Origin of the sequence: Thermophilibacter immobilis, assembly GCF_015277515.1 — a bacterium.
Taxonomy (GTDB): domain Bacteria; phylum Actinomycetota; class Coriobacteriia; order Coriobacteriales; family Atopobiaceae; genus Thermophilibacter; species Thermophilibacter immobilis.
In genome coordinates this window covers 1,666,105-1,723,775 of the sequence record NZ_CP063767.1, presented here as the reverse complement: position 1 = coordinate 1,723,775, position 57,671 = coordinate 1,666,105, and the positions used below count along the sequence as shown (strand labels likewise).

Annotated in this window: 50 protein-coding genes (2 of these 50 only partly in view); 38 read left to right on the top strand and 12 right to left on the bottom strand. The window is 64.2% G+C overall.

Going from position 1 to position 57,671, the window contains the following annotated elements:
• A protein-coding gene (locus INP52_RS07760; RefSeq protein ID WP_228478305.1) for an Asp23/Gls24 family envelope stress response protein crosses the window boundary here: on the top strand, positions 1-197 show its 3' portion. 373 nt of this gene lie to the left of the window's left edge; only the last 197 of its 570 coding nucleotides appear in the window; its start codon lies off the left edge, out of view; its stop codon occupies positions 195-197.
• Positions 198-524: 327 nt separating this feature from the next.
• Here INP52_RS07760 and INP52_RS07755 read toward each other — a convergent pair whose 3' ends face one another.
• A complete protein-coding gene (locus INP52_RS07755; protein ID WP_194370608.1) occupies positions 525-1,508 on the bottom strand; it encodes a D-isomer specific 2-hydroxyacid dehydrogenase family protein in 984 nt (327 codons plus the stop codon).
• Positions 1,509-1,965: 457 nt separating this feature from the next.
• Between INP52_RS07755 and INP52_RS07750 the strand changes: the two genes are divergently transcribed.
• The 8 genes from INP52_RS07750 (at position 1,966) to INP52_RS07715 (ending at position 8,989) form a co-directional block, all read left to right on the top strand.
• On the top strand, positions 1,966-3,303 hold the full coding sequence (locus INP52_RS07750) for a quaternary amine ABC transporter ATP-binding protein (protein ID WP_194370606.1): 1,338 nt from the start codon (positions 1,966-1,968) through the stop codon (positions 3,301-3,303).
• Positions 3,303-4,166, top strand: a complete 864-nt coding sequence (locus tag INP52_RS07745) for an ABC transporter permease (protein WP_194370604.1) — start codon at positions 3,303-3,305, stop codon at positions 4,164-4,166. The genes INP52_RS07750 and INP52_RS07745 overlap by 1 nt, the downstream gene beginning before the upstream one ends.
• A gap of 10 nt (positions 4,167-4,176) precedes the next feature.
• Positions 4,177-5,121 carry a glycine betaine ABC transporter substrate-binding protein gene (locus INP52_RS07740; protein WP_194370602.1) on the top strand — a complete coding sequence of 315 codons (945 nt, stop codon included), beginning with the start codon at positions 4,177-4,179 and terminating at the stop codon, positions 5,119-5,121.
• A gap of 223 nt (positions 5,122-5,344) precedes the next feature.
• Positions 5,345-5,689 carry a thiamine-binding protein gene (locus tag INP52_RS07735; protein ID WP_194370600.1) on the top strand — a complete coding sequence of 115 codons (345 nt, stop codon included), beginning with the start codon at positions 5,345-5,347 and terminating at the stop codon, positions 5,687-5,689.
• Position 5,690: 1 nt separating this feature from the next.
• Positions 5,691-6,497 carry an ABC transporter permease gene (locus INP52_RS07730; RefSeq protein ID WP_194370598.1) on the top strand — a complete coding sequence of 269 codons (807 nt, stop codon included), beginning with the start codon at positions 5,691-5,693 and terminating at the stop codon, positions 6,495-6,497.
• On the top strand, positions 6,494-7,567 hold the full coding sequence (locus INP52_RS07725; RefSeq protein WP_194370596.1) for an ABC transporter substrate-binding protein: 1,074 nt from the start codon (positions 6,494-6,496) through the stop codon (positions 7,565-7,567). The genes INP52_RS07730 and INP52_RS07725 overlap by 4 nt, the downstream gene beginning before the upstream one ends.
• A gap of 1 nt (position 7,568) precedes the next feature.
• A complete protein-coding gene (locus tag INP52_RS07720) occupies positions 7,569-8,360 on the top strand; it encodes an ABC transporter ATP-binding protein (RefSeq protein ID WP_194372913.1) in 792 nt (263 codons plus the stop codon).
• 326 nt (positions 8,361-8,686) lie between these two features.
• The gene (locus tag INP52_RS07715; RefSeq protein ID WP_194370594.1) at positions 8,687-8,989 is read left to right on the top strand and encodes a hypothetical protein; all 303 of its coding nucleotides are present in this window, start codon (positions 8,687-8,689) and stop codon (positions 8,987-8,989) included.
• 19 nt (positions 8,990-9,008) lie between these two features.
• On the opposite strand, the gene INP52_RS07710 is transcribed toward INP52_RS07715, so the two are convergent.
• Together INP52_RS07710 and INP52_RS07705 are read right to left on the bottom strand one after the other, a co-directional pair.
• A complete protein-coding gene (locus tag INP52_RS07710) occupies positions 9,009-9,755 on the bottom strand; it encodes a DeoR/GlpR family DNA-binding transcription regulator (RefSeq protein WP_194370592.1) in 747 nt (248 codons plus the stop codon).
• Between the two features lie 65 nt (positions 9,756-9,820).
• Positions 9,821-10,729, bottom strand: a complete 909-nt coding sequence (locus INP52_RS07705) for a glycyl-radical enzyme activating protein (protein ID WP_194370590.1) — start codon at positions 10,727-10,729, stop codon at positions 9,821-9,823.
• A gap of 135 nt (positions 10,730-10,864) precedes the next feature.
• Here INP52_RS07705 and INP52_RS07700 point away from each other — a divergent pair, with 135 nt between their 5' ends.
• Positions 10,865-13,291, top strand: coding sequence for a glycyl radical protein (locus INP52_RS07700; RefSeq protein WP_194370588.1), 2,427 nt, complete (start codon positions 10,865-10,867; stop codon positions 13,289-13,291).
• A 156-nt stretch (positions 13,292-13,447) separates the two neighbouring features.
• Here INP52_RS07700 and INP52_RS07695 read toward each other — a convergent pair whose 3' ends face one another.
• Positions 13,448-14,476 (bottom strand): hypothetical protein, encoded by a 1,029-nt coding sequence (locus tag INP52_RS07695; RefSeq protein ID WP_194370586.1) that lies wholly within the window; start codon positions 14,474-14,476, stop codon positions 13,448-13,450.
• A gap of 202 nt (positions 14,477-14,678) precedes the next feature.
• On the opposite strand from INP52_RS07695, the gene fba reads away from it, so the two are divergent.
• The 7 genes from fba (at position 14,679) to INP52_RS07660 (ending at position 21,807) form a co-directional block, all read left to right on the top strand.
• Positions 14,679-15,551 carry a class II fructose-1,6-bisphosphate aldolase gene (fba, locus tag INP52_RS07690; RefSeq protein WP_194370584.1) on the top strand — a complete coding sequence of 291 codons (873 nt, stop codon included), beginning with the start codon at positions 14,679-14,681 and terminating at the stop codon, positions 15,549-15,551.
• A 188-nt stretch (positions 15,552-15,739) separates the two neighbouring features.
• Positions 15,740-17,338, top strand: coding sequence for an amino acid adenylation domain-containing protein (locus INP52_RS07685; RefSeq protein ID WP_194370581.1), 1,599 nt, complete (start codon positions 15,740-15,742; stop codon positions 17,336-17,338).
• Positions 17,339-17,342: 4 nt separating this feature from the next.
• Positions 17,343-18,521, top strand: coding sequence for a D-alanyl-lipoteichoic acid biosynthesis protein DltB (gene dltB, locus INP52_RS07680; protein ID WP_194370580.1), 1,179 nt, complete (start codon positions 17,343-17,345; stop codon positions 18,519-18,521).
• On the top strand, positions 18,514-18,765 hold the full coding sequence (gene dltC, locus INP52_RS07675) for a D-alanine--poly(phosphoribitol) ligase subunit DltC (RefSeq protein ID WP_194370578.1): 252 nt from the start codon (positions 18,514-18,516) through the stop codon (positions 18,763-18,765). The genes dltB and dltC overlap by 8 nt, the downstream gene beginning before the upstream one ends.
• Positions 18,766-20,067, top strand: a complete 1,302-nt coding sequence (gene dltD / locus INP52_RS07670) for a D-alanyl-lipoteichoic acid biosynthesis protein DltD (protein WP_228478304.1) — start codon at positions 18,766-18,768, stop codon at positions 20,065-20,067.
• Entirely contained in the window at positions 20,064-20,255 is a 192-nt protein-coding gene (locus INP52_RS07665; protein WP_194370576.1) for a hypothetical protein, read from the top strand. The genes dltD and INP52_RS07665 overlap by 4 nt, the downstream gene beginning before the upstream one ends.
• Positions 20,256-20,298: 43 nt before the next feature.
• Positions 20,299-21,807 carry a serine hydrolase domain-containing protein gene (locus tag INP52_RS07660; RefSeq protein ID WP_194370574.1) on the top strand — a complete coding sequence of 503 codons (1,509 nt, stop codon included), beginning with the start codon at positions 20,299-20,301 and terminating at the stop codon, positions 21,805-21,807.
• Positions 21,808-22,146: 339 nt separating this feature from the next.
• Here the strand turns inward: INP52_RS07660 and INP52_RS07655 are convergent, their stop codons facing one another.
• Genes INP52_RS07655 through sufC form a run of 6 tightly spaced genes read right to left on the bottom strand, consistent with a single transcriptional unit; the run spans position 22,147 to position 27,652 of the window.
• The gene (locus INP52_RS07655; protein WP_194370572.1) at positions 22,147-22,590 is read right to left on the bottom strand and encodes an RrF2 family transcriptional regulator; all 444 of its coding nucleotides are present in this window, start codon (positions 22,588-22,590) and stop codon (positions 22,147-22,149) included.
• Positions 22,591-22,626: 36 nt separating this feature from the next.
• Positions 22,627-23,064, bottom strand: coding sequence for a Fe-S cluster assembly sulfur transfer protein SufU (gene sufU / locus INP52_RS07650; protein ID WP_194370570.1), 438 nt, complete (start codon positions 23,062-23,064; stop codon positions 22,627-22,629).
• Positions 23,051-24,328: an aminotransferase class V-fold PLP-dependent enzyme gene (locus tag INP52_RS07645; protein ID WP_194370568.1), complete on the bottom strand. Its 1,278-nt coding sequence runs from the start codon at positions 24,326-24,328 to the stop codon at positions 23,051-23,053. Before INP52_RS07645 ends, sufU begins: the two co-directional genes overlap by 14 nt.
• A gap of 2 nt (positions 24,329-24,330) precedes the next feature.
• Entirely contained in the window at positions 24,331-25,461 is a 1,131-nt protein-coding gene (locus tag INP52_RS07640; RefSeq protein ID WP_194370567.1) for a SufB/SufD family protein, read from the bottom strand.
• The gene (sufB, locus tag INP52_RS07635) at positions 25,461-26,819 is read right to left on the bottom strand and encodes a Fe-S cluster assembly protein SufB (protein ID WP_332307373.1); all 1,359 of its coding nucleotides are present in this window, start codon (positions 26,817-26,819) and stop codon (positions 25,461-25,463) included. Before sufB ends, INP52_RS07640 begins: the two co-directional genes overlap by 1 nt.
• Positions 26,820-26,872: 53 nt before the next feature.
• The gene (sufC, locus tag INP52_RS07630; RefSeq protein WP_194370563.1) at positions 26,873-27,652 is read right to left on the bottom strand and encodes a Fe-S cluster assembly ATPase SufC; all 780 of its coding nucleotides are present in this window, start codon (positions 27,650-27,652) and stop codon (positions 26,873-26,875) included.
• Positions 27,653-27,801: 149 nt separating this feature from the next.
• Here sufC and INP52_RS10170 point away from each other — a divergent pair, with 149 nt between their 5' ends.
• The 5 genes from INP52_RS10170 (at position 27,802) to INP52_RS07605 (ending at position 32,941) form a co-directional block, all read left to right on the top strand.
• Entirely contained in the window at positions 27,802-28,053 is a 252-nt protein-coding gene (locus INP52_RS10170) for an oligopeptide/dipeptide ABC transporter ATP-binding protein (RefSeq protein ID WP_228478303.1), read from the top strand.
• Positions 28,054-28,413: 360 nt separating this feature from the next.
• Positions 28,414-28,731, top strand: coding sequence for an Asp-tRNA(Asn)/Glu-tRNA(Gln) amidotransferase subunit GatC (gene gatC, locus INP52_RS07620; RefSeq protein WP_194370561.1), 318 nt, complete (start codon positions 28,414-28,416; stop codon positions 28,729-28,731).
• Positions 28,731-30,227: an Asp-tRNA(Asn)/Glu-tRNA(Gln) amidotransferase subunit GatA gene (gatA, locus tag INP52_RS07615; RefSeq protein ID WP_194370559.1), complete on the top strand. Its 1,497-nt coding sequence runs from the start codon at positions 28,731-28,733 to the stop codon at positions 30,225-30,227. Before gatC ends, gatA begins: the two co-directional genes overlap by 1 nt.
• Positions 30,224-31,732 carry an Asp-tRNA(Asn)/Glu-tRNA(Gln) amidotransferase subunit GatB gene (gatB, locus tag INP52_RS07610; RefSeq protein ID WP_194370557.1) on the top strand — a complete coding sequence of 503 codons (1,509 nt, stop codon included), beginning with the start codon at positions 30,224-30,226 and terminating at the stop codon, positions 31,730-31,732. Before gatA ends, gatB begins: the two co-directional genes overlap by 4 nt.
• A gap of 219 nt (positions 31,733-31,951) precedes the next feature.
• Positions 31,952-32,941 carry a YitT family protein gene (locus INP52_RS07605; RefSeq protein WP_194370555.1) on the top strand — a complete coding sequence of 330 codons (990 nt, stop codon included), beginning with the start codon at positions 31,952-31,954 and terminating at the stop codon, positions 32,939-32,941.
• Positions 32,942-32,974: 33 nt separating this feature from the next.
• Here the strand turns inward: INP52_RS07605 and INP52_RS07600 are convergent, their stop codons facing one another.
• Entirely contained in the window at positions 32,975-33,646 is a 672-nt protein-coding gene (locus INP52_RS07600) for a helix-turn-helix transcriptional regulator (protein ID WP_194370552.1), read from the bottom strand.
• 324 nt (positions 33,647-33,970) lie between these two features.
• Here INP52_RS07600 and INP52_RS07595 point away from each other — a divergent pair, with 324 nt between their 5' ends.
• From INP52_RS07595 to xdhC, 14 genes are all read left to right on the top strand, one after another.
• Positions 33,971-35,464 carry a uracil-xanthine permease family protein gene (locus INP52_RS07595; protein ID WP_194370550.1) on the top strand — a complete coding sequence of 498 codons (1,494 nt, stop codon included), beginning with the start codon at positions 33,971-33,973 and terminating at the stop codon, positions 35,462-35,464.
• Positions 35,465-35,789: 325 nt separating this feature from the next.
• Positions 35,790-37,142: a putative aminohydrolase SsnA gene (gene ssnA / locus INP52_RS07590; protein ID WP_194370548.1), complete on the top strand. Its 1,353-nt coding sequence runs from the start codon at positions 35,790-35,792 to the stop codon at positions 37,140-37,142.
• Between the two features lie 131 nt (positions 37,143-37,273).
• On the top strand, positions 37,274-40,297 hold the full coding sequence (gene ygfK / locus INP52_RS07585) for a putative selenate reductase subunit YgfK (protein WP_194370546.1): 3,024 nt from the start codon (positions 37,274-37,276) through the stop codon (positions 40,295-40,297).
• A 130-nt stretch (positions 40,298-40,427) separates the two neighbouring features.
• Positions 40,428-40,952, top strand: coding sequence for a 4Fe-4S binding protein (locus tag INP52_RS07580; protein ID WP_194370544.1), 525 nt, complete (start codon positions 40,428-40,430; stop codon positions 40,950-40,952).
• A gap of 9 nt (positions 40,953-40,961) precedes the next feature.
• Positions 40,962-43,688, top strand: a complete 2,727-nt coding sequence (gene xdh / locus INP52_RS07575) for a selenium-dependent xanthine dehydrogenase (RefSeq protein ID WP_194370542.1) — start codon at positions 40,962-40,964, stop codon at positions 43,686-43,688.
• Positions 43,689-43,771: 83 nt separating this feature from the next.
• The gene (locus INP52_RS07570) at positions 43,772-45,283 is read left to right on the top strand and encodes an ABC transporter ATP-binding protein (protein ID WP_194370540.1); all 1,512 of its coding nucleotides are present in this window, start codon (positions 43,772-43,774) and stop codon (positions 45,281-45,283) included.
• Positions 45,284-45,296: 13 nt separating this feature from the next.
• On the top strand, positions 45,297-46,388 hold the full coding sequence (locus tag INP52_RS07565; protein ID WP_194370538.1) for an ABC transporter permease: 1,092 nt from the start codon (positions 45,297-45,299) through the stop codon (positions 46,386-46,388).
• A gap of 44 nt (positions 46,389-46,432) precedes the next feature.
• On the top strand, positions 46,433-47,320 hold the full coding sequence (locus tag INP52_RS07560) for an ABC transporter permease (protein WP_228478302.1): 888 nt from the start codon (positions 46,433-46,435) through the stop codon (positions 47,318-47,320).
• Between the two features lie 325 nt (positions 47,321-47,645).
• Positions 47,646-48,584 carry a BMP family lipoprotein gene (locus INP52_RS07555; protein ID WP_232364351.1) on the top strand — a complete coding sequence of 313 codons (939 nt, stop codon included), beginning with the start codon at positions 47,646-47,648 and terminating at the stop codon, positions 48,582-48,584.
• Positions 48,585-48,720: 136 nt separating this feature from the next.
• Positions 48,721-50,103 (top strand): NCS2 family permease, encoded by a 1,383-nt coding sequence (locus INP52_RS07550; RefSeq protein ID WP_194370524.1) that lies wholly within the window; start codon positions 48,721-48,723, stop codon positions 50,101-50,103.
• A gap of 73 nt (positions 50,104-50,176) precedes the next feature.
• A complete protein-coding gene (locus INP52_RS07545) occupies positions 50,177-51,460 on the top strand; it encodes an amidohydrolase family protein (RefSeq protein WP_408647669.1) in 1,284 nt (427 codons plus the stop codon).
• 47 nt (positions 51,461-51,507) lie between these two features.
• Entirely contained in the window at positions 51,508-53,850 is a 2,343-nt protein-coding gene (gene xdhA / locus INP52_RS07540) for a xanthine dehydrogenase subunit XdhA (RefSeq protein ID WP_194370513.1), read from the top strand.
• Complete coding sequence (gene xdhB / locus INP52_RS07535; RefSeq protein ID WP_194370510.1) at positions 53,850-54,731, top strand: xanthine dehydrogenase subunit XdhB; 882 nt, start codon at positions 53,850-53,852, stop codon at positions 54,729-54,731. Before xdhA ends, xdhB begins: the two co-directional genes overlap by 1 nt.
• A complete protein-coding gene (gene xdhC, locus INP52_RS07530) occupies positions 54,731-55,225 on the top strand; it encodes a xanthine dehydrogenase subunit XdhC (RefSeq protein WP_194370507.1) in 495 nt (164 codons plus the stop codon). The genes xdhB and xdhC overlap by 1 nt, the downstream gene beginning before the upstream one ends.
• A 147-nt stretch (positions 55,226-55,372) precedes the next feature.
• Here xdhC and INP52_RS07525 read toward each other — a convergent pair whose 3' ends face one another.
• Positions 55,373-55,846 carry a hypothetical protein gene (locus INP52_RS07525; protein ID WP_228478300.1) on the bottom strand — a complete coding sequence of 158 codons (474 nt, stop codon included), beginning with the start codon at positions 55,844-55,846 and terminating at the stop codon, positions 55,373-55,375.
• Between the two features lie 251 nt (positions 55,847-56,097).
• Between INP52_RS07525 and INP52_RS07520 the strand changes: the two genes are divergently transcribed.
• Both INP52_RS07520 and INP52_RS07515 read left to right on the top strand, forming a co-directional pair.
• Positions 56,098-57,156, top strand: coding sequence for a zinc-binding dehydrogenase (locus INP52_RS07520; protein WP_194370504.1), 1,059 nt, complete (start codon positions 56,098-56,100; stop codon positions 57,154-57,156).
• Between the two features lie 316 nt (positions 57,157-57,472).
• Positions 57,473-57,671, top strand: the beginning of a protein-coding gene (locus tag INP52_RS07515; protein WP_228478435.1) for an ABC transporter ATP-binding protein. The gene runs 1,298 nt beyond the window's last position; only the first 199 of its 1,497 coding nucleotides appear in the window; its start codon is at positions 57,473-57,475; its stop codon lies off the right edge, out of view.

The window sequence follows — 57,671 nt, the reverse complement described above, 5'->3', positions numbered from 1 at the left end:
TCGAGTACGGGGCCTACGCGCCGCAGGTCTTCGAGGACGTCAAGCGGGTCGTGGTCAAGCAGGTCACGGGCATGACGGGTCTCGAGGTCGCCGGTGTGAACCTGCGCATCGAGGACGTCCTCACCTCCGAGGAGTTTGACCGCTCCAAGCAGGGCGGGGAGGACGAGAAGCCCGGGGACGTCGTGGGCGCCGAGTAGGGTGCCCGACGGCGAGCAGGGTACCCGGTGCCCTCTCGCGAGGGCGTGCGTCCCCTGCGTTCTTTGGGCCGGCTTCCTCGATGGAAGTCGTGCATTGGACGGCCTTCCTCGCGCGCGCGTGGCGGTAAGACCTCGAAACCACCTCGTGAGTCCCGTAGCATGCGTCGGCGAGATGGTCTCAGCCGGCTTTGGTAAACAGCTCGCGCGGTATCGACTCACAGGGGGAAAAGACAGCTGACGCAGAAGCTACGCAAGCCTATCCTCTGGCGAGAAAAACGTAGGTTCTGGTAGCCCCGCGATAGCGCGGCGCGGCCAGAGCGCTCGACGCTACCGCACCTCGTATGGGGAGCCCTCTCCGCGCGAGAAGGCCAGAAGCGCGCTCGTGGTGCTCCTGACCATGCCTTCGACGTCCTCGGCGGTGTAGAACGCCACGTGCGGCGAGACGATTACGTTGGGAAGCGACGAGAGGATCGCACGGCCGTGGTTGGAAAGGACGTCTCCGCTCCGGTCGAGGTAGTAGAGGCCTGCTTCGTGCTCGATGGTGTCGAGCGCGGCCCCACCCAAGCGACCACTCTCGAGGGCGTCGACGAGTGCGGGCGTGTCCACGAGCGAGCCGCGCGCCGCGTTCACGAGGACGGCTCCCTTACGCATGCGGGCGAGCTCGGCAGCCCCGATCATGTGGTGGTTGGAGGCGAAGCCGGGGGCGTGCAGCGTGACCACGTCCGACTCGGAGAGCAGCTGATCCAGGTCGACGTAGGTCGCGTACCGCTTGGCCTCGTCCTTCTCCACGGGGTCGAACGCCAGGATGCGGCAGCCAAAGCCGGAGAGGTGGCGCACGACGCAGGTGCCGATCGCGCCCGTGCCCACCACGCCCACGGTGCACGACGAGAGGTCGCGTCCGAGCTTGCCCCGCAGGCTGAAGTCCTGCGTGGCCTCCTGTCCCAGGACGAACTTGGCCTTGCGCAGCGCCATCATCATGAGCATGATCGCGTAGTTGGCCACGCCCTCGGGCGGGTAGGCCGCGTGAGCCACGCGTACCCCAAGCTTTCGCGCGTGGGTGAGGTCGATGTGCTCGTAGCCTATCGAGCGCGTGGCGATGCCACGCACGCCCCGCTCGTGGTAGGCGTCGAGCAGCCCGGGGCCCACGGGGTTGGTGATGACGCTCACGGCGTCGTGGCCCTCGACGAGGCCGGCGTTTTCGAGGGTGGGGTAGCCGGGCGTCCAGGCGTACTCGAAGCCCAGCTCGTGGCTGAGCGCGTCAAGATAGACGAGCTCGTCTTCTTTGCGCAGCGCGTAGGCAAACAGCTTCATGGAATGCTCCCTTGGGTCTTCTCTTCTCGGTACCGTTGTATCACGGGAATGACTTCCACTCATGCCATGATATGACGTGCTCTGTGGCGGTGCCGGACCCGTCTTTTGCTGCGAGGTGGATCCTTCTCGGTACCATTATATAGTCATATATTGATATCGTATGTACGATTATATTATTGAAATTAAATAATAAAACTTAATGTCGTATAACAGCATATATGAATAGAGTATAATCAACAAATCGTAAAAAATTACAGTGATGCTATAGTTTTTAAGGTGCCTTTCGCAAAACTCCGGTATAAGCGCTGGGTGGTTCTCGATGCCTCGCGTACGGTGAGCGCACGAGGCGGAAGGCCGTCTGTCACGTGGTAAACGCACGTATTTGTGTGGCGAATAACAAAGCTATGCATCTCTGCGCCCCATCGGTTCGCATCCGTGCGGATCAGAGAGGAGACCTATGGAAGCTATCGAAGCGAGTCACGTGTACAAGCTCTTCGGGGACCATCCCGCTAGGGCGCTTGCGGCGCTCAGGAACGGTGCCTCGCGCGAGGAGGTCGAGGAGAGGTACGACACGACGGCAGCGGTGATCGACATCTCGCTTGACGTGAACCCGGGCGAGCTCTTCGTGCTCATGGGGCTGTCCGGCTCGGGCAAGTCGACCTTCGTGCGCTGTCTCAACCTCCTCCACAAGCCCACGAGCGGCAGCATCAAGGTGTTCGGCCAGGACATCATGGGGCTCTCGTCGAAGGAGCTGCGGGGCCTTCGCGCGGAGAAGGTCTCCATGGTGTTCCAGAGCTTCGGCCTCCTGCCTCACCTGACGGCCCTTGAGAACGTGCGCTGGGGACTGCTCGTGAAGGACGTCGATAAGGGCGCTGCGGACAAGAAGTCCAAGAGGGCAATCGAGCTGGTGGGACTCAAGGGATGGGAGGACAAGTATCCCGACGAGCTGTCCGGCGGCATGAGGCAGCGCGTCGGCCTTGCCCGCGCGCTCGCCTCCGAGACCGAGATCATCCTCATGGACGAGGCCTTCTCGGCGCTCGACCCGCTCATCCGCTCGGAGATGCAAGACCAGCTGCTCTCGATTCAGGAGGAGCTCAACAAGACCATCGTGTTCATCACGCACGACCTCAACGAGGCCATGTACCTGGGCGACCGCATCGCCGTCATGCGCGACGGCCGCATCGTGCAGATAGGGACGCCCGAGGACATCCTCCAGAACCCCGCCAACGAGTACATCGAGTCGTTCGTGGAGAACGTCGACCGCTCGCGCATCCTTACCGTGGAGAGCGCCATGATCGCCCCCGACAGCCGCATGCTCGTCTCGGAGGGCCCTCTCGTCGCCCTGCACTGCATGAGGCGGATGGCCGTCGACTACCTCTACGTCGTCAATCGCGACCAGAGACTGCTCGGCTACGTGCTCGTGGGCGACGCCGTCGCGGCTGCGCGCGCCGGAGAGCGGACACTCGAGGGGCGGATCAGAAAGGACTTCGCGGCGGTTCGCCCGGAGGTCACAATCGGCGACGCGCTCTCTTCGGCCGTCGAGTCTCCCATCCCGCTCGCGGTCACCTCCGCTCGCGGAAGGCTCAGGGGGGTCATTCCCAAGACGGCAATCCTAGCAGCGCTCGACTCGAGCGAGCACGTCGAGGTCGATGCCATGGGGCGCACCGGTGAGTTCTCGGCCAGGGCCGTCGAGGCGGCTGCGACCAGGAGCCGTCAGGTGTCCGATGGCATTGCCCCGGGCGACCCCGAGGCGCGAGGAGAAGAAGAGACGAGCGAGAAGGAGGGTGGACGATGATGGGTGCGGATGCTTTCTCGCTCGCCAGGATTCCTCTGGGAGACTGGGTCGAGGCCGGCGTCGAGTGGATGGGCGTCAGCTGGGCGGCCTTCTTCGACGGGATGGCAGATGGCATTACCGCCCTGGTCGAGGGGCTTGACGCGCTCCTCTCGGCACCGCCGTACTTCGTGCTCATCGTGCTTCTCGCCGCGCTCGCCTGGTATGTGAGAAACGGGAAGTTCGCCCTCTACACGGTCCTCTCCTTCCTGCTCATCGAGTCGATGGACCTGTGGAGCGCCGCCATGTCCACGCTCTCCCTGGTCCTCATCTCGACGCTCGTCTCGCTGGTCGTCGGGGTGCTTCTGGGCATGCTCGCGGCGGCGCACGACGGCTTCTCCAAGGTGCTCAAGCCAATCCTGGACTTCATGCAGACGCTGCCGTCGTTCGTCTACCTCATCCCGGCCATCGTCTTCTTTGGCATCGGCTTCGTGCCCGGTGCCATAGCGACCATCATCTTCTCGCTGCCTCCCGCCGCGCGCCTCACGGAGCTCGGCCTGAGAAACGTCGATGCAGAGGTCATCGAGGCCGGTGAGGCCTTTGGCGCGTCGAGCTGGCGCATCCTGTGGGACATCAAGGTCCCCCTTGCGCTGCCCACGATCATGAGCGGAATCAACCAGGTCATCATGCTCTCGCTCTCCATGGTCGTGACGGCGGGCATCGTGGGCTCGGGCGGCCTGGGGTCGATCGTCTATCAGGGCGTGACGCGCCTGGAGATAGGCCTGGGGTTTGAGGGCGGCATCGCCGTCGTCATCGTGGCCGTGTTCCTTGATCGGCTGACGTCGGCCCTAGGCGAGCGTGCAAACCACAGAATCAGCAGGGGATAGGGGGTTTGGAATGCTCTACAGCTCAAGAAATCGGTCGGTCGTCCCGTGCGGCTCTGTGGGACCTCGCGGCGCCAGGCCCCTCAGCCGCCGCGGCTTCCTGAAGTCGTGCGCCTTCGCGGGCGCCGCGCTTCTGGGTGCCACCACGCTGGGCGGCTGCGCGGACCGCTCGAACAAGCTGCGCATGGGCTGGTGGGCCCAGACCGACAGCATCGCGCCGTCCTATCTCTGGAGCCAACTCCTCTCGGAGCGGGGCTACGAAGTCGAGATGATCTTCGCTGACCAGGGTCCCGTCTTCGAAGGAGTGGCCGGCGCGAGCCTCGACTTCGCCCTGGACGCGTGGTCTCCCCTCACCCACAAGGCCTATCTCGAGAAGTACCAGGACGACTTCGACCTGCTCGACCCCTGGTATCGCACGGCGACCCTCAACTGGACGGTTCCCTCCTACGTGCCCATCGACTCGATTGACCAGATTGCGGAGAACGCTGGGCTCTTTGGCAACCGCATCGTGGGCATAGAGCCGGGGGCCGGCCTGACTGACACCTCACGAAACCAGGTGATTCCGGACTACGGCCTCGAGGACATGGACTTCGTGGACGCGTCGACGACGGCTATGCTCTCCGAGCTCGACCGCTCCATCAGCCGCGAGGAGCCCATCGTGGTCACGCTCTGGCATCCCCACTGGGCCTACGCGACCTACGACCTCAAGGACCTCGCGGACCCCAAGGGCTCGCTCGGGTTCGCGGAGTCGCTCATACCGTTCGTGCGCCTGGGATTTACGCAGGACTACCCGGACGTCGCGCGCTGGCTCAACAACTTCGAGCTCACCGACGCGCAGTTCTCCGACCTTCAGAAGGTCGCCGTGGAGGACGCGGGGATCGGCCACGAGGACGAGGGCGTGCGGAGGTGGCTCGACGTGGCCGAGAATCGCGCGCTCGCGGACAGCTGGATTGACTAGGCGCGTCTGCTTGCGCCCTGCGAGCAGCGCGCTATAATGACCGCTAACGGGGGGCTGGCGCACGCCGGCTGAGATTGGGTCCATGGCGACCCTGACCCAGAACCTGATCCGGGCAATGCCGGCGTAGGGACCTGAAGCTCCATCTAGGGGCACCTACGAAAACGACGTGGGTGCCTTTTTGGTGCCCGAAGCGCGATCGAGAACCGCGCGGAAGGGAACAGCCATGAACTGTTCGATAGCGATTCAATTTCTGCCCATGGACGCCACGACGGACGATGCCACGTGCGACGCGGTGGACGCCGTCATCGCCTACATCGACTCGACGGGGGTCGACTACTTCGTGGGGCCGTTCGAGACGGCCATCGAGGGCGACTACGAGACCTGCATGGAAATTCTCAAGAACTGCCAGCTCGTGGGTGCCAAGGCGGGCTGCAGGGAGATCATGACCTACGCCAAGATCAGCTATCGCCCCAAGGGCGACGTCATGAGCACGGACCGCAAGGTCGGCAAGTACCATCAGGGCGACCCCGAGTTCTCCAAGGCCTCCTCAGAGAGCCCGGCTGCCTAGGATGGCACGCCCGCCGCATGGCCCCGCGCGCGCAGGACACGTCTCTTTGCGCACGCGTCGCGTCCTGATTCCGCTCGCCACCGTTGCCCTTCTGCTCGTGGGCTGGGAGGCTCTCGTCAATTTTGGCGTGGTCCCCAACTTTCTGTTGCCCACGCCGGTGCAGGTCGTGTCCGCGCTCGTGGGCGACCTGGGGCTCCTTGCGAGCCATGCCCTCTCCACACTCGTGGAAGCGGCGCTCGGCCTTGTGCTGGGTGTGGCCCTGGGCTTTGCCTTTGCGCTGCTCATGGATAGGTTCGAGACCTTCTACCTGGCCTTCGAGCCGCTCATGACCATCTCGCAGACCATTCCCACGGTGGCCATCGCGCCGCTTCTGGTGCTGTGGTTCGGCTACGGGCTGGCACCCAAGGTCATTCTCATCGTGGTCAGCACGTTCTTTCCGATCACGGTCTCGCTCGTGAGCGGGTTTCGGTCCGTCGATCCCGACGTGGTCGACCTCATGCGCACGATGAGCGCCTCGCGCTGGCAGGTCTTCTGGTACGCCAAGCTGCCGGCCGCGGCCGAGCAGTTCTTCAGCGGCCTCAAGATCTCGGCCACCTACGCAATCGTGGGCGCGGTCATCGCCGAGTGGCTCGGCGGCTCGGCGGGCCTGGGCGTCTACATGACGCGCGTGCGCAAGTCCTTCTCGTATGACCGCATGTTCGCGGTGATTATCATCATATCCGCGCTCTCGCTGGGGCTCATGAAGCTCGTCGACTTGCTCCAGCGCGCGTGCATGCCCTGGAAGAGGGCAGAGAGGAAGTACCAATGAACCGCAGCTCCCACACTTCTCGCACGCTCACGCGGGCGACGCTCAGCCGTCGCCAGCTCGTTCGCGCCTCGGCCGTGGCGGCGGGCCTCGCGCTCGTTGGCTGCAGCACGGGCTCGGGGTCAGGCTCCGGTGCCAGCTCTGATGCCGCGGTCGGCGACGCCTCCGCGACAACCGAGGTCTCCTTCGTGCTCGACTACGCCCCCAACACCAACCACACAGGCATCTATGTCGCCGTCGACCAGGGCTACTTCGCCGAGGAGGGCCTCGAGGTCGAGATCGTACAGCCTCCCGAGGACGGCGCGGACGCCCTTTTGGGTGCGGGTGGAGCGCAGATGGGTGTCTCCTACCAGGACGTTATGGCCAACAACCTGGCCTCCGACCAGGCCATGCCCTACACGGCGGTGGCCGCCATCATCCAGCACAACACCTCGGGCATCATGAGCCGCGCCGAGGATGCCATTACGCATCCGGCGGCCATGATGGGCCACCGCTATGCGACGTGGAACATGCCCGTCGAGCAGGCCACGATCAAGGACATCGTGGAGACCGACGGCGGAGACTACTCCCAGGTCGAGCTCGTGCCCTACGACGTGGACGACGAGGTGAGCGGCCTCAAAGCTAACCTGTTCGACAGCGTGTGGGTCTTCGAGGGCTGGGCCTGTCAGAACGCCGTGGTCCAGGACTTCGACTATAACTACTTCTCGTTCATGTCGGTCGACCCGGTCTTTGACTTCTACACGCCGGTCATCGCCGTCAACGACGACTTCGCCCAAAACAGTCCCGAGGTTGTGAAGGCGTTTCTGCGCGCGGCAAAGAGGGGATACGAGTACGCCGTCGACAATCCCGACGCCGCGGCTGACATCCTGTGCGCCGCCGTGCCCGAGCTCGACTCCGCGCTCGTGCACCAAAGCCAGACCTACCTGGCCGGCCAATACGTCGCCGACGCTGCGAGCTGGGGCGTCATCGACCCCGAGCGCTGGGCCGCCTTCTATCAGTGGCTGAACGACAATGACCTCGTGGAGAACAAGCTCGAAACGTCCGCCGGCTACGACCTCTCCTTCCTTGCCTAGCATGGCTACGGGTGAGAAGGGCGCGCGCGCCACGGTCCCGGCCCTTGCGGCCCAGGGGCTGACGCTGTCCTGGAACGGCGTGGAGGTCGTGGTCGGGGACGTAAGCCTGGAGGTGGGCGCCGGCGAGATATGCTGCCTCGTTGGGCGCTCGGGCTGCGGTAAGACCACCATCCTGCATGCCCTGGCAGGGCTCACGACTCCCCTGGCCGGTCGCGTTCTTCTGCACGGTCAGGACGTGACCGGACAGCCGGGCCGGGTGAGCTACATGCTGCAGAAAGACCTCCTGCTGCCAAGCCGCCGCATCATCGACAACGTCTGCCTGCCGCTCGTTGTGTCTGGCATGGGCCGCGCGGAGGCCCATGCCAGGGCTGAGCCCCTCTTTGGGCGCTTCGGCTTGGCGGGCACGCAGCGGCTGTGGCCCAGCGAGCTCTCGGGTGGCATGCGGCAGCGCGCCGCCTTTTTGCGCACGTACCTCATGGGTACCGACGTGACGCTCCTGGACGAGCCGTTCTCCGCGCTTGACGCCCTCACCCGCGTGGACATGCGCCGTTGGTTTGTTGGGATGGTGGGCGAGCTGGGGCTCTCCGCGCTCGTGATCACCCACGACGTCGACGAGGCCGTCTTCATGGCGAGCCGCGTCTACGTGCTCGCAGGAGCGCCCTCGGCGGGCGAGGCGAGCCACGTGTCCGGCGAGGTCGCCGTGGATCGCGCGGGTATGTCCAGCGAGGAGGCCTTCGAGCTCACCGACGAGTTTCTGATCGCCAAGCGCCGGGTGATGGCACTTCTGGGGTAGGAAACGATCGGGCTTTCGGCTTGCTTGAGGCTGATGGCAGGTCTATACAAAAACCGTATAGACCTGCCACTTTTTACAATTTTGTGCATACAGAAGCGATGGGCCCGGAGGCAAAGAGGACTTGTCAATAGTTTTATCGCCGACCCTCGAGCAGCGTGAATTTCCTCACCCTTATGACCTGCGCGTTTGAGAAACGTAATACGCTCGCTACTCGCCGCGACCGGTAAAAACTATTGACAAGTCCCTGTTTAGCCTTGAGAGGCTCCATTTTTGTCCCCCTACCTAGCTAGTATACGTACGTACGTTCGTATGAGGGGGTGGGGGCTATGGGAAGACTTGGGGGCACTTGTGGCATACCAGCCTACGACGACCGCGTCTATCTCTGCGTTGAGTCGGTGACGGCGCGCGACGGCCGCTTTCGTCCAACGCGCATTCGGTGGGACAGAGGTCGTGTCTACCCGGTGATTGTCTCGACGCTTGCGGCGACGTATGGCCGAAGGGAACGCGGCAACCTCGTCTTTTGCTGGGACGTGGAGCTGCCTCGGAAGGTTTACCGGGAGCTGTGGTGGGAGGCGGGGCGCTGGTTCGTCAAGCGTCGAGGTGGGAGCTACGACGAAACGGGTGCGTGACGCCTGCGGTTCCAGGCAACTATGCCGTGACGAGCTCGATGCCCTTGCGGGCAAGCTTGGCGCGAGCATCCTTGGGTATGCGGTTGTCCGTGATGGCCGTGACCGGTCTCTCGCCTAAGTCGAGGGGAACCGTGCCGCGCCGGCTGAACTTCTCGCTCTCGGTGAGCACCATCACGCGCTCGGCGTGGATCGCCATGTCGTGGACCGCCTGGGCGCGCATCTGATCGCTGTTGGTGAAGCCGGTGCGCTCCGAGTGTCCGTCCGTTCCCACGAAGAGCAGGTCCACGTAGAATCCCTCGACGCAGTGAGATACCAAGGGACCCACCATGACCTGCGAGTCCTTCTGATAGATGCCACCGAGCAGAATCGTCTGAACGTTGTTGCTCTTGCGCACGTAGCCAGCGATGAAGGCGCTATTGGTGATGATCGTGACGTTATGGAACGCATCGGCGAGCTGCGCGGCGAGAAGCGCGCAACAGCTTCCGCTTTCTATCATGATGGTGTCGCCGTCGTGCACGTACTCGATGGCGCGCCGTGCGATTTTGAGCTTCTCCTCGTAGTGGTAGGCAAGCCGGCCCTCGACGTTGTCGGTGCTCTGTAGGAATGCAAGGCCGTGCTCGCGCTTGATGAGGCCGCGCGACTCAAGGTCGGCGAGGTCCTTGCGCATCGTTACCTGGGAGACCCCGAGCCGCGCGGCGAGCTCGGCCACCTCGACGCGGGTGCGCTCGGTGAGGATCTCGAGAATGCGGTTCGCTCGTGCGGGCATGGTCCTCCCCTGACGTAGGTGACGTAAGGAAGTATAGGCCCAATGAGTTTCGAACGAAAGTAATTTTAGAAGAATGTGTCAATTCCTGCGTCTGAGAACACCTTTTGATACGCCTCGAGGTCCTCGGGCTGGAGACCCTTTCTGCCGCGCAGCCGGTAGTCGCGTCCCAAGAGGTCGTACTTGCTCTCTCCAAAGTTGTGGAAGGGGAGGAGCTGGACGCGGGTGGCGCCGACCTCCGCAAGGCGCGCTGCCATCATGCCTGCCACCTGCACGGAGTCGTTGAACCCCGGTATGACGGGGATTCGCACGAGGACGTCCGTGCCTGCGGCAATCGCGCGCGCCGTGTTGGCGAGGATGAGGTCGTTCTCCACTCCGGTGCCCGCGCGATGCGCGCGCGCGTCGCCGTGCTTCATGTCTATGTAGACGTGGTCGAGGAGTCTCGTCACGGCGTCGAAGGCCGCGGGATTCACGTGGGCGGTGGTCTCCATGTTGGTGTCGACCCCCTCTTCGTGCAGGCGCTCAACGAGCTCTCGGCAGAAGTCCGGCCACACGAGCGGCTCGCCGCCCGAGATCGTGACGCCCCCGCCGCTCTGACGGTAGAAGGGGAGGTCCTTCAGGCACTCCTCGAGAACTTCCTCGACGTCCTTGGTCTCTCCCACGACCGAGAGCGCTCGCATGGGGCATGCCTGGACGGCTCTTCTGACGTGCTCGTCTCTTGCGTCGAGTGTGCCGACGTCGACGTGGCGCCTGCTGCCCGTCTTGATCGCTCGCGCTCCGGGCAGCTCCTCGAGGCACCTCCCGCACCCGATGCACGCCCTCTCGTTCCACTCGACCTGGGGCTCGCGCACCTGGCTCTCGGGGTTCGAGCACCAGTAGCAGCGCAGGGGGCAGCCCTTGAGAAAGACCACGGTCCGGATCCCCGGCCCGTCGTTGAGGCTAAACTTCTGAATGTTGAACACGGTCGCCGTCTGCATGGCCTCTCCTTGATATCCGCCCTATGAATAGGGTAGTGAATTTTTGAATGAAAGTAAATTAAGTTACGAACATTGACAGTACTCGAGATTCTTGGTATACCCGAGTGGCAGGGGATGCGAGAGAGAGGAACCACCATGGTCGATAATCACTTCGGGGAGCCCACCGCGCGCATGAGCCAGTTCAGAGACGAGCTGCTTGACGCAAAGCCTCAGGTAGACGTCGAGCGGGCGGTCATCACCACAGAGGTCTACCGGGAGAATGCCGATCAGCCCCTGGCCCTCAAGCGCGCCCTCATGCTCAAGCGCGTCCTCGAGGAGATGACCATCTTCATCGAGCCCGAGACGCTGATCGCGGGCAACCAGGCCTCGTCCAACCGCTCGGCCCCGATCTTCCCGGAGTATGCGATGAGCTGGGTCATCGACGAGCTGGACAAGTTCGACCAGCGCGACGGCGACCGCTTCTACATCAGCGAGGAGAACAAGCAGAAGCTCCGCGACATCGCGCCGTTCTGGGAGCACAACACCCTGCTCGACCGCGGCCTGGCAGCCTTCCCGCCCCATTCCAAGCTCTTCTACGACCTGGGCATCATCAAGAGCGAGGGCAACATCACCTCGGGTGACGCCCACTGTGCGGTCGACTACGGCGCGGTCCTGCGTCTGGGGCTCAAGGACTTCCAGCGCCGCGCTGCGGAGAAGCTCGAGGAGCTCGACCTCACCGACTACCGCAACATCCACAAGAGCCACTTCTACCGGGCCGTTATCATCGTCGTCGACGCCATGAGGGCGTTCGCCGCCCGCTATGCGGCGCTCGCCCGCGAGGAGGCGGCCAAGGCCGACGAGCTCGGGGACGTGCCTCGCGCCCACGAGCTGCGCGACATGGCCGCCGCCCTCGACCGCGTCCCCTTCGAGCCGGCACGAACCCTGCGCGAGGCCGTGCAGTCCACCTGGCTCGTCCACCTGGCGCTGCAGATCGAGTCCAACGGCCACAGCCTCTCCTACGGGCGCATGGACCAGTACCTCTGGCCCTTCTACGAGGCCGATCTCGAGGCCGGGCGCATCGCGGAGCCCGAGGCCTGCGAGCTCATGGGCAACCTCTGGCTCAAGACCTACACCATCAACAAGATCCGCTCGTGGAGCCACACGCAGTTCTCGGCGGGCTCGCCGCTCTACCAGAACGTTACCGTGGGTGGCCAGAGGCTCGTCGACGGGAAGGCCGTCGACGCGACCAACCCCATGAGCTGGCTCATCCTGAAGTCCGTGGCGCAGTGCCACCTCACCCAGCCCAACCTGACCGTCCGCTACCACAAGGGGCTGCCCGACGACTTCATGGCCGAGTGCATCGAGGTCGTGCGCTGCGGCTTTGGCATGCCCGCCTTCAACGACGACGAGGTCATCATCCCGAGCTTCATCGAGAGGGGCGTTGCACACGAGGACGCGTACAACTACTCGGCCATCGGCTGCGTGGAGACGGCCGTCCCCGGCAAGTGGGGCTACCGCTGCACGGGCATGAGCTTTCTCAACTTCCCCAAGGCCCTGCTCATCGGCATGAACGACGGGGTCGACCCCGCAAGTGGGACGCGCCTGCTCGACCACACGGGCCTGCTCGAGGACTTCACGAGCTTCGATGACGTCATGGCCTGCTGGGACAAGACCGTGCGCGAGATGTGCCGCCAGTGCGTGATCATCGATGCGACCTGCGACATGGTCCTCGAAGAGGACACCGCCGACGTCCTGTGCTCGGCGCTCACCGACGACTGCATCGAGCGCGGCCTCAACATGAAGGAGGGCGGCGCCCACTACGACTTCATCTCCGACCTGCAGGTGGGCATCGCCAACCTTGCCGACTCGCTCGCGGCCATGAAGAGGGTCGTCTTCGAGGACCATGCCGTGACGCCCGCCGAGCTTCGAGACGCCCTGGAGGCCAATTGGGCCGGTGAGAAGAACCAGCGGATTCGCCGGCTCATGCTCGACGCCCCCAAGTACGGCAACGATGACGACTACGTGGACGGTCTCATCCGCGCCGCCTACGACTGCTACATCGACGAGATGAAGAAGTACCACAACACGCGCTACGGCCGAGGGCCCATCGGTGGTACCTACTACGCCGGCACGAGCTCGATCTCCGCGAACGTGCCGCAGGGGGCGGGCACCCTCGCTACGCCCGACGGCCGCTGCGCCGGCGAGGCGCTCGCCGAGGGTTGCAGTCCCAGTCACGGCGCAGACCGTCTGGGGCCCACGGCGGTCTTCAAGAGCGTCGCCAAGCTTCCCACCGACCAGATCACGGGCGGCGTGCTGCTCAACCAGAAGATGGTGCCCCAGGTCCTGGCCAAGGCCGAGAACCGTGTCAAGCTCGCCCAGCTCACGCGGGCCTTCTTCGACCAGCTTCACGGCTATCACGTGCAGTATAACGTCGTGAGCCGCGACGTTCTGCGCGACGCACAGGCCCACCCCGAGAAGCACCGCGACCTCATCGTGCGCGTGGCCGGCTACTCCGCATTCTTCAACGTGCTCTCCCGCGCCACCCAGGATGACATCATCGAGCGCACCGAGCAGACGCTCTAGGAATCACTCGCGTTCGACGGCCTCCGACTCGAGCTGCGACCAAGGCTACTTTTCCCACCATACCCGAACGCCAATTACGGTGCCTTTTTTCGCCGGAATCAGGCGTTCGGGTATGGTGGGGTTTCTAGCAGGTGGCCTTTTGTGGGCCACGGGCGGCTACGCCGTCGTGCTCGAGGTCGTCGTGGTGCCCTTCTTGGTGCTCGTGGAGGAGCCGGTCGTGCTCGACGTGGTCCCGCTCGAGGTCGTGCCGGTGGTTCCCGTTGTCGTGCCCGTCGTGGAGCTCGTGTCACCCGAGGCGTCGTCGCCCGAGGTCGTGGTGTCCGACGGGTCGCTCGAGCCCGTGCCCGCGTCCGTGGAGGTGTCGGAGGTGGTGTCTCCCGACGCGTCGCCCGAGGTCGCGGAGTCATCGGTCGTGGTCGTGCCCGTGGGGGCGGTGCCGGTCGTCTTGTCGTCGGTCGGGGCCGCGTCGGGCGTGCCCGCGGAGGGCTCCCGGGGCTCGGCCTGCTGCTCGCCGGTCGTCTGCGCCGTGGTGCCCGTCACATCCTGCGTCTGCGAGGAGGAGGTGGAGGTCGTCCCGATGCCGGTCCCCTGGGTGGCCACGTTCACCACGAGGGCGAAGACAAGGACCGCTACCACGCCCACACATGCCGTCACGATCGTGACGCGTCGGCGAATGAGGGCCTGTCGGCGCGCGTGGGCGGCGTGGCGCACCTCGTGCGGGGCGATGGGCGTGCCCGAGTCCGACACCTGCTGGACCTGCGTGCGGCCCGAGACGGACGTGGGTTGCCAGGGCTCTCGTTGGCTCGTGCGGCCGTCGTTGGTCGCGACGTCTCCGACGGCCGTCACGTCGGCGCCCACGTCCGCACCATCCGCATCGTCATCGTCGTCCGAGCCGAACGCGCGTAGCTTCTCGGCGGAGGAGGACAGGATGCTCCGGTAGATCTGCGAGGCGGCGGCGGACGCCACCGCGCCTATGACCACGCCGATGACGGACCCCGCGAGGCCGATCTGCGACGAGAGGGCGAAGGACGTGGCGGCGGCCAGCCCGCTCGCGACGATCTGGGACACCGAGAAGTCCCCGAGGACGCTCTGCTTCGCTGAGGAGCCCTCGGCTTGCACCGCGGTCTTTCCCTCGGCCTGCTCTCTGGGCCGCTCCTGTACCTTGGTCTCGTTGGTAGACGACAAGACGATCCCTTCCTCTCCCGCATGCCTCTTCTCCCACGGTACCCATGAGCGTATCCGAGTGCCGCTACCGCAGGGTGAACCTCACGAAGAGCAGACAACCACAAGGCTTCCTAAAAAGGGAAATCGCAGCGTTTTTTATGCCCCTGTCGGGGTATCATGGGGCCGCCGCGTTCTTCCGGAGCTTCAACATATGGAGGTCATCATGCTCGTAAATGCTACTGCCATGCTTCAGAGCGCACAGAGGGGCCACTATGCCATTGGCGCCTTCAACACGAACAACCTCGAGTGGGCGTCGGCGATCCTCGACGCCGCCGAGGAGCTCCAGTCACCGGTTATCATCCAGTGCACGAGCGGTGCCGCCAAGTGGCAGACGAGCTTTCGCATCGTGGCGGACCTCGTGCGTGACCTCGTGGAGGACAAGAACATCACCGTGCCGGTGGCCCTGCACCTCGACCACGGCACCTACGAGGACGTCTTCAAGTGCATCGACGCCGGCTTCACCTCCGTCATGTACGACGGCTCCCACGAGGAGAGCTTCGACGTCAACCTCGCACACACGGCTGAGGTCGTCAAGGCCGCCCACGCAAAGGGAATCTCGGTCGAGGCCGAGGTCGGTGGCATCGGTGGCACCGAGGACGGCGTGACGTCGCAGGGCGAGCTTGCAGACCCCGCGCAGTGCCTCGCCATCGCCGAGCTGGGCGTCGACTTCCTCGCCTGCGGCATCGGCAACATCCACGGCATCTATCCCGCCAACTGGGAGGGCCTGTCCTTCGACCGGCTCTCCGCAATCACGGCCAAGACCGGGGACCTGCCGCTCGTCTTGCATGGTGGCACCGGCATCCCCGTCGACCAAATCAAGAAGGCCATCTCCCAGGGCATCTGCAAGCTCAACATCAACACGGATCTCCAGCTCGTCTTCGCCGAGGCCACGCGCGCCTACATCGAGGCGGGCAAGGACCAGGACGGCAAGGGCTACGATCCCCGCAAGCTCCTCAAGCCCGGCCGTGACGCCATCTGCGCGCACACCAAGGAGCTTATGGTGGAGTTCGGCTCCGACGGCAAGGGCTGGGACTAGCGCCTGCGTGGCATCGTTTCTTGGGGGTGGCCTCGACTTCTCGTCGGGCCGCCTTTTTTCGGTAGTTTTTTCAGCCGACTTTTACCTATCTTCAACTTTTGTGCCGTCCGAACGCGAGCGACCCCTGAGTCGCGCGAGTGCCTAAGGTGGCTTCTGGAAATGAATTCGAGGGCTTCGGAGGGGCACGTATGAGCGAGAAGAACGCCCTGCTCGCAGCTATCGAGAAGACCGCGCGCGAGCGGCCCGAGACCGTGTGCTATCGCGCGCGCGGAGCGGCCCCCACGACGTATGGCACGCTGTGGTCTCAGGCGACCGCGCTCGCGAGTGCCCTCGCGGACCGCGTGCCTGGCCAGGGTCCCGTGATCGTCCTGGGGCACAAGGAGGCGCTCACCGTCGCAGCGTTTCTCGGCTGCCTCATGAGCGGGCACGCCTACGCGCCCGTTGATGTGGAGCTCCCGACCGCACGCGTCCGTGACATCGCGAGCCAGATTCCCCACGCCACGCTGCTTGCAACCTGCGACGTTCCGAGGGGCCTCGCGGATCTTCTGCCCACGGCCCGCCTGCTCGACGCCCGCGCCCTCGTGCGCGCCGCAGCGTCGCAGGAGGCTCCCCTGGTGCCCTGTCCCCGTGAGCGGTGGGTCACGGGCGACCAGACGCAGTACGTGATCTTCACGTCCGGCTCGACGGGCCGCCCCAAGGGCATCGAGGTCACGGCGGCGAACGTGGCCAACTTCACGAGCTGGCTCACGACGTTCCCCGTGGTCGCGGATGGCGGGCGCGTCTTTCTCGACCAGGCGCACTACTCGTTTGACCTCTCGGTCTACGAGCTCGCGGGCGCGCTCGCCACGGGTGGGTGCCTGCACGCCGTGGGCCCCGACCTCGCAGGGGACTTCCCCGCGCTCTTCTCGGACCTGGCGACCTCCGGAATCGAGGTCTGGGTCTCTACGCCGTCCTTCGTCGACCTCTGCCTCGCCGACAAGAGCTTCGACGCGCGTCTCCTGCCCCGCGCGCGGCTGTTCCTGTTCTGCGGCGAGGTCCTGCACCACACGACCGTCCGCGCCCTGCGCGAGCGCTTCCCCGAGGCCCTCGTGACCAACACGTACGGTCCGACGGAGTCCACGGTCGCGGTCACCTACGCCCCGGTCACCGATGCCGAGCTTGCCGATCCGACGCCCCTGAGCGTGGGGCGTCCGCGCCCGGGCACCGAGCTTCGCATCACGGATCCCCAGACCGGCGCGCCCGTGCCGGAGGGCGCCACCGGTGAGATCGTCATCTGCGGGGACACCGTGGCGCGCGGCTACTACGAGAGCCCCCAGAAGACTGCGGCGGCGTTCTTCGACGCCACGCTCGTCGACGGCACCCCGACGCGCGCCTATCGGACGGGCGACCTCGGTCACCTGGACGAGCGGGGCATGCTCTACTGCGAGGGGAGACTCGACGCGCTCGTGAAGCTCAACGGCTATCGGATCGAGCCCGGCGAGGTCGAGGGCGCCCTGGAGGCCGTGGAGGGCGTCGCCCAGGCGGCCGTGGTGCCGCGCGTCCGTGCCGGGCGCACGGACAGCCTCGTCGCGTTTGTCACCTGCGAGCCGGGGGGAGCCGCGGCCCTTGCGGGCACGGCCGAGCCCAGCGAGTTCGAGGTGGCGCGTGCCCTCAAGGAGCTCCTCGCGGCCACGCTGCCGGCCTACATGGTGCCGCGCCGCATACGCGTGGTCGACGCCCTTCCCCTGACCGCCAACGAGAAGGTCGACCGCGCGGCGCTCGCCGCGAGCGTCGTCCGGCGCAGGTAAGCGCATGGAGTTCTTCTCGGATCCCAGCTTCTTCGCCCTGCTCGCCGTCGCGCTCGCGGGCGCGGCCGCGCTCGGCCTTACCGAGCGGCCGCTGCGCCACTACGCGCTCGCGGTCTCGGTCGTGTTCCTGGGCTGCCTCTTCTTCAGGACGCCGGTCGAGCTCGCGGCCCTGGGGGCGTTTCTCGTGGTCTCCCGCGGGGCGACGCTGTGGTGCGCGGCGGCTCCCACCCACGCGCGGCGCTTCTACGCGGCCGTGGGCCTCACCGTCGCGCCGCTCGCGCTCTACAAGGTCTCGGCCGTCTTCGACCAGAGCCTCTGGGGGTTCGTGGGGATCTCGTACGTGACGTTCAAGGCCACGCAGGTCGTGATCGAGGTCCACGACGGGCTTATCTCCCAAGACGAGCTGGGCCTCGAGGACTGGCTCAGCTTCCTGCTGTTCTTTCCGCAGTTCACCGAGGGCCCCATCGATCGGAGCAGGCGCTTTGCGGCCGACGCCCACGCCACGCCCACGCGCGACGAGTACGCGGGGCTTCTCGCCCGCGGCATCCTGCTGCTCCTGATCGGCGCCGTCTACAAGATGGTCCTCGCCGAGCTCGCGCACCGCTTCTACGCGCCCGCCGCCTGGGGGTCCTCCGACGTGGGCACGGAGCTCCTCGCCCAGGTCAAGACCGCCTACCTCTACGGGCTCTACCTGTTCTTCGACTTCGCCGGCTACAGCCTCATGGCCATGGGGGCGAGCTTTTGCCTGGGGATTCGCTGCCCGCGCAACTTCCGTGCGCCGTTTCTTGCCACGGACATGGTGGACTTCTGGAACCGCTGGCACATCACGCTGTCTACCTGGTTTCGCGACTTCGTCTTTATGCGCTTCACGCGTCTGATCATGCGTCGCAGGCTCATCCGCGACCGGGTGAGCGTGGCTCAGGCGAGCTTTGTGGTGGACATGCTCGTCATGGGGTTCTGGCATGGGGTCTCGCCCGGCTACGTGGGCTACGGCCTCTATCACGGGGTCCTGCTCGCGGCGACGTATGGGATTCAGAAGCGCTCGAAGTTCTACCGGGCGCATCGCGGCCAGGTGTGGTTTACGCTGGTTTCGTGGTTCGTGACGCTTCAGCTCGTGATACTTGGTTTTGCGCTGTTCTCGGGACAGATTGGCATGCTCGTGGAAGGGGCACTCAATGGCTAGCTCGGATGACGAGGTCAAAGACAAGATGCTTGGCCTGCTCGAAAGCGTCTGCGACGACGAGGAGGTGCGTGCCCACCCCGACGAGGACCTGTTCGAGCTCGGCTTTCTGGACTCGATGGCGGCAATCGAACTGCTCGTGGGCATAGAGGAGGAGTTCGGCGTCTCGATTGCCCCGACCGAGGTTGAGCGCTCCCAGATGAACACGGTGAACAAGATCGTGTCCCAGGTGGCACGCAGGCTCTAGATGGCGTGCGAGAAGGACATGCGGGGCGAGTGCGACGCGCCCGAGGGGCCGGGGCCTCGCGGCCACCTCGGGCCGGGGATGCGCCTGCTCGCCTGCGTGGCGGCGGGGCTGGTGGCGCTCGGTCTGGGCGTGGCGGCCTTTGCCACGTGGGCGCTGCCCGCCAACGGTGCCGCCGACCCCTCGAAGCTCTACGACTACGTTTACGCGAGCGGCAAGTCCGAGAACGCCGACTTCGTGCTCAACAACATGAGCGCGGAGGGCTACCTCTGCTTTGGCTCGTCCGAGTTCTACATCTCCAAGAGCCTTGTCTCCATGGTGCCCCAGGCCGTCTTTGGCGAGAACAACACGGGCGTGGATATGACGTTCATCGGCGAGGGCTACGACCAGAGCCTGTGGCAGGCCATCGCGGCGGGCGCCTACGGCAGCCGCGTGCCCAACAAGAAGGTCATGCTCATCGTCTCTCCGCAGTGGTTCTTCAGGGGCGACGGGGAACAGCGCAAGTTCTACACGAAGTTCTCCTACTCGCTCTATCGGACCCTCATGCGGAACCCGGACGTCTCCGACGACACCAAGGCAGCCGTGCGCGCCCGCTGCGCCGCGCTGGGAATCGATGACGCCACGCTGGCGGCCGGCGCGCGCGACACACCCCTCGACGCCCTGAACGACGTGGCCTACGCGGTGACGGACGCCTGGCGGCTGCGCTCGGACCTGAACAACATCGTGCAGATCGCGCCCTCGAAAAGCCTGACACGCCAGGCGGGGACGTCGACGGGAGAGCCGGACTGGGACGCGCTTCTCGGCGAGGCCCGCTCGGAGGGCGCGGCCGCGACCACCTCGAACGACTACGGGATCTATGACGCGTTCTGGGAGAAGAACCATGGCTTCGACCCCGAGCTGTTCCAGGACTTCTCAGAGGCCGATGCGGAGTACGACGACCTTGCCCTGTTTCTGCAGGTCTGCCGCGAGGTCGGCCTGGAGCCGCTCGTGTGCATCCTGCCCGTGAACGGTGCGTGGTACGACGTCTCCGACGTCACCGCGGACGAGCGCAGCGCATACTACGCGCGCGTGCGCGGCATCTGCGACGACGCCGACGTGGCCTACGCCGACTTCTCGAGCTGCGAGTACGAGAAGTACTTCCTCTGTGACACCGTGCACCCCGGCTGGGTCGGCTGGGTGAGGATCGAGCAGTCGTTCTACGACTTCGTGAACGGGCGTGACGATGCGTTTCTAGGTGGGGGCGGATACGGTGACGCCGAGGGTCTTGCCGCCGCTGCGACGGGCGCGGGAGGGGAGCCCCAATGAGCTCCGGGAAAGCGAGGCACCCGCTCAAGGAGGCCGACCGGCGCCTGCGCTCCCTCGCCGACGCCCGCCCCGGCCTCGTGGCCGCGCTCGCGGGCGTGGCCGCCCTGGGCATGGGCGCGCTGCTCGTGTGGTTTCTCGTCTTCTCCGGTCTGAACGAGCCGGTGCCCTTCATCTATGACGGCTTCTAGGGGGCAGAGGCGGGCGTCGGTCGGGGCGCTCGCGGGCGTTTTCATGGCGGCACTCGCGCTCGTCTGTGCGGTCGCACCCGCGCTCGCACGCGCCGACGAGGCGCTCCTGCCGTCGCCAGACGACCTCGAGCAGCAGGGCCTCTCGGTCGAGCCCGACGAGTCCGAGATCGATGAGCCCGTCGACCCCACGGACCAGGGCCACGAGGCCCCGATCGGCGCGGAGCCGGAGGGTCTGACGCTCGACGAGGAGCTCGACGCATACTTCGCGCGGAACTTCTCGGCATCCGGGCTTCCCGGGATTGCCGTGGCCGTCGTAAGCTCCGACGAGGTTCGCTACGAGGCCACCTTCGGTGACGTGGAGAGCGTGGACGACACCTTCCTGGTCGGCTCGCTGTCCAAGTCGCTCACGGCTCTCTCGATCATGCAGCTCGTCGAGCGGGGACTCGTGGACCTCGACGCGCCGGCGGTGACCTATGCGCCTGGCTACGACGTGTCGTCCGTCGTGTCCGTGCGTGACCTGCTCAATCAGACGAGCGGCTTTGGCTACTACGAGTCTCTGGCCGACGCGCAGGTGGGGGACACCCTGGGGAGCTTCTCGTACGCGAACGCGAACTACGACCTGCTCGGGCGCATCGTCGAGAACGTGAGCGGCCTTACGTATGGGTCCTATCTGCGCAAAAACGTCTTCGGTCCCCTGGGGATGGCCGACGCGTCCGTGCCGGGGGAGCTGGAGCGCGCACCCGAGGCCGTCGGTCACCGCAGCTGGTTCGGGGCGTACGTAGCCGATGGCTTTATCCACGAGCAGGGCGATGATGCCTGGGGCGGGTCGGCCTCCGGCTACGTGCGTGCGAGCTTGTCCGACATGGTCTCCTACCTGCAGATGTATCTGAACAGCGGCGCGGGCGCGCTCTCGGCGGCCGGCATCCATCGCATGGTCTTCGATCGCGTGAGCGACGGGGGCGACACGTACTACGGCATGGGATGGACGACCTACACCTGGGACGACGGCGAGCTCGTGCTTTCCCATGACGGGCAGGTCGAGAACTACGCGGCACGCATGTGCGTGCTGCCGGGGCGCGACCTTGCCGTCGTCATGCTCGCGGACGCAAACGACGAGTTCGGGGGCAACGACACGTTCTTCTCGATGGGAGATGACGTGCTCACGATGGCCATCGGCGGCGAGCCGCAGGGAATCGACGCGGCCGAGCACGTGGAGTCTCACGTAGCCTATGACGTGGCGTACGCGCTGGCGCTCGCGGCGGCGGCAGCTCCGCTCGTGCTGACGGTGGCGCGCACGCTCAAGGGAAGGCGTCCTAGACGGACGGGCGTGGCCCGGGGGATTCTCTCTGTGGGTCTGCACGTTCTTTTGCCTTCCTACCTGCTTGGACTTCCGGGTGCGCTCGGCATGCGCTTTGAGGACTTTGCGGACTTTTATCCGGATCAGGCTGTCGTGCTCGTGGCAGGTACGGCGCTGCTCGCGGCTGCGGGGGCGCTGAAACTGGCCCTGTGGCTGTGCGCGAGGCGGCAAAGGAGACTTGTCAATAGATTTTAGAGTAGACCCCTTCTATCCCAAAAAGTGGCAAGCTTCTGACCTGAGCTTCTTCTGGAGCCAAGGGCCTTGATACAAGGGATGCCGGCGAAAATCTATTGACAAGTCCCCTCTGGGGTTGCGGGAGGCTGCGAGGTGTCCCGACCTTGGGTGGTGAACCTTTCACCTTGGTCGGCTGCCGCAACGCGGATTGGGGCAAGGCCTTGATGCTAGGGGCTTCTCGTTGTGACCCTCTGCGACGTTTGCCCACATGATGCGGGGCGAGAAAGGCGCCACGGCCCCGTTTGCATCAAAAACTCGCACCAATCCGCACGCATGCCGCACGCACCCGCGTGGGCAGCCCTAGTTCGGCCGGGCCGTGCAGACGCCCTCTGCCGCACCGGGCTGGGCGAGGTCGGCGAGAGTCTTGCCGTCAAGATAGGACGACGTCACGCGGCCGAGGTCGCGCCAGATGCCCACGGTCGTGCAGGTCTCGAGTTGAGGGCAGAACTCCCCGTTCGTGCAGTCGAGGCAGTCCACGGGCGCGAGGCTGCCCTCAGCGGCGCGCAGGAGCTCGCCCAGGGTGTAGTCCTCGGGTGCGCGCGTGAGCTGGTAGCCGCCCCCCTTGCCGCGCTGGCTCTTCACGAAGCCAGCCTTGTGCATGAGCGAGATGACCTGCTCAAGATACTTGCGCGAGATGTTCTGACGTCGCGCGACGTCGCCAAGAGACACCCAGCCGTCATGGACGGCCAGGTCGGCCATAGCGCGCAGGGCGTACATGCCCTTCGTGGAGAACATTGCTGCCATGGTGCCTCCTTCCAGTTGGTGGATGGATCCGCTCGCCTACCCCTCGCGTGCCTCGAGCATCTCCTCGAGCGTGCGCCAGGCGAGCTCGGCGCACTTGACGCGGGCGGGCATGTGGGCGATGTCGCGCAGAAGCACGCCGCCCTCGAGGGGCTCGAGCGCCGCCTCGTCGGTGACCTCGCCGGTGAGCATCTGCCTGAAGAGCTTGCAGAGCCCGATGGCTTCCTCGGGGGTCTTGCCCGTCACGAGGTCGCTCATGATGTCGGCGCTCGCCTGGCTGATGGCGCAGCCGTGTCCCGTGAAGGCGGCCTCGGCGATGGTGCCGTCGTCTCCCAGGCGCACCGAGAAGGTCAGCTCGTCGCCGCACGAGGGGTTCACGCCCTCGTGGGTGCAGGTGGCGTCCTCGAGCTCGTACTTGTAGTCCGGGTGGGCCACGTGGTCCATGAACTCGGCGTTATAGAGATCAGTTACTGCCATGGAAGACCTGCCAAACCTGGTTGAGGGCGTCGATCAGACGGTCGACGTCCGCTGCGTCGTTGTAGAAGGCCACGCTCGCGCGGCAGCTGGCGAGGTTCTCCACCTTGAGCCAGGAGAGAAGGGGCTCGGCGCAGTGGTGACCCGCCCGGATGCAGACGCCCGACATGTCAAGGATGCTCGCTACGTCGTGCGGGTGCACGTCGCGCACGTTGAAGCTGATGACGCCATGATGGCGAGAAGGGTCCGCGGACCCGATGAGGTCAACGAAGTCGAGCTCGCCGAGGCGTCCCATCGCGTAGGAGACGAGCGCCGCCTCACGTGCGGATACGGTCTTGTAGCCCACAGCCTGCGTGAGGTAGCCCAGGGCCGTGCCGGTGGCGTAGATGCCAGCGGCGTCCTGCGTGCCGGCCTCGAACTTCTCGGGGACAGGGGCCCACACGGCATCCTGCTCGGTGACGGAGTCAATCATCTCGCCGCCCGTGAGCATGGGCTCCATGGCGTCGAGAAGCTCGTGCTTGCCCCAGAGCGCGCCGACGCCCATGGGGCCGAGCGCCTTGTGGGCCGAGAACGCGAAGAAGTCCGCACCCAGCTCGCGCACGTCGATGGGCAGGTGCGGCACGGACTGCGCGCCGTCGACCACCACGTAGGCGCCCTGGGCGTGCGCGGCGGCCGCGATCTTCTCGACGGGCAGGCGGCACCCCATGATGTTGGAGACCTCCGCCACGGCCACGATCTTGGTGCGCGACCCGATCTTGGCGGCGATCTCCTCGTCCGAGAGCGTCCCGTCGACGGACGGGTAGAGGTAGACGAGGGTGGCACCCGACGCGTGACAGGCCTGCTGCCAGGGGATGAGGTTGGAGTGGTGCTCCATGATGGTGACGACCACCTCATCGCCGGCTCCGAGCACGAAGGGGCCAAAGGACTTGGCCACGAGGTTGAGCGACTCGCTCGTGTTGCGCGTGAAAATCACGTCGGTGGCGTCCGGGCGGCCGTCGGCGTCCATGGCGCCGATGAGCTGCGCGACCTGGGCACGCACGTCCGCGATCGCGGCGGTCGCCTCAACGGACAGGCTGTAGAGGCCGCGCAGCGGATTGGCGTTCATGGTCTCGTAGAATCGCCTCTGGGCGTCGAGGACGCACGAGGGGCGCTGAGCTGTGGCCGCGCTGTCGAGAAACGCGAGGTCAGGGTGGGAGGCCAGGAGCGGGAAGTCCGCCTTGAACGGGTTCTTCCTGATGTCAGGGGCGTCGGGGCCAAAGATGGACATGATTACTCCTCGCTCGTGGTGCGCGCGTCGTCGAAGTCGTGGGCCACCTCGTCGCCGAGGACGCGCTCGGCCTGGGCGAGCGCGGCGGCGTGGGAGGCCGGCTCGGGGGCGTTCATGATGGCGTCCTCGAACAGGGCGCGCACGAAGAGCCGCTCGGCCTCCTTGAGGGAGAGTCCGCGGTTCTGGATATAGACAAGCTGCTCGGGGCTCACCGAACCGATTGTGGCGCCGTGGTTGCCCAAGACGTCGTCCTCGTCACAGAGGATGACGGGGACCGTCTTGTTGACGACGTCGTCACCGAGCACGAAGACGGTGTCGGCCTCGTTGCCCTTGGCACCCTTGGCGCCGTGGATGAGGTCGATCGTGGTGCGCAGGCTCTTCTTGGCAGCGTCCTCCAGGACGCCGGACTCGGAGATCTCGGCGCGCGTCATGCGACCACGCTGGCGCACGACGTGGTTGACGTCGAGCACCTGCGCGCCGTTGACGTGGTAGCGGCAGGAGAGATCGATGCGCGCGTGAGCGCCCGCGAGGTCGCAGGCCAGGCCGAGCGCGACCGTTCCGCCGCCGAGCGCGAACTGGCTCACCTCGACGTGGGCGTTAGCGTCGGCGGAAATCCCCACGTTGTCAAGGTGCTGCTGAGCCTCGCCCACGCCGATGATCTCGATGATGCTCACATGGGACTTGGCCTCGGCGAAGACGCGCAGAAGCGAGCCGGACGTGGCGTGTGCGGCTGCGGGGTCGGCCCCTCCCGTGACGGCCACGACGATCGTGGCCTCGGCGCCCTCGCGGACTATGACGCCGGTGTCCGCGACCTCGCCAGCATCGGCGTTGATGCTCACGACGATGGGCTCCTCGCGCACCGTACGCGCCGGGACCTCCACGTAGCGCGCGTCGGCAGCCTGGGAGACGGCCCAGTCGCGCACGCGCTCGCCCATGCCGCACTCGACGCGGTCGAACAGGCGCGGCAGGGCGAAGTAGACGCTGCCCTTGCGGGAGCGTACGGGCACGCTGAGCGTGATGTCGTTGGTGTTCAGGCGGTTCCAAGTCTGCTCGGGGGCGGTGTTCACGCGCTCGAGGGTGAGGGTTCCCTGCGCGCCCGCCTCGGGCGGCGTGGGGCTGTTCTTGGTAAGCATTATCCGATGGCCCCTTCCATCTCGAGCTTAATGAGATTGTTCATCTCCACGGCGTACTCCATAGGGAGCTCCTTGGAGACGGGATTGGCGAATCCGTTGACCACGAGCGTGCGAGCCTCGCCCTCCGAGCAGCCACGGCTCATGAGGTAGAGGATCGTGTCGTCGGAGATGCGGCCGATCGTGGCCTCATGGCCCACCTGGGCGGTCGCGTTGCGCACGTCCATGGCGGGAATGGTGTCTGAGCGGCTGATGTTGTCGAGCATGAGCGACTGGCAGCTCACGGTGCAGCGCGCGCGGTCGGCGTGCCTGCCCACCACGATGGAGCTCCGGAAGGTGTTGATGCCGCCGTCCTTGGAGATGGACTTGGTGTCCACCGAGGTCGTGGTGTCGGCGCCGTTCAGGATGACCTTGCAGCCGGTGTCGAGGTCCTGCGTGGCACCGGCGAAGGTGATGCCGGTGAACTCGCAGCTCGAGCGATCGCCTGCCAGGATGGTGGTGGGGTAGAGGTAGGAGACGTGGCTGCCAAAGCTGCCCGAGACCCACTCCATCTTGGCGTCCGCCCCGATGCTGGCGCGCTTGGTGTTGAGGTTGTACATGTTCTTGGACCAGTTCTCGATCGTGGAGTAGCGCAGGCGTGCGCCGTCCTTCACGAAGAGCTCCACCGCACCGGCGTGCAGATTGGCCTCGTAGTACTTGGGTGCCGAGCAACCCTCGATGAAGTGCAGGTCGGCACCCTTCTCCACGATGATGAGCGTGTGCTCGAACTGGCCCGCGCCGGCGGCGTTCAGGCGGAAGTAGCTCTGCAGCGGGTAGTCCAGAGTGACGCCGGCCGGCACGTAGACGAACGAGCCGCCGGACCACACGGCGTAGTGTAGGGCCGCGAACTTGTGGTCCGAGGGCGGGATGAGCGTGCCAAAGTACTCGTGGACCATGGGCTCGAGCTCGGGGTCGTGCAGCGCGTCCTCGATGGTGGTGTAGACGACGCCCTGCTTGGCGACCTCATCGCGCATGTTGTGATAGACGATTTCGGAGTCGTACTGGGCGCCCACGCCGGCCAGGCTCTCGCGCTCGGCGGCCGGGATGCCCAGGCGCTCGAAGGTGTTCTTGATGTCGGTCGGGACGTCGTCCCAGCTCTTGGCCTGCTTGGTCTTGGGGGCCACGTAGGTCGAGATGTGGTCGAGGTCGAGCCCGGCGATCGACGGACCCCAGTTGGGGGCCATCTGACGGTCGTGGTAGGTCTCCAGCGCGTCGAGGCGCATCTGGAGCATCCAGTCGGGCTCGTCCTTCTTGGCCGAGATGGACCGGACTATCTCGGGGGTGAGGCCGTCGCTGTAGCGCTCGTAGCCCTCCTCGGGCATGACGAAGTCGTAGAGGGAGCGATCGACGTCGGCGACCTCGGTGCGCTTCTTGCTCACTTGGCATCACCCGCCAGAGCCTCGGTCTCGAGGGCGCTCTCGTAGCGCTCGAAGCCGGTCTTGTCGATTTCGTCGATGAGGCCGGCCGGGCCCTCGGCCACCATGCGGCCCTTGACCATGACGTGCGTGCGGTCGACGGCGATGCGCTCGAGGATGCGCGTGTTGTGCGTGATCACGATGAGGGCGCCGTCGCACTGCTCGCGGTAGGCCTCGATGCCGCGCGAGACCACGCCGAGGGCGTCCACGTCCAGGCCCGAGTCGGTCTCGTCGAGAATGGCGAGCTTGGGGCGCAGGAGCAGGAGCTGCAGCATCTCGATCTTCTTCTTCTCGCCGCCCGAGAAGCCTACGTTGAGCTCGCGCATGAGGAAGCTCTGTTCGAGGTCGAGCTGGTCGGCGATCTCTCCCACGCGCTTGCGGAACTCGCGTGCGGTGCTCTTGAGCTCGGGGCGCATCTGACAGATCGTGCGCAGGAAGCTGTAGAGGGGCACGCCCGGAACCTCGACGGGAGCCTGGTAGGAGAGGAAGATGCCGGCAAGCGAGCGCTTGTCGGGGGAGAGCTCCGTGACGTCCTCTCCGTTGAAGGTGATGGTGCCGGAGCTGACCTGATAGACGGGGTCACCCATGATGACGTGGCCGAGCGTGGACTTGCCGGCCCCGTTGGGACCCATGAGCACGTGGCTCTCGCCCTCGCCGACCGTGAGGTCGACGCCGTGCAGGATGGGCCTGTCCTCGATCCCCGCGGACAGGGAGCTTATGTTGAGTAGCTGCGTTGCCATTGTCTCTCCTCTGCTGGGCGTGCGCGCGCCGCGCACTTCTGCTGCTTGCGACCGCCCGAAGGTGGCTCAATTCATACTAATCAGTAGGGAATTAAAGGCAAGCCGAGAGAGGCAAAAAACAGGGTGAGACAACAATTGCTCTTTTCGTAGTGGCATTTGAGCGGCGACACTGCCCAAGTACCCGGTCCCGTCGCCGTCTCTCCCACAGGGTACGTACCCTGTGGGAGCGCGCGGCCCTTTCAGGAGAGATTCCGAGCCCCCTGGACGTTCCTGAGGGATGTCGGTTCCGGACGAGGTGCCGCTACGCCCAAGACGCGTGCGCCCAGGGTGAGCCAGAGCTGCGCGAGGCGTCGCCGGGACACTTCGTGGCCTGCTGGTACGCGCCGGGCTACGAAGGGTAGGACGGCGTTTCCTGTGCGTTACCGCGTGTGCCGCGTGTGCGGCCTGCCGTCATCGAGAATGACCGCAAGGCCGACAAGGACGACGAACGCGATAAGGGCGACCTTCTTCATGACTAACCTCCGCAGGGTGGGCTGGGGCCGACGGGCCCTTGACGTTCTCAGCGTCTCATGGGCGCTGCCCGCACGCCATCGAAGTGCCTAGTCTGTGGCTTGCGCTTTCGTAAGGTTGGGTGCGCGGGCCGCCCTCTTCCGCCCGCTCCCTCTTCCATTGTTGCCTGCGCGTCTCGGTCCGTCTGGCGTGTGCGGACCCCGTCCCACCTTGTCGTAAGATGAGAAGACGAATGTGTGACAGGAGGATTCATGGCGCTTTCCAGAGAAGACGTGGCGGACATCGCGGACTACGCGCGCATCGCCCTCACGGATGCGGAGCTCGACGAGATGACCACCTACTTGAACGAGGCCGTCGGGCTGCTCGAGCCCATACGCGAGTACGACCTCGCAGGCGTCGAGCCCACCTTCCACCCCATCGGTGACCTCTCGAACGTGATGGCAGACGACGTGCCCGATACGACCGAGCGCGCGCTGCCCCTTGACGTGGCGCTCTCCAACGCGGGCTCGACGCGCGACCGCAGCTTCCGCGTCCCCTCCATCCTGGGCGCCGAGGGGGGCGATCGCTGATGGCCAACGTCGACGAGCTCTCCGCCGCACGCATCGCGGCGGGCGTCCGGGCGGGGGACTTCTCGGCGGTCGAGGTCGCGCGCGCCGCTCTCGACGCCGTCGAGACCCGCGAGCAGGACGTCCAGGCGCTGCTCCAGGTCTCGGCCGACCTCGCTCTCGAGCGTGCCGCCGCGACTGACGCCGCACGCGCGGCCGGGGCGCCCCTGGGGCCGCTCGCCGGCGTGCCCGTGGCGGTGAAGGACAACATGCACCTCGTGGGCACGCGCACGACCTGCGCCTCCCACATGCTCGAGCGCTACGAGTCCACCTTCACGGCCACCTGCGTGCAGCGCCTCATCGACGCCGGGGCCACGCCCGTGGGCAAGGCCAACATGGACGAGTTCGCCTTTGGGTCCTCCACCGAGTCCTCGGCCTTCCACCCCACGCTCAACCCCTGGGACACTGAGCGCGTGCCGGGCGGCTCCTCGGGTGGTTCGGCCGCGTCCGTCGCGTCCGGTGAGGTCACGGTCGCCCTGGGCTCCGACACGGGCGGTTCCATCCGCCAGCCGGCATCCCTGTGTGGCGTGGTGGGCATGAAGCCCACCTACGGCGCGGTCAGTCGCTATGGCGTGGTGGCCTTTGGGTCCTCGCTCGACCAGGTGGGCCCCTTCGGCCGACGCGTCGAGGACGTTGCCCTGGCCATGAACGCGCTCGTGTCCGGCGGCCGTGACCCCTATGACTCCACGTCGCAGGACTGCCCCGTGGACTTTCTCGCGCACCTCGAAGACCCCGTGGGCGGACGTTGCGTGGGCGTGGTGCCCGAGCTCATGGAGGCCGCCGGCCTCACCGACGAGGTGCGCCGCGCCGTCGAGCGCGCCGGGCGCGCCCTCGTGGACCAGGGGGCCGAGCTCGTGGAGGTTGAGCTTCCCCACGTCGCCTCGGCCATCGCGGCCTACTACGTGATCGCGCCCTGCGAGGCCTTCTCCAACCTGGCCCGCTTCGACGGCGTGCGCTACGGCTATCAGGAGCCGGGATGCGCGACGCTCGCCGAGCAGACGTCGCTCTCGCGCGCCCGCGGCTTTGGCGAGGAGGCCAAGCGCCGCCAGCTCCTGGGCGCCTACCTGCTCTCCTCGGGCGTCTACGAGCGCTACTACTACCCGGCCCAGCAGGTGCGCACCCTCATCACCCAGGACTACGAGCGTGCCTGGGAGCGCTGCGACGTCATCCTCATGCCGGCCTCGCCGCGCACGGCCTTCAAGCTCGGCGAGATCTCCGACCCCACCCAGATGTACGCGTCCGACCTGTTCACGATCTCGGCCAACATCGCGGGCAACGGCGCCGTCTCCGTGCCCCTGGGCCTGGGCGACGCCACGCACCTGCCCGTCTCGGCGCAGCTCCAGGGGCCGGCGTTCAAGGACCGCACGCTGCTCACCTTTGCCCGTGCGATCGAGCGGTCCTTTGACGCCCAGGGCCTCGTGGCGCCCGACTTCACCGGGAGGGGGGGTGAGCTCAGATGAAGAAGCTCGCCGAGGTGCTGCAGGACTGGGAGGCCGTCATCGGCCTCGAGGTCCACACCGAGCTCACCGCGCTCGAGACCAAGATGTTCTGCGACTGCCGCCTCTCTCACGACGACCCCCCCAACACCAACGTCTGCCCGGTCTGCCTGGGCATGCCGGGAGCCCTGCCCGTGCCCAACGAGAAGGCCATCGAGTCGATCGTCATGGCGGGCCTGGCCTGCGGCTGTCAGATCCAGCGCCACTCGATGTTCTATCGCAAGCACTACTTCTATCCGGACATGGCCAAGAACTTCCAGACCACCCAGGGCCCGGTCGCCTTCTGCATGTACGGCCAGCTGGACCTGGAGGTCGACGGCGAGGGCGCCCGCGAGCGCCCCGACACCACGATCCAGAAGGCCGCCGACGGCTCCTACGTAGCGCCCATTCGCATCCTGCGCATCCACATGGAGGAGGACGCCGCCAAGATGGTGCACGTGGGCGGCGAGGAGGGCCGCATCACCGAGGCCACCGAGTCCCTCATCGACTACAACCGCTGCGGCACGCCCCTCATCGAGCTCGTCACCGAGCCCGACCTGCGCACTCCCGAGGAGGCGCGCCTGTTCATGGAGGAGCTGCGCCAGACCTTCCTCACGCTCGGCATCTCCGACTGCTCGCTCGAGTCGGGCTCCATGCGCTGCGACGGAAACGTGAGCCTGCGTCGCCGTGGCGAGACCCGCCTGGGCACCAAGACCGAGCTCAAGAACATCAACTCCTTCAAGAGCCTCCACGATGGCCTCGAGTACGAGATCTGCCGCCAGGCCGAGGCGCTCGAGGAGGGCGGCATCGTCTACCAGGAGACGCGGCACTGGGAGCCCTCGCGCAGGCGCACCGTGGTGATGCGCGTCAAGGAGACGGCCGACGACTACCGGCTCTTCCCGGACCCCGACCTCGCCCCGTTCGACCTCTCCGACGAGTTCATTGAGCGCTGCCGCGCGCGCATACCCGAGCTGCCGCGCGCCAAGCGCGACCGCTACATGGCCGATTTTGGCCTCAAGCGCGCCGATGCGGCCCGTCTCGCCGGTGACCCTGCCACGAGCGCCCTCTTTGAGCGCGCCGTCGCGAGCGCGGGCGAGAAGGTCGTGCCCACCATCGCCAAGGTGATGGTCAACCTCATCCCGGGCCACGACGCGCTCACGCCCGCGCAGGTCGCCTCCCTGGCGGGCCTTCTCGCCGCCGACGCGATCACGTTCGCGCAGGCTCGTGAGGTCCTGGATGCGGTGGACGGCACCGATGACGACCCCGAGGCTGTCGTGGACGCCCGCGGCATGCGCCAGTCCACGGACGCCGGGGCCCTTGCGGCCATCGTGGACGAGGTCCTGGGCCGCTGCGCCGACCAGGCCCAGCAGTATCGCGACGGCAACACGAAGGTTGTCGGGTTTCTCGTGGGGCAATGCATGAGGGCGGCCAGGGGCTCGGGCAATCCCAAGGCCTTCAACCAGCTTCTGACCGAGCGACTCGAGGCCTAGCGCCTTCTTTTCCGGGCCCTTTTCCGAGCTTGGGTTCGCGCGGGGTGGCCCCTTGAGGGTCACTCCGTGCGTCCGCGCAGCTCAGTGGTCACATCTGCCGCACAGGCGACTCCCCCCGAACCCAAACCCGGAAAGGTGGTCTTGGGCACGGCGTGTTCCCTCCACTCCCGTGCATGCTAGACTCGCGGCAACGAGGGCAAACGGCAGGGGGCGCGGGTCATGGGGGAGCGGGTTGACGCATCAGACGAGGCACTGAGTCGCGGTATCGCTTACGGGGGCGATGCCGTGGAGCCTGTGCGCGAGCTGGTGAGCGACGAGGAGGTCCTGCGTGGCGCGCGCCTGTCGCAGCGCCGCAGCGCCGGCTACCGTCCGGTTGCCTTCTTCTCGCTGCTCAACGTGGGGCTCATCCTCACCGCGGCTGCGATCGTGCTCTTCAAGACGCCCAACCACCTCGCCTTCGGGGGCACCTCGGGCCTCGCCATCCTTCTTGCGACCGCGTTTCCCACCCTGCCGGTCTCTGTCTTCATGTGGATCCTCAACGTGATCCTCGTGGCGCTGGGCTTTGTCTTCCTGGACCGCAAGGCGGTGTTCTGGAGCGCCTACGCGTCGTTCGCACTTTCGGCCTACACCTCGCTCTTTGAGTGGGTCGCCCCCATCCAAGAGTCGATCACGGGGGACCTGTGGCTCGACGTCTGCTTCGCCGTGCTTCTGCCGGCCGTGGGGAGCGCAATCGTGTTCGACATCGGCGCGTCGACGGGCGGCACGGACATCGTTGCCATGATCTTGCGCAAGCACACCGACATAGAGATCGGCAAGGCGCTCTTTGCCGTCGACGTGGGCATCGTCTGCTCCGCGATCGGGCTGTACGGCGCGCGGGTGGGCCTGTACTGCATGCTCGGGCTCATCGCCAAGACCTTCGTGGTGGACAGCTTCATCGAGAGCGTCCGCCAGCGCAAGGTGTGCCGCGTGATCTGCTCCTGCCCGCGTAAGGTGGAGGAGTACGTGGTGCGCGAGCTGGAGCGCACCATGACGGTCGAGTACGGCCGGGGGGCCTTCTCGGGCAGGCGCGTGGTCATCCTTACGAGCGTCCTCACGCGCCGCGAAGCCATGAAGCTGCGCCTCTTCGTGCACAGCGTGGACCCGGACGCCTTCATCACGATCACGAGCAGCTCGGAGATCATCGGGCGGGGCTTTCGCGGCGTGAGCTAGCTGCGGGCAGGCCTCAGGAACGCGGCGCCGCGGCTAGGAGGTCGCGCTCGCGTCCGTGTCCGCTGGGGAGTTCTTGGCCTCGTCGAGGTAGCTGTAGAGCGTGTACTTGGAGATGCCAAAGTACTTGCAGACCTTGGGCCCGGACTTCGTGATGAGAAAGGCCCCCGTGTCGTTGAGGTAGCGGATCGCGCGGACCTTCTCGTCCTTGGTCATGAGCGCGACGGGGGTCCCCACGAGCTCGACGCTCTGCTCGATGAGATCGTCGAGCAGGTCGGCCACGCTGCGGACGATGGGTTCGGGGTCACGCGGGGCGCTTGGCTCGGTGCCCACGATGCCGGCGATGGTGCTCTGTACGGCGCGCAGCATGGTGATGTCGAAGTTGAGGGCGAAGATGCCCACGGCACGACCCTCGCAGTCGCGGATGAAGACCGTCGAGGACTTGAGAATCTTGCCGTCGGAGGTCTTGGTGAGGTAGGCGAGGCGGTCAGCGAGGGGAGCCCCATCGGCATGGAGGGCCTCGAGCACCACGTGGCTCGGTCCATCTCCAACCTTGCGGCCGGTCACGTGGCCGTTCTCGATGGCCACGATGGAGTGACCGGGGTCGGCGGCCTCGAGGTCATGGACGACCACCTCGCACCCGCGCCCGAACTGGAGGGCGAGCGCGTGTGCGAGCCTCGTGTAGAAGTCGAGCTGTTCTGCTTGCACAAGTGCCTCCCCTGGGGCCAAGGGGCGCATGAGCGCCACCGCGTAATCTCACAGTATAAACTCCCTCATACTTTTTGTTAGGACACCAAGGAGAGACGATTTTTCGTAAAAATGTGATCTAAAGCGTTTTAATCGAGAAAAGCGATGCCTTTGACATGACTATAAAATAAAAATGTGCAATAAAAAGATCTCCATGATCGATTTGTTGACGCTGCCGCTCACCCCTGAGAAACGACCGTCTAACAGATTTTTTTTCGTCCATACAATTAGTTTGATTTAAACGTAAGATAGTAACATCACGGTATGGTTGCGGAGAGGATACGCATGGCAGAGATGGACTCCGGGAGAGCTTCTTCACTTTTATTCACACGAAGGGGGATGCCTCGCCTCGCCGAGATACTACCCTGTGCGTTGCAGCACGTATTGGCCTCATTTGCAGGCGTTATCGCTCCAGCCATCATCATTGCGGGCGTATGTAACTTTACCGAGGAGCAGGAGACGGCCATTATTCAGGTGGCGCTCATTCTCTCGGCCATCGACACGATTCTTCAGCAGTTCCCCCTTTTCGGAAAAATCGGCAGCGGCTTGCCTATTCTTACAGGGGTGTCTTTTGCCTTTCTGCCGGCGTTTCAGGCCGTGGGAATAGAATTTGGATTTGAGACGCTTCTGGGCGCAGAGCTTGTCGGAGGCGCTGTGGCTATTTTGTTTGGCATGCTCTACCCAAAGGTAAAGTGGCTCTTTCCCTCTCTTGTTACCGGTACCGTAATCTTTACCATTGGCGTTTCCCTATATCCGACGGCGATTAAGTATCTCGCGGGCGGGCAGGGAACAGAAAACTTTGGCAGTGTCCAAAACTGGATCGTAGGCCTCATCACGTTTGCCGTGGTTTTTGGCTTTTCGAACTTTGGCCATGGGATTCTCAAGCTAGGGGGCATCTTCTTCGGCATGCTTGTCGGGGTACTCATTTCGCTGCCCTTCGGCATGGTCAACGCCTCTGGGGTAGTTTCTGCGGGGTGGTTCGCGCCTCCAGAGCTTTTCCCCTTCAAGATTGTGTTCAATCCAGCGGCCTGTCTCACACTCGCGGTCGTGTACGTCATGGTGAACGTGCAGCTTATTGGAGATTTGTCAGCAGCCACGATGGGCAGCATGAACCGCATGCCAACTGAGAAGGAACTGGGTGGAGCCTTGAAGGCCCAGGGGCTGGTAAGCATGCTCTCATCGGTGTTCGGGGGTCTTCCCACCTCCGCCTTTGGTCAGAATGTGGGCATTATTGTCTCCACACGCGTCATTAACCGCTGGGTGTTTGCCACAGCCAGCCTTGTGTTTGCTGCGGCGGGTCTCATGCCCAAGCTCTCCGCAGTCCTCACCATGATTCCTCAGCCGGTCATTGGTGGTGCCACCATCAGTGTGTTTGGTACCATTACTCTGAATGGTATTCGCATCCTTGTTAAGGACGGCCTTACCCCGCGCGCATGTACGGTTTTTGGCATCTCGGTGGCTTTTGGATTGGGTATCGCAGAGGTGAGTGGTTCTCTTATGGGTCCGGGCATGCCCGATTGGATCAACACCATCTTTGGGACGAGCGCCATTACACCCTGTGCCATAATGGCCATCATCCTGAATAACGTACTCCCACCTGAGAATCCGTATACCAATGTTGATCTTCGAAGGGGTACGGGCTCTACGGAAGCTGAAGAAATTGAGAATGGCGTTGAGGCAGAGAGTGCGGGCGCCTCAGCGGGAAATGACTCGTCGGCATCAGCGGACAGCGAAACTCATAAGATTCAGTCAGAGGGGCAATCACAGGGAAACCAGTAGCCAAATGAGTCTGATTTTCCGTTCGCCCGCGAAACATGCCGTTCACCGAATCGACGTCTGATGTCAATACAGAGTGAGTCCACTATAGGTGTGCAGAAAAATTGTTAGGTGTAATGTCACTTTGTTTGATTATTGGTTAGACATCGAAAGAGAAAGTTCATATTTTGCTCCATTTCGATCATTGAGAGACAGCTAGTCGTACGGCATTAGGAATGTGTATGTGCGGGGGAGGTGCCCGCCTCGCTAGATCATACGTCTAGCAATACGATATTAAGCAATCCGTCAAAGGTGCTAAACCCCGCCCACGACGATCAAGGGAGCCAGCATGCTGCTCGTCGAGAACGGCCACGTCATCACGCGAGACCCCAACAACCCCTACCTTGCCGACGGTTCCGTCGCCCTTGACGGCGACACGATCAAGGAGGTCGGCCCGGCGGCCGTGCTGCGCGAGAAGTATGCGGACGCCGAGCGCGTCGACGCCCACGGCGGCGTTATCATGCCCGGCCTGGTGAACTGCCACACCCACATCTACTCGGGCCTGGCGCGCGGCCTGTCCATCAAGGGCTGCAACCCCACCAACTTCCTCGAGAACCTCGAGCAGCAGTGGTGGAAGATCGACCGCAACCTCACGCTCGATGGCACGCGCGCCTCGGCCTACCCCACGATTCTCGAGTCTCTGCGCAACGGCGTCACCACGATCTTCGACCATCACGCGAGCTACAAGGAGGTCCCGGGCAGCCTCTTCGCCATCAGGGACGTCGTGGAGGAGACGGGCATCCGTGCGAGCCTGTGCTACGAGGTCAGCGACCGTGACGGCCAGGAGAAGTGCGACCAGGCCATCCAGGAGAACGCGGACTTCGCCCGCTGGGCCCACGAGCAGAACGAGCGGGGCAACCACATGATCTCCGGTCTGTTCGGGGGTCATGCCACCTTCACCATGTCCGACGAGACGATGGACAAGATGGCCGAGGCCAACAACGGCCTCACGGGCTACCACATCCACGTGCACGAGGGCCTGAACGACCTCATGGACAGCCGTCAGAACCGCGGCGGCATCGCCCCGGTCGAGCGTCTGCTGCAGCACGGCCTCCTCGGCCCGGACACGCTGCTCGTCCACTGCATCCACGCCTCGCCGGCCGAGATGGAGATGATCAAGGAGACGGGCACACGCGTCATCAACAACCCGCAGTCCAACATGAACAACGCCGTGGGCTGCGCCCCCGTGCTCGAGTTCTTCCGTCGCGGCATCGAGGTGGGCATGGGCACCGACGCCTACACCCATGACATCCTGGAGAGCCTCAAGACCTTCATCGTCATGCAGCGCCACAACGCCGCGATGCCCAACGTGGCCTGGGGCGAGGACATGACGATGCTGTTCAAGAACAACCCCGAGATTGCCACGCACTTCTTCGGGCGCAGCATCGGCGCGCTCAAGCCCGGTGACGCCGCCGACGTCATCGTCATGGACTACCCGGCCTTCACGCCGTTCTCCGACGAGAACATTGACGGCCACATGCTCTTTGGCATGGAGGGCAGGGACTGCCGTACCACCATCGTCAACGGCAAGGTCCTCTACCGGGACCGCGAGTTCGTTGCCTTCGACGAGGAGCGCATCGACGCGTGGACCCTCGAGCAGGCAAAGAAGCTCTGGGGCACGCTCAACGACAGGACCTACTAAGCTAGGCTGGCCGCGGGGTTCGGGGGAGCCCCACGATTGGACGCGGCCTCCGCGGGGCCGCAGGGCGCCTTGCGCGCGCTTCCACAAAGGTGTCCCCGCGCGGTCTCGGGGACATTGCGAGAGGAGCAACAATGAGCGACATCATGCGACCGATTCCGTTCGCCCAGATCATGGATTGGAGCCTGACCGAGGACGCCCAGCACGGGTCCGTCTTTGGCGTGCGCAAGCTCGTGCGCCACGAGGGCGGCTCCGACCCCATCTTCGACGGGCGCATCGAGGCCCCGTTTGGCCCAGCTGCTGGCCCCAACACGCAGCTCGCGCAGAACATCATTGCGTCGTACGTCTCGGGCTCGCGCTTCTTCGAGCTCAAGACCGTCCAGATCATGGATGGCGCGGAGCTCGCCGCCTGCGTCAACAAGCCGTGCATCGCCTCTGAGGACGAGTGCTACAACTGCGAGTGGTCCACCGAGCTCACGGTTCCCCAGGCGCACGCCGAGTACGTCAAGGCCTGGTGGGCCTGCAAGCTGCTCGCCCGCGAGCTCGGCCTGGGCGACCCAGACGGCTTCGTCTTCAACATGAGCGTGGGCTATAGCCTCGAGGGCATCCAGAGCCCCAAGGTGGACGCCTACATCGAGGGCATGAAGGACGCCTCGGGCACCGAGGTCTGGGCCGAGTGCCGCAGCTGGGCGCTCGCCAACCTCGACCGCTTCCAGAACGTGGACAGGGCCTTCGTGGAGTCGGTCTCGCCCCAGGTGTCCTCGTCGGTCACCGAGTCCACGCTTCACGGCTGCCCGCCCGACGAGATCGAACGCATCGCCACCTACCTCATCACCGAGAAGCACGTCAACACCTATGTCAAGTGCAACCCGACGCTTCTGGGCTATGACTACGCCCGAGCGCGCCTGGACGAGCTCGGCTTTGACTACATCGTCTTTGACGACAAGCACTTCCTCGAGGACCTCCAGTGGGCCGACGCCGTGCCGATGTTCCATCGCCTGAGCGAGCTGTGCGCGCAGAAGGGCCTCTCCTTTGGCATCAAGCTCACCAACACCTTCCCCGTCGACGTGACGCGCGAGGAGCTGCCGAGCGAGGAGATGTACATGTCCGGCCGCTCGCTCCTGCCGCTCTCCGTCGAGCTGGCCCGTCGCGTGGCCGCCGAGTTCGAGGGCACGCTGCGCATCTCCTACTCGGGCGGCGCCGACGCCCATAACATCCGCGAGCTCTACGCCGCGGGCATCTGGCCGATCACCATGGCCACCAACGTCCTGAAGCCTGGCGGCTACGAGCGCTTCAGCCAGATCGCGGGTCTTCTCGCCGGCTCCGAGCGCGTCGAGAAGGTGGACGCGGCCGCCCTGGCCGCGCTCGAGGAGGCCATCACGGCCAACCCGATCTACCACAAGCCCATCAAGCCCGCCAAGTCCCACAAGATCGATGCCGAGCTGCCGCTCATGAGCTGCTTCACGGCTCCCTGCCGCACCGGCTGCCCGATCCAGCAGGACATCCCCGCCTACCTTTCTGCCGTTGACGAGGGTCGCCTCGTTGACGCGCTCAACATCGTCATGGAGCGCAACGCCCTGCCGCACATCACGGGCAACCTCTGCCCGCACCCCTGCGGCGTCAACTGCGAGCGCTCCTTCTACGAGCCCGAGGGCGCGCGCATCCGCGAGTCCAAGCTCATCGCGGCCAAGGGCGGCTTCGACGAGGTTCTCGCGCAGATCAAGGCCGCCACGCCGGCACCCATCGCCGGCGCCCGCGGCAAGAAGGTCGCCATCGTGGGCGGCGGAGCGGCGGGCCTGTCCACGGCGTTCTTCCTGACGCGCGCCGGCGCCGAGGCCACGATCTTCGAGGCAACCAACAAGCTCGGCGGCGTTCCGCGCCAGACCATTCCGGAGTTCCGCATCCCCGACGCCGACATCCAGGCCGACATCGACCTGTGCCTGTCGTACGGCGCCAAGGTGGAGTACAACCACGAGGTCACCGACGTTGCCGAGCTCAAGGCCGCAGGCTACACCGACGTCGTCATGTGCATCGGCGCCTGGGCACCCGGCCGCAAGGCCCTGGAGTACGGCGACGAGCTCGACGCGCTCGAGTTCCTGTGCGCGGCCAAGCGCGGCGACGACCTCTCCTCGCTCGGCTCAGACATCGTGGTCATCGGCGGCGGCAACACCGCCATGGACTGCGCCCGCGTCGCAGAGCGCCTGCCGGGCGTCGAGAGCGTCCGCATCGCCTATCGCCGCACGCGCCGCTACATGCCCGCCGAGGAGTACGAGCTCGACGAGGCGCTCGCCGAGGGCGTCGAGTTCTGCGAGCTCTTGGCCCCCAAGGGCCTGGCCGACGGCGTCCTGAGCTGCGAGCGCATGGAGCTCGGCGAGCCCGACGCGACCGGCCGCCGCAGCGTTGTCGCCATCGGCGAGAGGGTCGAGCTGCCCGCCACCGCCGTGATCTGTGCCGTGGGCGAGCGCATCAAGGACGGTCTCTACAAGCAGGCCGGTGTCGAGCTCGACCACCGCGGCCGTCCCGCGGCGGGCTGCGCCACCGGCGTGGACGGCGTCTGGGCTGCCGGCGACTGCCACCGCGGGCCCGCGACCTTCGTCGAGGCCGTTGCCGACGCGCAGGCCGTCGCGCGGGCCATGGTGGGCGCCGACTTCGAGGACGTCGTGGACCAGAACGTCCGTCACGGCAAGGAGGACGCCGTCAAGGCCCGCAAGGGTGACGTCTGCCTGGACGTGGCCGCCTGCAGCACCTCGCGCTGCCTGGGATGCGCCACGATTTGCGAGGTCTGCTGCGACGTCTGCCCCAACCGCGCCAACGTGTCGGTCAAGGTGGACGGCCTCGCACAGGAGCAGATCGTCCACATTGACGGCATGTGCAACGAGTGCGGCAACTGCGCCGTGTTCTGCCCGTGGTCGGGGCGTCCCTACAAGGATAAGCTCACGGTCTTCTGGAGCGCCGAGGACATGGACGCGAGCGAGAACCGCGGCTTCCTGCCGCTTGCTGGCGGAACCTTCCGCGTGCGCCTGGCAGGCTCCGAGGGCACCTACGACGTGAGCGACGCGTCGTGCGGCCTGCCCGACGACGTGCGGCTCACGATCGTCGCGGTGCGCGACTCCTATGCCTACCTGCTCAAGGATGTGACTGCCCCTGAGGTTGCCTAGCGATCGACTCACACGGTAAGGGCGTCTTCTCCCGAGGGGGAAGGAGGCGTGGAGAGCATGGGCAGATCTGCGCTGGATCTGCCCATGCCAATATACAGGCGTTGTACTCAGCGTCATACAAGGGGAGACCATGAGCAAGGCTCAAGGCATAAGCAAGAAAAACATGGGTGCGCGGCGGCGCACGCCCCGCCCGAGCGCCTTCGTGCGCTGCGGCGGGGGCAGCCCCGCCTGCGAGGGCGGAATCGTGTGCGAAGACGGGTGCACGGCTTGTGGCGCCTGCGTCGAGGCGTGCCGCTTCGACGCCATACATATGAACACGAAGACCGGCGTGGCCTTTGTTGACCGCGACGCGTGTGCGGGTTGCGGCCTGTGCGCCCGACAGTGTCCGCAGGGCATAATTGAGATGGTCACGCCCGATCGTACCATCCGCGTGCGCTGCGCGAATACGTCCGTGGCCAAGGAGTCGCGGCAGAAGTGCACGACGAGCTGCATCAACTGCGGCATCTGCGTGCGCGTGTGCCCTGCTGACGCCATGCGCCTCGAGAACAACCACGCCCACGTGGACTACGACGCCTGTATCGCCTGCGGGATGTGCGCGACCAAATGCCCGCGTGGTGCCATATCAGACGTGTTCGGCATCGTCGCGCAGAACTAGGGAGAGGGCATGGCAGCAACCGAGGAATATCGCTTCATCGTGAACGGCGAGGAGTGCGTCACATCTGAGAGCAAGCCGCTTTTGCGCTACCTGCGCGACGACCTCAAGCTCCTGAGCGTCAAGGACGGCTGCTCCGAGGGCGCCTGTGGCACCTGTACCGTAATCGTGGACGGGCGCGCCATCAAGTCGTGCGTCCTCACGACCAAGCTCGCGAACGGTCGTGACGTAGTGACCGTCGAGGGCCTGCCCAAGGACGAGCAGGAGGCCTTCGTCTACGCCTTCGGCTCGGTGGGTGCGGTCCAGTGCGGATTTTGCACCCCGGGCATGGTCATGAGCGCGGCCGCCCTTCTCCATCGTAACCCCGACCCCACAGAGGACCAGATCAAGAAGGCCATTCGCGGCAACATCTGCCGCTGCACCGGCTACAAGAAGATCATCGAGGGGGTTCTCCTGGTCGCCAGGATTCTACGCGGCGAGGCCCAGATCGACCCCAAGCTCGAGCGAGGTGATGACTACGGCGTGGGTGCCCATGCCTTTCGGGTGGACGTGCGCCCGAAGGTCCTGGGCTACGGAAAGTACCCTGATGACCTCGACGAGCGCGACTTCCCTGACATGGCTTACGGCTCGGCGGTGCGCTCGCGTTACCCGCGCGCCCGCGTGCTCTCTATCGATGTCGAGAAGGCACGTGCGCTGCCCGGCGTCGTGGGGGTCCTTCTCGCCGAGGACGTTCCCGTTAACAAGGTGGGCCACATTCAACAGGACTGGGACGTTTTCATCGCCGGGGGTGGCATCACGCGCGACATGGGTGACGCCCTGTGCCTCGTGGTTGCCGAGACGCCCGAGGTCCTGGAGAAGGCCAAGAAGCTTGTCAGGGTGGAGTATGAGGTGCTTGAACCCGTCAGCAGCATCGCCGCGGCCCGTGCCGAGGGTGCCCCGCTCGTGCACGCCGAGGCCGCCGGCAACATCTGTCAGAGCCGTCACATCGTGCGCGGCAACCCCGCCGAGGCCCTCGCTAGCTCCGCCTACACCGTCACGGAGTCCTTCTCGACGCCCTTTACGGAGCATGCCTTCCTGGAGCCCGAGTGCGCGGTCGCCTTCCCCTACAAGGACGGTGTCAAGGTCTGCTCAACCGACCAGGGCGCCTACGACACCCGCAAGGAGGTCGCCCATATGTTCGGGTGGGACAAGACCCCCGATCGCGTGGTCGTGGAGACCATGCTCGTGGGCGGCGGCTTTGGCGGCAAGGAGGACGTCTCCGTTCAGCACCTCGCCTGCCTGGCTGCCTACAAGCTCGGGCGCACCGTCAAGGTCAAGCTCACGCGCCAGGAGTCGATTAACTTCCATCCCAAGCGCCACGCGATGGAGGGCACCTTCACCCTGGGCTGTGACGAGGACGGCATGTTCACGGGCCTGGACTGCGACGTCTACTTTGACGGCGGTGCCTACGCCTCGTTAACCGGCCCCGTTCTCGAGCGCGCCTGCACGCACTCGGTGGGTCCCTACAAGTACCAGAACACGGACATCCGCGGCGTTGGCTACTACACCAACAACGTCCCCGGCGGCGCCTTCCGCGGCTTTGGCGTGTGCCAGACCGAGTTCGCGCTCGAGAGCCTCATCGACCTTCTCGCCGACAAGGTGGGCATCAGCCCATGGGAGATCCGGTTCAGAAACGCCATCGAGCCGGGCGACGTCCTGCCCAACGGGCAGATCGCCGACCAGTCCACGGCCCTCAAGGAGACCCTGCTCGCCGTCAAGGAGCCCTACGACGCCAACCCCGGCCACGCGGGCCTCGCCTGCGCGCTCAAGAACGCCGGCGTGGGCGTGGGCCTGCCCGACGCAGGCCGCTGCAAGATTGTCGTGGAGGGCGGGCGCGCCGTGGTCTACTCTGCCACCTCCGACATCGGCCAGGGCTGCAACACGGTCTTCATCCAGGACGTCTGCGAGGCCACGGGCCTCACCCGCACCTATGTGGTCAACGGCGAGTGCTCCACCGAGAGCGCGCCCGACTCCGGCACCACCTCTGGCTCGCGTCAGACCCTCGTCACTGGCGAGGCCGTGCGCGGCGCGGCGTTTCTGCTGCGCGACGCAATGCTCGACGTGGAGGCGGGCAAGGAACCCTCCATAGCGCCCGTGGTCGCCCGCGGCGACGGCTTCAAGATCAGCTACGACGACGGGACCCCCTATGAGGGCCCGGATGCCTCGGTGCACGCCAAGGATCCCGTCTCGGCGCTTGCGGTCCTCGAGGGCTGCTCCTTCTCCTACGAGTACCTCGAGCTTACCGACAAGCTGGGCGCCGACGTCCCCAACCCCAAGAGCCACATCGCCTACGCCTACGCCACCCACCTCGTCATCCTCAACGACGACGGCAGCGTCAAGGAGATCTATGCGGCTCACGACTCTGGCAAGGTGATCAACCCGATTGCCATCCAGGGCCAGATTGAGGGTGGCGTGCTCATGGGCATGGGCTACGCGCTCACCGAGGACTTCCCGCTCGAGAAGAGCGTGCCCAAGGTCAAGTACGGCACGCTCGGGCTCTTCCGCGCGCCGGACACCCCCAACATCCACGCGATCTACGTCGAGAAGGACAACCCCCTGCTCGTGGCCTACGGCGGCAAGGGCATCGGCGAGATCGCCACCATCCCAACGGCGCCGGCCATCCAGAACGCCTATCGCGCCCTGGACGGGCGGCTGCGCACCAAGCTCCCGCTTGAGGACACGTACTACCGCAGGCGCTAGGGTCCTGGGGAGGTGGCCCCAGAGGCCGTGAACTGGTAAGTGTGAGCTCATTCGGACGGATTCACGCATGGAAGGTGGTAGATGTGGGCGAGTTGCTGGAGATGGAGAACATCAGCAAATGCTTTGGTTCGTTCTATGCGAACCGGAACGTGAACATTGATGTCAGACGTGGCGAGGTCCATACGCTCTTGGGCGAGAACGGAGCGGGCAAGTCGACGCTCATGAACGTTCTCATCGGGCTGTACCAGCCGGATGGCGGAAAGATAGTCATGAACGGCCAGGAGGTCCAGATCGTTTCGCCCAGGGTTGCCGTGCAGCATGGCATCGGCATGGTGCACCAGCACTTCATGCTTATAGAGGACATGACGGGCCTCGAGAACATCATCCTCGGCGACAAGCGCCACGCCTCGCCGCTGCTCAAGGAGGCGGATGACCGAGCCTCCATCAAAGAGATAATGGACCGCTACGGCCTTGAGATCGATCTGGACAAGCGTGTCGCAGACATGTCAATAGGCATGCAGCAGAGGGTCGAGATCATGAAGGTCCTCTTCCGCGGTGCCGATTTGCTCATTCTCGACGAGCCCACGGCCGTTCTCACGGACCTCGAGGTCGAGGGGCTCTTCGATATCATGAGTGCCCTCATCGCAGAGGGCAAGGCGATCATCTTCATCTCCCACAAGATGCGCGAAGTCATGAGAATATCCAACCGGGTGACCGTACTGCGCCGTGGCGAGTCGATTGAGACGCTAGATCTGGCTGACACCACTGAACAAGAGCTCGCTGACCTCATGATCGGGCAGAAGTTCACTGAGAGCATCTACGAGAAGGTCTCGACGACGGACAAGACTGCTCTTGAGCTCAAGAGCGTCTCTTATCGACCTGAGGTAAAGCATGGTGGGCTCAAGGACGTCTCCCTTGCCATCCATGAGGGAGAAATTTTGGGCGTGGCGGGAATCGACGGAAATGGCCAAACGCCCCTTGCCGAACTGGTGACCGGTCTTATCAAGCCCGAGACCGGTCGGGTTGTGGGCCCCGACGGCTCAGAGATCGCATTGTTCTCGCCGAGCGCTTTTATCGGTGCTGGATTGGGCAACATTCCCGAGGACCGCAACAAGATGGGTCTCGTCGGAGACATGACCATCGCGGAGAACCTCGTTCTCAAGCAGACGCAGAGCGACCGGTTCTCGTACGGTCACGGTGCGTGGCTTAAGACGAGTTCCATCAAGGAGTACGCCGAGGTCCTCAAGGATGAAAACGACATCCGTTGCACGTCGGTCAACCAGACGGCACGGAGTCTCTCGGGCGGCAACCAGCAGAAGGTCATTCTCGCCCGCGAGCTCGCTGCTCATCCCAAACTTCTCGTAGCCGTGTACCCTACGCGTGGTCTGGATATCGGAGCCACCGAGTTCATTCACAATCAGATTGTGGCGCAGCGCGACGCTGGCTGCGCCGTACTACTGATTTCCGCAGACTTTGATGAGGTTCTCAAGCTCTCTGATCGTATCGCGGTTCTGTTCGAGGGTCAGATTATGGGGACGTATCGGGGCGAGAACCCTCCCATCAAGGAGATCTCGCTTGCCATGGCAGGAAAATAGAAGGGAATGAGCAGTGTCCAAGAAAGAAGCGCTTAGCTTGGAGGAAAGAAACGAACGGCGACTTGCGGTTCTCACGCCCATCGTTTCTGTATTCCTCGCCTTGCTCGTGGGAGCAATTATAATCGCCTGTCTGGGGAAGAACCCGCTCGTGGGCTACGGGGCCATGCTTCAAGGTTCGCTCTCTGACGTTTCCAAGATTGGCAAGACACTTGAGCGAGCGTGCCCACTTATATTCACAAGCCTCTGCGCGGTATTTGCGTATAAGTGTGGCGTCTACAACCTCGGCGGGGAGGGCCAGTTCATCATGGGGGGCTGTGCGTCTGCAGCCGTCATTTTGGGATTGGGCGTCGAGGGGCCGGGAGCGCTCTCTCTAGGCTTGGTCGCCGGCATTGTCGCCGGTGGGATCTGGGGGCTCATACCGGGTGTCATGAAGATAACGCGTGGTCTCAATGAGATGATCACGACCATCATGCTCAATTACATCGCCCTGTACTTCATGGAGTACATTTTCAAGAACGCCTATTCCGACCAGGGGCTTCCCAAGACCGTTGCCGTTCCTCAGTCTGCTCGGTTGCCCGAGGTGCTGGGCACCCACGTCGGCGTCGTCCTGGCGGTCCTCCTGGGCGTGTTTCTCTGGTATGTAATCTTCCGCACATCCTTTGGCTTCAAGATTCGCGCCGTGGGCATGAATCCCATAGCCTCCCGTGTTAACGGCTTTTCCGTCAAGCGCCTTGTGCTCCTTGCGTTCATCCTGTCGGGAGTCATCGCCGGTCTCGGTGGGGCTGTTGAGTTTCTGGGCAAGACTCCCTTCAGGCTCGCCGATGGCTTCGGGTCGGGTTTTGGTTTCGACGGGGTCGCTATTGCGTTGATAGCCCAGCTCAATCCCCTTGCATCCATCGTGGTGGCGCTGCTGTTTGGCGTCCTCTCCACAGGTGGCACGATGATGCAGAGCGTCATCGGGGTTCCCACGGCTATAGTGGACATCATTCGTGGGCTCATCATCATCTTTGCAGTGGCTGGCATGGCTATGGTCAAGCTGCCCAAGATCAAGGCGTATCTAGCAAACTTAGGTCCTAAGTTCAAGAAAGCTGAGGCGAGCGCATAATGGACTTTTTTGCTACCCTTCCAACTATTTTGAGGGCAACGACCATGGGCGCGGTGCCCATCCTGCTCGCCGCGCTGGGCGAGGTCTTCTCTGAGCGCGCCGGTCTTGTGAACATTGGCCTCGAGGGCATCATGGGTATCGGAGCCTTCGTGGCGTTTGCCGTGGGAAAGCTTACCGGCAATCTGTGGCTTGGGCTCCTCGCGGGCATGCTCGCGGGCATGCTCGTTAACTTGCTCTATGCGTTCTGCACGGTTACGCTCTGCGCTGATCAGGTTGTCACAGGCATGGCCATTAACGTTCTTGTCCCTGCCATCGCCCTGTTCGGATACAACCTCTTTGTGGGGTCGAACTCGGCCAATGCTACGGGGGAGCAGATGGCGAGCCTGTCGATTCCGGGTCTCGCCTCTATGCCCTATGTGGGTGACGCATTCTTTGCCCAGACTCCCCTTGCGTACCTCGCCTTCATTATGGTGCCCCTGGTGTCGCTCTTCTTCAAGCGTTTTCGGTTGGGCCTCTCATTTCGCTCCGTTGGGGAGAACCCCCACGCTTCGGAGACGCTGGGTATCAACGTCGTTCGAGTCAAGTATGCTGCGTGCATCGTGTGCGGCGCCCTCGCTGCTGCCGGCGGAGCATTTCTCACGCTCTGCTACACGCCGATCTATACCGATGGCATCGTTATGGGACGTGGTTTCATCGCGCTCGCTACGGTGATCTTTGGCCGCTGGAGTGCTGTGGGAGCACTTGGTGCCAGCCTATTGTTCGGCTTCTTTGATGGTCTTAACGTGGCGCTGCAGGCCCAGTTCCAGGCAGCCCCCGTGATGTTCTTCAAGATGATTCCCTATCTGGTCACCATCATCGCGCTGATTTTCTTCGGCTCCAAGCATGCAGGCCCCAAGGCCAATGGCCAGCCTTATCTTCGCGAGCAGCGCTAGGGCGATGAAGATCGAAGCTGGGGGCCTCATGGGTGGCGTTTCGGTACAGGTGGGGGCACCTGGCATGAGGTGAGTTGTTCTTTCAGGTTTGGTAACGGGAGCATGACATAATCATGCTCTAAAACGTGGAATGAAAGGGATTAGCATGAGTGGAACAAGAAGATTTTTCTCGAATGCCATGCTCGACAGGCGCCAAGCTGTAGGCCTTGGCGTTGGCAGTGCCGCCGCGCTCTTCCTGGCTGGATGCAGCGGGTCCTCTTCAGGAGGGGACTCATCATCCTCGGAATCCGGCTCTGAAACCTCGGGCCATAAGGTTGCCATGATCATGAGCGGCACCGTCACCGACGGCGGATGGGATCAAGGCCACTACGAATCTCTCAAGAGGGCCATCGACAGTCATTCGGGTTGGGAGATGCTCGAGCCCAAGGAGAGCACGGCCAATGCGGATGCCGCCACCGCCGCGCAGTCCTATGTCGACCAGGACGTTGACCTCATCATCGGCAACGGTAACCAATTCGCCTCGGACTGGATGGAGGTCGTGGCTGACGCTCTTGAGAGTCATCCCAATGTTCACTTCCTGATTACCAACACCGATCCTGTCACCGAGATGACAGACTATGAGAGCCTTGCCAACGTCGAGACGGTGCTCCCCGATTTCACGCAGACCGGAGCTCTTGCCGGTGTGGTCGCTGGTCTCATGACCCAGACCAAGAACATTGGGTTTATCAGCGGGATGAAGCTCCCGTCATCCCTCAAGAAGTTCTCTGCGTATCTTGCCGCAGCTAGGAAGATTGACCCATCCATCGAGGGGCAGTACAACTTCGAGGCCGGCTTCACGGATGCGTCGCTGGGAACCAAGCTGACCGAGCAGTGGATTAGCACGAACGACGTTGACGTTATGTGGGGGGATGCCTCTGTGGTCGATGACGGCGCTCGCCAGGCGCTCGAGCATGCCGGAGAGGACACGCACTTCGATATCGCCCAGCCAATTGACATCGTTGGCCCCGATCAGCCGACCGTCGTGACGTCTACCGTTATTGACTGGATGATCGGCCAGGCGATGGACGAGGTCGAGGCGGGCTCGTTCGGAGACGGCAAGGTCATAGAGGCCAATATGGAGAACGGTGGCATCATGCTCGGCTCGTTTTCCGACAAGGTTTCTGCTGACATCCAGGCCAAGATTGCGGACTACTCGGACCAGATCAAGTCTGGCTCGCTTCTGGCAGACGAGGACATCAGTGACATCATGGGGACTCTGGGGTAGGGCGCCGTCGCGCTCGCAACCGACGGGCTGGGGCGTCCGCCCCAGCCCGTCACCTATGCCCCTAGTTGTCCCACCGGGGCTCTTTTGACTAATATAATTAATTATATTATATAAACATTAGGGAGATACACGTACTATGAAAGATGTGCTTGAGAGGTTCTTCCACCTATCGGAGAACCATACGGACGTCCACACGGAAGTGGTGGCCGGCCTCACGACCTTTGTGACCATCGCGTACATCCTCGCCGTCAACCCGTCGGTCCTCTCCGTGACGGGCATGGACCAGGGGTCAGTGTTCACGGCGACCGCGGTCGTCTCCTTCATCGGGACCCTCATCATGGCGGCGCTCACCAACTATCCGTTCATCCTCGCCCCGGGCATGGGCATCAACGCGTACTTCGCCTATACGGTGTGCCTTGGCATGGGGTACACCTGGCAGGTCGCGCTCGCGGCCATCTTCGTCGAGGGCATCCTCTTCGTGATCCTCTCCCTTACGAACGTTCGCGAGAAGATATTCGAGGCCATACCCCTCAACCTCAAGTTTGCCATCACGTCCGGTGTGGGCCTATTCATCACCATCATCGGTCTTAAGGGCTCGGGCCTCGTGGTGTCGTCGCCGTCGACGCTCGTCGCAATGTTCTCGTTCCATGGGAGCGTGGCCCAGGGAACCTGGGCCACGCAGGGGATCACGGCTCTCCTCGCCCTCATAGGAATCCTCGTCACCGCGATTCTCGTGTGCCGCAACGTGAAGGGCAATATCTTGCTGGGCATCCTCATCACCTGGGGGATGGGTATCGTCTGCCAGCTGCTCGGCTGGTATGTCCCCGACTCTTCCGCAGGCTTCAACAGCTTGCTGCCGGACTTCTCTCACGGCATCTCGATCCCCTCGCTGCAGCCGACCCTGTTCAAGATGGACTTCTCCAACGTGCTCTCGGTCGGGTTTGTCGTCGTCGTCTGTGCGTTTCTGTTCACGAACCTCTTCGACACCATTGGAACGCTCATCGGAGCGGCCGCCAAGGCTGACCTGCTCGACGAGGACGGCCAGCTTCCCAACGTGAAGGGCGCCCTCCTTGCCGAGTCCTTTGGCACGCTCATCGCTGGTGCCGTTGGCACCTCCTCGACGGCCACCGCGGTCGAGTGCACCGCAGGCATCTCCGAGGGGGGTCGCACGGGCCTCACGTCCGTCGTCGTCTCGGTACTTTTCCTTCTGTCCCTCTTCCTCTCGCCGCTCTTCCTGGCCATACCCTCGTTCGCCACCTCGCCGGCCCTCATCATAGTGGGATTCATGATGATCACGGCTATCGTCAAGATTGACTGGGCCGACGTGACCGAGGCCATCCCCTCCTTCGTGGCCATCATCGCCATGCCGTTTATGTACTCGATCGCCGAGGGGATCTCCCTGGGCATCATCTCCTACGTGGTCATTAACTTCTTCAGCGGAAAGGAGGGGCATTCTAAGATCTCTGGCGTCATGTGGGTCCTCTTCTTCCTGTTCGTTGTGAAGTACTTCTTCATATAGGCGTTCGTCTTGAGCCCCATGAATGGGGCGACGCAAGTTCAGGGATGCGTTTCTGTGAAAGGAGTTGGCAATGTTGGACGATCGTACTTTCGCAATCAAGGGTGACATCTGCTGGTCGAAGAGCCGGACCGAGTTTGCCAGCGTGCACGATGGCTACCTCGTCTGCCTGGACGGCATCTCGAAGGGCGTGTTCGCGGAGCTCCCCGAGAGGTACGCCGGCATCAAGGTCATCGATCAGAGCGGGCGGCTGGTGATTCCCGGGATGACGGACATACACATCCATGCGCCCCAGTACGCCTTCCGCGGCCTTGGCATGAACCTCGAGCTCCTGGACTGGCTCAACACGCACACCTTCCCCGAGGAAAGCAAGTACCGGGACGCGGCGTACGCTGACAAGGCGTATGAGATCTTCTCCGACGACCTCCTGCACTCTCCCACCACGCGTGCGGTCGTGTTCGGCACCATGCACGTGGGCGCCACCGAGGCCCTCATGGACAAGCTCGAGAGGAGCGGCCTCAAGACGTACGTCGGCAAGGTGAGCATGGACCGCAACAGCCCCGACTACCTCTGCGAGGGGTCCGCCGAGGAGGCCCTCGCAGACGTCGAGCGCTGGCTCGACGACTGCGAGGCCAAGCACTACGTCAACACGCGCCCCATTCTCACGCCTCGCTTCACCCCCACCTGCTCTGACGCGCTGATGGCGGGATTGGGGCGCATCAGGGAGGAGCGGGGCGTGCCCCTGCAGTCGCATCTCTCGGAGAATCTCTCCGAGATCGACTGGGTGCACGAGCTGTGTCCCTGGTCGAGCTGCTACGGGCAGACCTACGAGCGGTTCGGCCACCTGTCGGGAGACGGGGCATGCGTCATGGCGCACTGCAACTACTCCACCGACGAGGAGGTCTCGATCCTGCGCGAGCACGGCGTCTTCGTCGCCCATTGCCCGCAGTCGAACGCCCAGCTCTCGTCGGGAATTGCGCCCGTGCGCCGCTATCTCGACCTGGGAATGAACGTGGGGCTTGGCACCGACGTCGCCGGCGGCGCCACGCTCTCGATGTTCCGTGCCGCCGCCGATGCCGTGGCAGTCTCCAAGCTCCGGTGGCGCGTCGTGGACCAGTCGCTCGCGCCCCTGTCCACCGAGGAGGCGTTCTGGCTCGCCACGGTCGGCGGCGGGTCGTTCTTCGGACGCGTGGGCTCCTTCGACGAGGGCTACGAGCTCGACGCCCTCGTCCTCGATGACTCTCACATCCGTACCCCGCTCGACCTGGGGGTGGACGACCGCGTGGCTCGCTACGTCTATCTGGCCGAGGAGGGCGGCAGAATCGTCGAGAAGTACGTGGCGGGCAAGAGGGCTCTTTAGGCTCGCGAGTCTCAGTGTTAAACTTTGTCAAAAAAGGAGTGTGTGCAATGGAAAAACTAAGGGAGGTCGGAAAGCCCGTTACTCGCGTTGACGCGTATGACAAAGTCACGGGACGTGCGATGTTTGCCGACGACCTGTGTCCAAAGCCTTGTCTTGAGGCAAAGGTGCTGCACTCGACGATCGGCAACGGGGTGGTGAAGTCCATTGATGCCTCAGAGGCGAGGGAAGTTCCCGGTGTCGTGGGCGTATACACATGCTTTGACGTACCGGATACACCCTATCCGGTGGCCGGTCACCCTTGGTATGCCGATACCCGCAGTGGCAAGCGCGACGTTATGGACCGCAAGCTGCTCGACGCTCGAGTCCGTATATACGGAGACAATATCGCTGCGGTCGTGGCCGAGGACTCTGTTGCCTGCGATCGGGCGCTTGCCAAGATTAAGGTGGAGTATGAGGAGTGGCCCGTCGTCTACGACCCCGTCGAGTCTCTGAAGGGCACCGGGCATCCGGTGCAGGACAGGTGTCCTGACAATCTCGTCGCTCATACCTGTGCCGTTACCAGCGAAGAGGATCTTGCGCGTAACGGCTACAAGAGCGTGGACGAGGCGTTGAACGACCCCTCCTATCATCACTTCAGGGCTCACCTGGAAACCGCTGAGCAGTCTCAGGTTCACATAGAGACGTGTGTCTCATACTGCTATATGGAATCTGACAAAATTGTGTGTGTCTCCTCGACTCAGATTCCCCACATCGTGCGTCGTGTCATTGGTCAAGCCCTTGGCATTCCCTGGGGTGACGTCCGTGTGGTCAAGCCGTATATTGGCGGGGGCTTTGGTACCAAGCAAGACGTTCACTTCGAACCGTTGAACGCTTGGCTCTGCACGCAGATTGGCGGTCGTTGCGTGAAGCTTGAGGTAAGCCGCGAGGAGCTCTTCTATGCGACCAGCGGACGTCAGCCCAAGACCTTTGACGTTGAGGCATCGGTTGGCGACGACATGCGTCTGCGGGCGCGCTCCATTCTGGCCTATTCAAATACGGGCGGCTATGTCCATCACGGACATGCCCTCGTGCTCAACTCCGTTAACTCGTTTCGTTGGCTTTATCATACAAACGAGGTTGCTTCTCGCAGCGAGGCCTACACGGTCTACACCAACGGCCCGCACACCGGTGCGATGCGCGCCTATGGCGTGCCCGAGGGCAACTGGGCCGCCGAGTGTCTCATGGGCGACATAGCCCATGACATGGGGTGGGACGGCGTGGAGTTCCGCATGAAGAACGCGATACGGGAGGGCTTCGTAGACGAGTTCACCCCGGGCGGCGTCATACGGGCCCACACCTGCGCGCTGCCCGAATGCGTGGAAAAGGGCAGGCGCTACATCGGCTGGGACGACCTCAAGGCCAGGTACGCACAAGAGGAGGGTCCCGTTCGCCACGGCGTGGGGGTCTCGCTCTTCGTGTACAAGACGGCGGTCGCCCCCTTCGCTCTGGAGACGGCGACGGCGGCCCTCACGCTCAACCAGGACGGCTCCGTCCAGCTGCAGATGGGCGCGACCGAGATCGGCCAGGGTGCCGACACCGTCTTCTGTCAGATGGCGGCGGAGGCCATTGGGATTGACACCGAGGACGTTCACATCACGTCCTTCCAAGACACTGACGTCACTCCCTACGATTCTGGAGCATATGCGTCGCGTCAGACGTATGTCTCGGGCACGGCCGTCAAAAAGACAGGGGAGACCCTGCGTCGTAAAATCCTTGAATATGCCCGATTCTTGCATCCTGATGCACAAGGTGAGCTTGATCTTGTCGACCATGCAATCGTGGACGTGGTCGGTAACAAGGTCTGCGCACTTCCTGAGCTTGCTCTTGAGGCCTATTACAACATGGAGCACAACGATCAGCTCCATGCGCACGAGACCATCCAGGTCCACACCAACGCGATTGCCGTCGGATGCACCTTCGCCGAGGTCACCGTGGACATGCCCTTGGGAAAGGTGACCGTCGACAGAATCATCAACGTGCAGGACAACGGCCGTCTCATCAACCCCAAGCTTGTGGAGCAGCAGGTTCATGGCGGCATGGCGCAGTCCATCGGCTTCGGCCTCTACGAGGAGCTGCAGGTAGACCCCAAGACGGGGCGCGTGCTCAATCCCACGCTGCTCGACTACAAGATGCCGACCATGATGGACGTCCCCGACCTCGAGGCCCAGTTCGTCGAGACCGATGACCCCACGGGGCCCTACGGCAACAAGGCGGTGGGCGAGACGCCGATCATCTCCCCCGCAGCCGCCATCCGCGACGCGATACTCGACGCCACCGGCGTCAAGTTCTACCAGGAGCCCATGACGCCCCAGCGCCTGTTCGAGGGCTTCAAGAGGGAGGGCCTTATCTAATGTATGACATTGAAGTGCTGCACGAGGCGACCAGCGTCGACGACGCCGTCAGCGCCCTTGCCAACGACCCCGAGGCCATACCCATCGCAGGCGGGACGGACGTCCTCGTCAAGGTGCGCGACGGCAAGATGGCGGGGGCCCATCTCGTCTCCATCCACAATCTTCACGACGAGCTCGACGGGGTCACCCTGGCCGACGACGGCACCGTGGAGATCGGCCCCATCACCTGGTTTCATCACGTGACCACGAGCCCGGTCGTCCAGGAGACCGTCCCCACTCTCGGTGACGCGTGCGACACCCCCGGCGGTCCCCAGCTGCGCGTCTCCGGTACCATAGGGGGCAACATCTGCAACGCCGCGACCTCAGGCGACTCCGCGCCGACCCTGTACGCCTACGGGGCCCTCCTAGACGTGCGCAGCGTGCGCGGCACGCGCACCATCCCCATCGAGGAGTGGTACGCGGGGCCTGGCCGGTCTTTCAGAGAGCGTGACGAGCTCTTGGTGAAAATACGCATCCCCAGAAGCCACTACGAGGGCTTCACGGGACACTACTTCAAGTACGGCAAGCGCCGCGCCCTCGAGATAGCGACTATGAGCTGCTGCTGTCTCGTCAAGCTCGACGACGGCAAGACGACGGTCAAGGACGTCCGACTCGCCTTCGGGGTCGCCGGTCCCACGCCCATGCGGGCGCTCGGGGCAGAGGAGGGCGTGCGGGGCCTGCCCGTCACCGAGGCGGTCGAGAGGATCGGCGAGCTCGCACAGGCCGACACCAATCCGCGCGACAGCTGGCGTGCCTCGAAGGAGTTCAGGCTCCAGCTCATCAAGGAGATGGCCTGCCGCTCCCTTGCTGAGGCGGCACGTAGGGGAGGGGCTGACATCTAATGGACATGCGCATACTCAAGTGCGTCGTCAACGGCAGGGGGGTCCAGGTGGGCTATGACCCACGTGAGTCGCTTCTTGACACCCTGCGTAACCGCATGAACCTCACAAGCGTCAAGCGTGGATGTGAAGTTGGCGAGTGTGGGGCGTGCACCGTTCTCATCGATGGCGTGGCTACCGACACCTGCCTTTATCTCACTGACTGGGCCCAGGGCAAGACTATACTCACGGTGGAGGGCCTGCAGGCCCCTGATGGATCGCTCAACCCCGTCCAACAGGCGTTCGTCGACGAGTTCGCCGTCCAGTGCGGCTTTTGCATCCCAGGGATCATCATGAGCGCCATGGAGATGCTGAACTCGGGCAAGACCTACACGCGCGATGAGATTAGAAAGCAGCTTTCGGGTCACCTCTGCCGTTGCACGGGATACGAGAACATCGTGAACGCCGTGCAGAAGGCCATCGACGCGGTTCACGGTCTCGTGGGCGTGGAAGACTAGGCGTTCTTCTGCAGTCGGGAGACGATGCTCCTAGGAGAGCTGCTTTGTAAACCAAGAGGGCGGTGCCACTTTCATGGGTGGCACCGCCCTCTGCACACTACGACTCGGTTTTCGTTGGCGGACGACCGTAGGCGTATACCGCTCAGGTTACTCCCAGCTCACGATGATGGTGCTGTCGTCAAGATTGGAGCTTCCGTACTCGTCCTCCCCGGTGCGCACGTCATAACCGAGCCTCTCAAGGTCGCGAATGAACTTTGTGAGACGCGCGTTATAGGTGTTGAGCAGACGAGCGGTCTGAAGCGGGGAGATGAGGCTCTGAGTGCGACTGTAGATGATGTCACAAATAGCATCGGCTATGGCTGTGCTGCTATTGGCTGCAAGGTCGCTGTAGAAGGAGTTCCCACTTCCCTTGCCATCCTTGGTGCCGGGAGCGAACTTGACGGAAAGCGAGGTTCTCCCGTACTTTGCAAAAAGACTAATGCGCGTGTGGGTACGGCCCTCGGCGTTATGGAGTGCCCATGACATGGCGTTTTCCGAGAGGGTGTCCGGTTCGGCGTGCTCGCGATTGGACCTGGAAGAGGCTGTGAGCGCCTTGGCCTCCCTGGCGGATATCATGTCCATCCTCCGCTTCCTTTCTGGAGACGACTGCGTTTCCATATAAGATACGATAAAAATAAGAAAATATGGTTGACAAATAGTTATTCATGGCGTTGGTCGCTCCCCGGGGTGCGGCAACATGAGGGCATGCCGCCGGTTGAACAACCCAGCGGGCGTACTTCATGGGTGTTTACGTGCGGTTTCTTTGTGCTATCCTAAGGAGGTCCAATACGGCTGGCACCAGGCTGGCCGTCCTCCTGAAAGGGGAGAGGCGCATGCGTGGATATGGAATGATTGACGTCAACAAGCCTGGCTGGCTCGAGAAGGACAAGCCCCAGGCGGGCCCGCTCGACGCCCTTTTGCGCCCCATCGCCGTGGCACCATGCTCGAGCGACACCCACGCCAGCCACGGGGGCTCCGGCCCCAAGCAAAACCTCATCCTGGGTCATGAAGCTCTTGGCGAGGTCGTCGAGGTCGGCGAGCTCGTGCGCAACTTCAAGCCGGGCGATCGCGTGGTCGTGCCGTGCTGCACGCCTGACTGGGAGTCCCCCCAGCTGCAGCGCCGTGACAGCAACAATGCCCATGACCAGGGGCTCATGGCGAGCTTCAAGTTCCTGGGCAGCAAGGACGGCATCTTTGCCGAGTTCTTTACGGTGAATAACGCCGACGCCAACCTCGTGCCCCTTACCGACGACGTCTCGGTCGAGGACGCCCTCATGACGGTCGACATGATGTCCACGGGCTTCTATGGGGCCGAGAACGCTGATATCAAGTTCGGCGACACCGTGGTCGTCTTTGGCATCGGTCCCGTGGGCCTCATGGCCACGGCGGGCGCGGCACTCTTCGGTGCCGGTCGCGTCATCGGAATCGGCACGCGCCCCAACTGCGCCGAGCTCGCCCGCGAATACGGTGCGACCGACATCGTGAGCTACAAGGAGGGTGACGTCGTCGAGCAGATCCTCGACCTCGTCGGCCAGGTTGACTCCTGCATCATCGCCGGCGGCGGCACCGACAGCATGAACAAGGCCCTGTCGCTCACGCGTCCTGGCGGCACCGTCTCGAGCATCAACTTCTATGACGTGGCCGACACCTTCGAGGTGCCCACGATGCAGTGGGGCCTCGGCATGTCCGACGTGAGCATTCACTGCGGGTTCTGTCCTGGCGGCGCCTACCGCATCGGTCGGCTGCTCAACGTCATCCGCGCCGGGCGCGTGCATCCGGGCAAGATGCTCAACTACACCTATGACGGCTTCGACAAGATCGAGGAGGCCTTCAAGGTCATGGACGAGAAGCCTCGCGACCTAATCAAGCCGATCGTGCACATCGAGTGGTAGCCAGGTGCGTCTCCTAGAGCCCTGATCTCACGGCGGCGGGACCAAGACGGTCCCGCCGCCCTCTTTCTGCGCGAAACGAACGCGACGTAAGGGGCCCGCCTTGGAGTGGGGCGTGGTCCGGCGCCAGGGCCGCCAGGCCGGCGAGCTTTGCCCCCTCGTTACCCCCTCGTTACCTAGCGTTACCCCCTCGTTACCCCACGTTACTCCAGCGTTACCCCACGTTACGGCAGGCGTGCGCCTGCCTCCGAGCCTCGGGCCATGGGGTAGCCTTGGCTTCCGGTGGAAGATGCGGCTCGAGGGGGCAACCGTGGTCGAGATGCTGAGAATGGAGCACATCAGCAAGCGCTTCGGCTCGTTCTATGCGAACCGAGACGTCTCTCTGAGCATCCGGGAGGGGGAGGTCCACACCCTGCTTGGCGAGAACGGGGCTGGCAAGTCGACCCTGATGAACATCCTCGTCGGACTCTACCAGCCCACGGGCGGGAAGATCTTGCATCGCGGCAGAGAGGTCCGCA

Coding starts and splice junctions, on each gene's coding strand:
- INP52_RS07755 (WP_194370608.1), bottom strand. CDS start 1,508: ATGAAGCTGTTTGCCTACGCGCTGCGCAAAGAAGACGAGCTCGTCTAT.
- INP52_RS07750 (WP_194370606.1), top strand. CDS start 1,966: ATGGAAGCTATCGAAGCGAGTCACGTGTACAAGCTCTTCGGGGACCAT.
- INP52_RS07745 (WP_194370604.1), top strand. CDS start 3,303: ATGGGTGCGGATGCTTTCTCGCTCGCCAGGATTCCTCTGGGAGACTGG.
- INP52_RS07740 (WP_194370602.1), top strand. CDS start 4,177: ATGCTCTACAGCTCAAGAAATCGGTCGGTCGTCCCGTGCGGCTCTGTG.
- INP52_RS07735 (WP_194370600.1), top strand. CDS start 5,345: ATGAACTGTTCGATAGCGATTCAATTTCTGCCCATGGACGCCACGACG.
- INP52_RS07730 (WP_194370598.1), top strand. CDS start 5,691: ATGGCACGCCCGCCGCATGGCCCCGCGCGCGCAGGACACGTCTCTTTG.
- INP52_RS07725 (WP_194370596.1), top strand. CDS start 6,494: ATGAACCGCAGCTCCCACACTTCTCGCACGCTCACGCGGGCGACGCTC.
- INP52_RS07720 (WP_194372913.1), top strand. CDS start 7,569: ATGGCTACGGGTGAGAAGGGCGCGCGCGCCACGGTCCCGGCCCTTGCG.
- INP52_RS07715 (WP_194370594.1), top strand. CDS start 8,687: ATGGGAAGACTTGGGGGCACTTGTGGCATACCAGCCTACGACGACCGC.
- INP52_RS07710 (WP_194370592.1), bottom strand. CDS start 9,755: ATGCCCGCACGAGCGAACCGCATTCTCGAGATCCTCACCGAGCGCACC.
- INP52_RS07705 (WP_194370590.1), bottom strand. CDS start 10,729: ATGCAGACGGCGACCGTGTTCAACATTCAGAAGTTTAGCCTCAACGAC.
- INP52_RS07700 (WP_194370588.1), top strand. CDS start 10,865: ATGGTCGATAATCACTTCGGGGAGCCCACCGCGCGCATGAGCCAGTTC.
- fba (WP_194370584.1), top strand. CDS start 14,679: ATGCTCGTAAATGCTACTGCCATGCTTCAGAGCGCACAGAGGGGCCAC.
- INP52_RS07685 (WP_194370581.1), top strand. CDS start 15,740: ATGAGCGAGAAGAACGCCCTGCTCGCAGCTATCGAGAAGACCGCGCGC.
- dltB (WP_194370580.1), top strand. CDS start 17,343: ATGGAGTTCTTCTCGGATCCCAGCTTCTTCGCCCTGCTCGCCGTCGCG.
- dltC (WP_194370578.1), top strand. CDS start 18,514: ATGGCTAGCTCGGATGACGAGGTCAAAGACAAGATGCTTGGCCTGCTC.
- dltD (WP_228478304.1), top strand. CDS start 18,766: ATGGCGTGCGAGAAGGACATGCGGGGCGAGTGCGACGCGCCCGAGGGG.
- INP52_RS07665 (WP_194370576.1), top strand. CDS start 20,064: ATGAGCTCCGGGAAAGCGAGGCACCCGCTCAAGGAGGCCGACCGGCGC.
- INP52_RS07660 (WP_194370574.1), top strand. CDS start 20,299: ATGGCGGCACTCGCGCTCGTCTGTGCGGTCGCACCCGCGCTCGCACGC.
- INP52_RS07655 (WP_194370572.1), bottom strand. CDS start 22,590: ATGGCAGCAATGTTCTCCACGAAGGGCATGTACGCCCTGCGCGCTATG.
- sufU (WP_194370570.1), bottom strand. CDS start 23,064: ATGGCAGTAACTGATCTCTATAACGCCGAGTTCATGGACCACGTGGCC.
- INP52_RS07645 (WP_194370568.1), bottom strand. CDS start 24,328: ATGTCCATCTTTGGCCCCGACGCCCCTGACATCAGGAAGAACCCGTTC.
- INP52_RS07640 (WP_194370567.1), bottom strand. CDS start 25,461: ATGCTTACCAAGAACAGCCCCACGCCGCCCGAGGCGGGCGCGCAGGGA.
- sufB (WP_332307373.1), bottom strand. CDS start 26,819: ATGCCCGAGGAGGGCTACGAGCGCTACAGCGACGGCCTCACCCCCGAG.
- sufC (WP_194370563.1), bottom strand. CDS start 27,652: ATGGCAACGCAGCTACTCAACATAAGCTCCCTGTCCGCGGGGATCGAG.
- gatC (WP_194370561.1), top strand. CDS start 28,414: ATGGCGCTTTCCAGAGAAGACGTGGCGGACATCGCGGACTACGCGCGC.
- gatA (WP_194370559.1), top strand. CDS start 28,731: ATGGCCAACGTCGACGAGCTCTCCGCCGCACGCATCGCGGCGGGCGTC.
- gatB (WP_194370557.1), top strand. CDS start 30,224: ATGAAGAAGCTCGCCGAGGTGCTGCAGGACTGGGAGGCCGTCATCGGC.
- INP52_RS07605 (WP_194370555.1), top strand. CDS start 31,952: ATGGGGGAGCGGGTTGACGCATCAGACGAGGCACTGAGTCGCGGTATC.
- INP52_RS07595 (WP_194370550.1), top strand. CDS start 33,971: ATGGCAGAGATGGACTCCGGGAGAGCTTCTTCACTTTTATTCACACGA.
- ssnA (WP_194370548.1), top strand. CDS start 35,790: ATGCTGCTCGTCGAGAACGGCCACGTCATCACGCGAGACCCCAACAAC.
- ygfK (WP_194370546.1), top strand. CDS start 37,274: ATGAGCGACATCATGCGACCGATTCCGTTCGCCCAGATCATGGATTGG.
- INP52_RS07580 (WP_194370544.1), top strand. CDS start 40,428: ATGAGCAAGGCTCAAGGCATAAGCAAGAAAAACATGGGTGCGCGGCGG.
- xdh (WP_194370542.1), top strand. CDS start 40,962: ATGGCAGCAACCGAGGAATATCGCTTCATCGTGAACGGCGAGGAGTGC.
- INP52_RS07560 (WP_228478302.1), top strand. CDS start 46,433: ATGGGCGCGGTGCCCATCCTGCTCGCCGCGCTGGGCGAGGTCTTCTCT.
- INP52_RS07555 (WP_232364351.1), top strand. CDS start 47,646: ATGAGCGGCACCGTCACCGACGGCGGATGGGATCAAGGCCACTACGAA.
- INP52_RS07550 (WP_194370524.1), top strand. CDS start 48,721: ATGAAAGATGTGCTTGAGAGGTTCTTCCACCTATCGGAGAACCATACG.
- xdhA (WP_194370513.1), top strand. CDS start 51,508: ATGGAAAAACTAAGGGAGGTCGGAAAGCCCGTTACTCGCGTTGACGCG.
- xdhB (WP_194370510.1), top strand. CDS start 53,850: ATGTATGACATTGAAGTGCTGCACGAGGCGACCAGCGTCGACGACGCC.
- xdhC (WP_194370507.1), top strand. CDS start 54,731: ATGGACATGCGCATACTCAAGTGCGTCGTCAACGGCAGGGGGGTCCAG.
- INP52_RS07525 (WP_228478300.1), bottom strand. CDS start 55,846: ATGGACATGATATCCGCCAGGGAGGCCAAGGCGCTCACAGCCTCTTCC.
- INP52_RS07520 (WP_194370504.1), top strand. CDS start 56,098: ATGCGTGGATATGGAATGATTGACGTCAACAAGCCTGGCTGGCTCGAG.